The following is a 45,334-nucleotide window of genomic DNA, read 5'->3' on the forward strand; positions in this document are numbered from 1 at the left end:
CCGCCACGTCGCCCCCCCCCCCCCCTCCCCTCCATCGGGGGGGGGCGCGCGGGCCGGCGTGCGGGGGGGGGGGGGGGGGGGGGGCCCCCGGGGCCCCCCCCGGCCGGTTCCAGTACGTGAGCCAGCGCAGCAGCCACTCCACCGGGCCGTACCTGTGCCCGCGCAGCCACCACCGGCTGTAGACCACCTGCGCGGCGAAGATGCCCAGCGCGATCAGCACCTCCATGGGCGGGCTGACCTGGTCCACCAGAGCCAGGCCGTACCCGGTGAAGATGAGGCCGCAGATCAGTGACTGGGCGAGGTAGTTGGACAGCGCCATGCGGCCCGGCGCCGCCAGCACGGCCCCCAGGCGCGGCACGCGCGGCAGCAGGCGCAGGAACGTGGCGGCGTAGGCGGCGGCCAGCAGCGGCGCGGTGACGAGGTCCAGGGCCTCGCCGAGGAACTTGTGCACCGTTCCCGTCCACGCCGACAGCGTGTAGACGGCGGCTCCGGCGAGCCCGACGGTGAAGCCGACCCACTGCAGCCGCCCCAGGGCCTTGGTGTGCGCCGACGGGTCGCGCAGCAGGCGCATCTTGCCGACCGCGAGGCCGATCAGCGCGGCGGCCAGCACGGCCGGTCCCTGGAACAGCAGGCGCAGCAGGACGATGAGCGACAACTTGCGCATGTGCTCGGAGATGATCTCGACGGCCGAGCCCGCCAGCGACCGGTCGGATTTGATCGCCTCAGTGGCGCCGTGGGACACCGTGCCGGCCATGTCCAGGCCGAGCGCCGCCAGCCCGGCCAGGAACACGAAGCCCAGCGCGAGCAGGCTCGTCAGGACGACCGCCAGCATGACCGCGCTCTTCGGCGAGAGCTTGCGCAGCAGCAGCAACGCGAGCCCCACACCCGCGTACGTCGTGAGGATGTCGCCCGGGAACAGCAGCACGGCGTGCGCGATGCCGATCAGGAACAGCCCCGCCACGCGTCTCAGGAACATCGGCGTGAACGGCATGCGCCGGCGCACCGCGGAGTCGAGCTGAAGCGTGAAGCTGTAGCCGAACAGGAAGGAGAACAGCAGGTAGAACTTGTTCTCCAACAACAGTGTCACGCTCCAGCGCACGCCCCAGTCGAGCGACGACTGGAACGCGGGCTCCGCCATCCCGGCCATCCGGTAGCCGGAGGCCAGGAAGGCGATGTTGACCAGGAGGATGCCGAGGAGCGAAAAGCCGCGCAGGGCGTCGACCGAGGTGATCCTCGACGCCCTCGCGCCCTGCATGGCGCCGTCTGTCCGTTGTGCCGTCATCACGGAACATCATCCCGCAAAACCTGAGAGGTTCCTGTGAATTCAGTTATTTAGCGCGATGTAGATGAAGCGCTCTGCTATCACGCCCACCGCGATCACGAACGCCGGTATCGCCACGAACAGCAGCAGCCTGCGCGCCCTCGGCGCCCGCTTGGGCCCCTGGAGCCGGATCACCTCGTAGGCGAACAGCGTCATCCACGTCAGAGCCAGCGCCCCGATGCCGACGGGAGTCCACGGCGACGTGGGGTCGCCGCGGCCCTTGTACGGCCGCGGATCGGGGATCTCCGTGCCCCGGACGAACTTCTTCAAGGTGTAGAGCGCGGCGTCCTCGTTCGAGTACACCCGCTTCAGCTCCGGCGAGGCGTCGAGCGCGGCCCGGAACTTCTCGCCCCAGCCCTCGGGGAAGCCCTCGTTGAGCTGGAGGTAGCTGACCTGGCCGCGCGTCACCGCCAGGAACGTGTTGCGCTCGCTCGCCTTGAGTTTCTGCAGCGCGCCGGTGATGTTGGAGGGGTCCTTGTAGACGAGGGCCTGGCCGGCGAAGTTCACCAGCTCCACGTCCTTCTCGCCCCAGGGCATCGTGGGTGTGACCTCCGGGCCCTCCTTGGGCACCAGGTAGAGCACGCGGGCGCTCGGCTTGTCGTGCGCGTACACGTAGTGCATGGCCGCGACCTCGCCGGTGGTCACCCGCTCGAACTTCTCGTTGCCGTAGCGGGCCACCAGGAAGGCCATCGCGAACAGCACCGCGAACCCGGCCGCGAGCAGCACCGACAGCTTCCGGGTCAGCTCGGGGTTGAAGCGCACGTTGCGCTTGCGGATCGGCACGGTCTCCTCGCGCACGTCGGCGCTGTCGGCCGGCAGGTTCGGGAAGAACGCGTACGAGGCCAGCAGGCACGCGCCGGGCAGCGCGAACATGTAGATGCGCAGCCCGATCTCGCCGCCGTAGCTCTGCAGGCCCAGCGCGAGCACGGGCACGCACAGCAGGATCAGCGCCGCCCGGTCGAACACCCCGCGCCGCAGCCGGCGCAGCAGACCGACGGCGGCCAGTGACAGGATCACGACCAGGATGCCGAGCCGGGCCTTCAGCACCAGCGCGTGCGCGGGGTCGCTGCCCGCGATGCGGTCGCCGGTGTTGCGCTGGAGGTTGTCGAAGATCTTGCCCAGGCCGCCGAAGATCGCGTCGATCTGGCCGGCCCAGAACCCGACGGCCTGGTAACTGATCCAGGCCAGCACGACCAGGCCGAGGAAGAACGGCAGCGCCCACGTCAGCGACGTCCGCTTGAAGATGAGGAACGCGGTGATCACGCCGAGCATCATGAACGGCGTGATCTGGTGCGAGGCCGTCGAGGCGAAGAACAGCGCCAGCAGCAGCGTCAGCATGAGCAGCTTGTCGGCGCGGTACATGCCGGTGTTGGCGATCTCGCCCGGCGTCATCGCGTCGAGGCGGCCCAGCCACTTGCGCAGGCCCTTGTCCGGCACCGGCTTGGTGCGCGGCTCGACGCGCCCGAACCAGCGCAGCAGGATCGCCACCCACGCCAGATACAGCGCGAACGTGAAGCCCTGCGGCGAGAAGTAGTCCTGGCCGATCCACTGCACGAGGATGAACAGCAGCGCCGCGAACCAGCGCGCCCGCGTGGTCGCCACCACCTGGCGCAGGATGAGCACGAACGGCAGCAGGTAGAGCAGGTTGGACAGCAGCGGCGTCCACATGAGGATCGGCGTCATGTCCGTGATGCCGGCCGCCTTGGTCACGAACGCGAACAGCGCGAAGAAGCCCGGCCAGCCCATGCGGGCGTCGATGCTGATCGCCGTCTCACCGGTGCGGCCGATGAAGTCGACGAAGCCCGCGTGGATGTAGGCCGTGGGGAAGCGCGGCTCGGTGGCCACCAGGGCGCCCGCGCCGTGCAGGGCGAACGTGAGCGTGGCGATCTGGAACAGCAGCAGGAACTTGCGGTCGGTCGACTGGGCGACCGTGACGAAGAACGCCACCAGCATGATGAGGAGCGCGGCGAACGCGCTGGCGGGCAGGGCGGCGATCAGGCCGAGGCCGTTGATGTCGGCGGGATCGACCCCGCGCAGCGGCCCGGGGGGCACGCGCAGGGCGAGCACGTACAGGATGAGCCCCTCGACGGTGAGCAGGGCGGGCAGCCACTTGGGCGCGCTGCTCAGGAGCCCGCCCACGCGCGCCGCGCGGCCCGTGGGGGTCGCGGCGGCCTTGGGGGCCCGGGAAGTCCCGGGGGCCGCTCCGGCGCTCTTGGCGGGCGCCTTGCTCTCCTGAGACGCTGCCGGGCGCGCCTGCGCGGGCGCCTGGGGGGCCACCTGTGCGGGTGTCTGCGAGGGAGCCTCTGCGGGCTTCTGCGGGGACGCCTGCGGGGGTGTCGCCCGGAACGGCGTGGTCGGCGGCGCGGCGGGCTGTGCCGCGGACGGAGCCTCGGGGGAGGCGTCCTTCCGCGGCTCGGCCGGCTTCACGTCCGCGCCCGCGGCCGGATTCGCGGAGGTGTCCGGGGCGGGCTCCTCCGCCGGCTCCTCCGTCGGCTTCATCGGTGTGCTCGGCTTCGCCGGGGACGGGGACGGGGACGGGGACGGGGACGGGGACGCGGACGCGGACGTGACGTCGGGGACCGTCGGCGGGCCGCCCACGCGGAAGGCCGCGGGCAGCCTGATCGCCGTGGTCGTGTCGGCGTCGGCGTCGGTCTCAACCTCGGCCCCGGCCTCGTCCTCGGCCTCGCCGTCAGTCCCGGCGTCGGCCTCAGCGTCGGTCTTGGCCTCGGCATCAGCCTGGTCCTCGGGGTCGGCCTCGGCGTCGGACTCGGCCTCGTCGCTCTGGCGTGCCGGGTCCTTGTCCGTGTCCTGGTCCGTGGCGCCGCCGGCGGAGCCCAGATCGAGGGTGATCCGCGGGATGACGCCCGTGGCGTCCGGATCGAAGGGCGCGCCCGACTCCTCCTCCGTCTCGCCGTTGAGCTCGGAGGAGCCTGTGAACCCGGTTGTCATTCCATCGCCGTCCCGTTGCCTCACGTTGACCATCATGAGGCCCCGTGCGACCCCTGAGCGACGCGAGGCTGTTCAGTTTCGTCGTAAGTGAGAACTTTACGAAGTTTTCCGAAGATCAATGCCGCCACCAGCAGCTCGCTGAACAGCATGCCGTACCCCACCGCGTTCACACCGGCGAACGGGAACAGCACCGCGATCGAGACCAGCACGAGCGCGGCCAGGCCGATCTGGACCAGCGCCAGGGCCCGTGCCTCGCTGCGCGCCCGGAGCGAGCTGAGGTAGATCTCGATGAGCACCCGCGGCAGCACGGCCAGCGCCATGAGCCGCAGCAGCGTCGCCCCCTCGGTGGCGAACTCCGAGCCGAAGATCATGAGGATCAGCGGCGCGCCCAGGACCGTCACGGCGATGACCGGCGTGATGATCATGAAGGCCCGGCGCAGCGCCCGGCGGCAGTTCTCGGCGAGCTGCGAGCGGTCGAAGGAGCCCTCGACGGTGAGCGACACCGCCATGTTCATCGCCAGCAGCTCGATCATGCAGCCCAGCGTGTGGGCCATCGAGAACCGGCCGAACGTGGCCTCGCCCACCTGCGTGGCCACGGCCACCGGAACCAGGTAGACGATCGCCAGGATCGACAGCGTGCCGGGGAAGTCGCCGGCCAGGAAGCGCCCGACCTCACGCAGCGTCGGCGGCGCCGCGACGTCCTCGGAGTCCTTGACGTGCCGCGGGATGACGACCGAGAAGATGAACCAGTTGACCGGGATCAGCGCGAGCGCGGTCGGCACCATCCAGGAGGTGAAGATGCCCCCCTCGGGCAGCGCGCCCGCCAGCGCCACCAGCAGGCCCATCTTGACCAGGCCGAAGATCAGGTTGTTGAGCGGCACCCAGGTGGCCTTGCGCAGCCCCGTCAGCACCACGTCCTGGAGCGTGAACACCGCCCAGACCAGCACCGACCCGAGGAAGAACAGGCCCGGGCCGAAGCCGCCCAGCACGGAGTACGTGCGGCCCCACATCGGCAGCGTGAGCAGGAAGCCGATCGCGGCCACCCCGCCCGTCGCCGCCGCCAGGCCGTAGCCGCGCAGCACCAGTTCGGGCGTGCGGCGGCCGGCCAGCGGCAGGAAACGCGCGAGCGCGCCCACGAAGCCGAGCGCGGTCAGCGACGCGAACAGCCGCATCGCGGTGATCACGGCCTGCCCGCGGCCGAACTCCTCGGGGGAGTAGTAGTGGGCCGCCAGCAGCCAGTAGCCCATGCCGAGCGTGGCGGTGATCGCCGTGTTGGCCATGAGCGCGTAGCCGTTGCGGAACAGGGGATTACGCAGGTCGTGCAGCAGCCGCCGCCGGATCTCAGACATTTCCGCGCACCCGCTGCAGGCCGTACCTCGTCCGCCGCACGACCGCGTAGCCCTTGGTGAGGACGCGCTCGCGCAGGTAGATCAGGGGTACGGCGCTGCCCTCGACGGCCCGCCGGAACATGCCGATGGTGGTGTGCCGGGCCACCGTCAGCCGGGGGATGGCCAGCATGTCGTGCCGGTCGGCGGCGATCGCGTTGTTCACGGCGCAGGCGGCGAAGTAGCCGGCCTTGCGCACCTCGCGGCGCACCCGCGCGCTGGAGTAGCCGTAGGGGTAGGCCATGGTGGCGACCGGCGCGCCGATCTTCTCCTCCAGCAGGCCCTTGTTGCGGCGCAGCTCCTGGCGCAGCTCCTCGGTGGGGAGCTGGTCGAGCTGCGGGTGGCTGTGGCTGTGGCCGCCGATCTCGATGCCCGTCTGGGCGATCTCGCGGGCCTGACCCCAGCTCAGCATGTCGTCCAGCGGCCTGCCCGCCGCGTCGGCGCCCGCGTCGGCGACCCAGCCGCTGGTCAGGAAGACCGTGGCGGGGAACCGGTGGCGCTCCAGCAGGGGCAGGGCGTGGGTGTGGAAGTCGGCGTAGCCGTCATCGAAGGTGACCACGACTGGTTTGACTGGCATACCGGTGTTCTTGTTCAGCCTGGAGACCAGATCGCCCAAGGTCAACGGGGTGAACCCGCCCTCCGCCAGGTACGTGAGCTGCTCCTCCAGATCGGAGGGGCGTACCGAGTGGGGGCGGGTCTCCTCGTTGGGACTCTCGGTCACCGAGTGGTACATGAGGATGGGCACCCTGATCACGAGCGTGCTCCCTTGAGCCGGGCGGACCCGACCACGTATCCCCATGTCGTCCAGGCGAGCCCGACGACGATCGCGACGGAGCGGCCGAGGCCGCCCACGTCGCCGCGGGCCGCGTCGCCGAGCCCGCGCAGCGCGCCGAGAGGCAGCGTCCTCATGGCGTGGGCGCGCTCGCTGGCCAGCCCGTCCTGGGTGCCCACCTCACGCGTGACCAGCGCCTTCGACAGTCCCTCGGCGTAGCACCGGGACCTGAAGTAGGCGAAGCGCTCGCGCTGCGCCGACACCTTGTGCCCGATCACCGCGCGCGGCTCGTACAGCATGACCGAGCCCGGCTTGCGCTGGCTCAGCCTGATGCAGAACTCCGTCTCCTCGCAGCCCAGGGGACGGCTCTTGCGCCCCTGCACGCTGCGGCCGATGCCGCTGTGGAAGCCGCCCACCTCGGAGACGACCTCCCGCCGGAAGGCGGCGTTGCCGCCCATGACGTTGCGGATCGGCGCCCGCACCTCCGGCATGCCGCGGTACGTGCAGCCGACGGTCCAGTCGAACTCGTACGGGAACCAGCGCGGCCGCTGCCGCGAGGCCCACATCGGGTCGGTGCGTCCGCCCACGCCGACGACGGCCGGGTCCTGGAAGCCCTCCTCCAAAGCCTCCAGCCAGCCGGGGTCGGCGACCGCGTCGTCGTCCAGGAACGCGACGATGTCACCGGTGGCCGTGGCCACGCCGGTGTTCTTGCCGCCGGACAGCCCCTGCTCGTGCGTGTTCTCCACCACAATGGCCTGTGGGTACGCCTGCTTGAGCTTCAGGTGCAGGTCCGGGTTGTGGTCGACCACCAGGATCAGCTCGTGCGGACGGCGGCGCTGCCGCTCGACCGACTCCACGGCCTGCCTGATGTCCTCCCACCGTTCCTCGGTGTAGACGCAGATGACGACAGACGTTCTCACTGCCATCCCTCTTCCAGTGCTGGTCAGGCGACGCCCCGGTCGGCTGCGGGAGCGGCGGCCGGCGTCGGCTGCGGGAGCGCGGGCTGGCGCCGCCACTCGCGCAGGATCGTCCTGAGGACGCGCAGGCCGTCACGGACGGCGTGCAGGTTGCTCTCGCCGTGGATGCGGCAGCGCTCGTGGCTCGGCACCTCGTGCACCTTCAGCCCGCCCTTGGCGGCGCGGACGTTCATCAGGGTCTCCACCTCGAAGCCGTCGCAGTCGAGGTCGAGCACGTCGAGGTGACGGGCCCAGAAGGCGTTGTAGCCGTAGCAGAGGTCGGTGTACTGGGTGCCGTACAACATGTTGACGAGGCCCGTGAGCACCTTGTTGCCGAACTTGCGGCTGAACGTCAGGTCGTCGCTGCCGCCGCCGGCCGCGTACCGGGAGCCCTTGACGAAGTCGGCGCCGGTCACCAGCGCGCCCACGAAGGAGATGATCTCGTGGCCGTCGGTCGAGCCGTCGGCGTCGATCATCACGATGATGTCGCCCGTGCAGGCGGCGAAACCGGCGGCCAGGGCGTCGCCCTTGCCCCGGCCGGTCTGGGTGACGACCTTCACGTTGGGACGCAGCCGCTTGGCCACCTCGACCGTGTCGTCCACCGAGTTGCCGTCGACGAGCACGATCTCGTCGATCCACTGGGGCAGGGTGGCGAAGACGTGGGGGAGGTTCTCGGCCTCGTTCATCGCCGGGACGACCACGCTGACGGTGGGCGAGATGGCGATGTGCGGTGTGATCGGGGTGAACCGCTCGATGGGTGGCATCGAGCGCAGCGGCGTGATCTGCGCCTTGCCGTTGTACTTCGTGCTCTCGGGACTCATGGTGAGCTAAATCCTTCCGGGACCCGCCTCCACGCGAGCCTGGGCCGGCCGTTCCCGGGTGCCGGGGGAACAGCCGATCCGTGATCGGCGCACGGGGTCCAGTGGAGTGAGGGTGGTGCGTTACGGGTGCTCTGCTGCTGCTCTGGTGCTGGGGTTGTGCTGTGGTGCCGTACCGGGGCGGGGTGCTAGCGCGCTCCGGTGGGCTCCTTGACTACTGCGTTGGACGACTCGTGCTGGATGGAACTGCGAACACGGCCGAAGCCCTTGAGGACTCGGTCGGCCGCCCTATAAAGAGACGGCCGATCAAGGACGATTGTTCGCGCTTTGTTGAAGGGAACTCGTCCCATCCAGTGGACGGCCGCCGCGGGCGAGGGGCGGGAGACCCGTCCCTCGGACACGTACAGCTCGCCGCTCTTGAGCCAGTCCTTGTACTCCTTGCCGCCCTTGCCCATGTCGACCATGTGCAGACCGGCCTCGGCCGCCGCCTCGGCCATGCGGAGGTGGTGCACGATGCCCGGCGAGTATCGCGCGTATTCGGTGTCGTAGGCGGGGAACCAGCCGACGAGGGTGGTGGCCGTGCGCAGGCCGAAGTGACCGGCGACCGGCGCCTCTCCCGCGTACAGCATGGTGAGGACGCCGCCGAAGTCGGCCGAGCGCTCCGCGTGCATGAGGTCGATCAGCTCGACGATCCAGGGCTGCGCGAACCGGTCGACGCGGCCCGTCCGCCGGTACTGGTCGGACTTCCAGCCGAGCAGGACGCGCAGCACCTCCGGGTCGGCCGAGGCGTACTCGAGGCGCAGCTCGCCCTGCTCCCTTCCGAGCTTGCGCTCCTTGTAGCGCACGGTCTTCAGGTTCTTGGGGGAGTTGGCCTTGACCTGCTCCAGCCAGGCGGCGAAGCCCGCGGTGAAGTCCATGACCGGCGCGGGCCGGACGTCGGACTCGTGGGCCGCGAAGGTCGGCTGGCCGGCCACCAGGTGGTCGAAGTCGTAGACGGTGAGCCGGCAGGCGCGCAGCAGCGCCCGCACGTCCACCTTCAGACCGGGAATCGAGATCAGGCCGTGGCAGGTGGTCAGGAAGCCGCCGAGGGGCTTGCCGATGCCGAAGCTGTGGCGCTCGTAGGGGAAGAAGCCGACGACGCCGGTGCCGTCGTCGATGACCGCGACCCGCACGTAGTCCCTTAAGCGGTCCATGGCGACGGCGAACTCGACGGACAGGAACGGGTTGTCCAGGCTGGGGTCGGCCTTCTGCAACGCGCGCCAGCGCGCTCTCTCGGACTCCCCGAGCTCGCCCGGGCGGACCACCGTGATCTTCACTTCGCCCTGGCCCCCTGTTCGGTCTGCATGTTCTTCCCCCGGTACAACACGCGAAGCACGTACATGAACCCTCCGAGCACGGCGATCGTCGCCACCCCCGCCCGAGGAGACCAGGCGTCGAACTGGAGCATGGCCTGGGCGAGGAGCACGTTCACCACGAGACTGGCCGCGGCGCCCACCGACAGCGCGGCGAGCGGGTCACGATCTCGCAACAGCCCGACGACGGCGGCTCCGGGGACCACGAGCAGGAACAGAGAGATCAGGAAGGGGCGTAGTGGCGTCTCGATGTCGAACAACGCGATCACGGCTCCCGCGACGCACGCGAGCCCGAGCAGCCACGCGAGCGCTCGGCGGTGCTTGATCATTTACCGTTCTCCTGGGTCCTGGCTGGGCAAAGGCGCGATTGATCGCTTTTCATGGGACCAATCCGTCCATGGACACGTCAATGCCGACGCTTGGTGACGCGCTCCGGTTTACCGGAGGAGCGACTTTTTCCCGTGACTTAGGGCACACGGACAGTGCGCTGCCCGGCGCCGGTGCGGTCCCCAAGCACACCAGGATGCCCTATAGATGACCCGATCTTCGAGTCAGGGCCCGATTTATCCTAGTTCGTAATTACTGTGGATCTACCATCCGTTGACGTACCCCGCGTCACTCGTGTCCCGTCAGTGACTCGGCCAGGGCGGTGCTCGCCGGAGAGGCGCCCTGCGGGTCGTCCGGCGAGGGCGTGTCCTCGGGCGGCGTCGGCTCGCCGGTGGGCGGCGGAGCGGAGACCTGGGGCCGGCCCTCCCACGACAGGCGGCAGCTCACGCGCCCGCCGTTCGAGGCGAACGACACCGTGCCGCCGCCCGCGGTGTCCGGATCGGAGACCGTCACCCAGACCGCCACCGAGCCGCCCTTCCTGATCGACCCGCCCGACGGGAAGACGTCCAGGCCCGACGTCACGCTGGCGCTCCAGACGACGGAGGCGTTGCGGGCGCGCAGCCCCACCTTGGCCGACCCGTCGAGGGCGCCGGGACACACGGCGCTGAGCCGCGCGCTCGCCCCGGGGCGCCGGCTCGTGACCGGGCGGGTGGTGGCGGTCGTGACCACGGCGCGAGGGGTCGGCCGGGCCGTCTCCGTGGGGGTCGTGGTCCGCTCCGGCGTGGGGCCGGGGCCGGTCTCCGGCCCGTCCACGAGGTCCTCGGCGGGCTTCTCCTCCGGCGCTTCCGATGGGAGGACGGCGCTCGCGTCCGGCGTCGCGGACGGCGCCGCCCGGGAGGCCCCGCCGTCGGCGGCGGCGTTCGCCACGATGACCGCGCCCGTCGCCGTGAGCACGCACGCGCCGGCGATCACCACCGGCGCGAGCCGGCGCGGCCGCCGCCGGGGCCGGTGGCCGGGCACGACCGGGAAGCCGTCGCGGTCGAAGCTGTCGCCCCGCTCCATGATCAGCGTACGGGCCTCGCCGCGCTCGGGGGCGAGGCAGGTGGCGATCATCCGGCGGCGCAGCGACAGCGGCGGGAACGCCACGGGCACCTTGTCGAGCAGCCGCTCCGCCGACACCTTGCGGTGCCGCCCCTCCGTGCACACCTCGCAGCCGCCGATGTGCCCCGACAGCCTGCGCCGCAGCAACGGGGTGAGCGGCCCCTCCCACGAGTCGAGCATCGCCGACAGGTCGGGGCAGTGGGCGCGTCCCACGCGGGCCAGGACGACGGCCGCCGCGGCGTTCTCGAGATGGTCGCGCGAGCGGCGCAGACGGGTGGCCGCCCGGCGGGAGGTCAGGCCGAGCACCGAGCCCGCCTCCTGCGCGGTCAGGCCGTGCCGCAGCGACAGCACCAGCACCTCGCGGTCGACGCGGCCCATCTCGCCCAGCGCGTCGTGGACCAGCGCGGCCAGCTCGGGGTCTTCCGGCTCGTCCACGGACGGCGCGGCGACGCCCTGCACCGGGACGCCGCTGCGGTGCGCCAGCCGCGCCATGACCTGGACCCTGGTCAGCGCGTACAGCCAGGCGCGCAGCCGTGTCTCGTCCCTGAGCCGGTCGGCGCGGCCGTAGGCGGTGACCAGCGCGTCGTGCACGGCGCCGGCCGCGCTGTGCCCGTCGCCGGTCAGGGAGCAGGCGTAGTCGTGCAGCCGCACGCCGTACGCGTCGTACAGGTCGGCGGGAGCCCCGTGGTCGCCGCGCCGCAGCGCGTCCGCCAACCGGTGATCCCCGGTCCGGTCGACAGTCGGCCATCCAGGCACGAGTACCCTCCCCGCGGCTCGCGTGTGACCCCCACGCGCCTAGGACGCCGCCCCGCCGGGACGGGTTGACCTATTCATGCCCAACGGGCATGAGCTGGGATGACAGGGACAGGCGGTACCCGTGTGGCGTTTCAGCCGTCGCACTTGGGGGCGCAGAGGCGGCGCTCCATGCCCTGGAGGAAGAAGTCACGCACCTGGAGGACGTTCTCCGCGACGTACGCCTCTCCGCCGGTCGCCTTGGCCAGGGCGTCCATCTGCTTCTTGCCCTTGGGCGCGTCGGGGCCGAACGCGATCAGCAGGATGCTGACCGGCCGCTTCGGGTTGTAGGTCTTCTTGAGGAACGACAGGAGCTCCGCGTTGCCGACACCGCCGTCGGGGTCGTCGTTGCCGGCGCCGTCCGTGAGGATCAGGATCGTGTTGATCTTGTCCTCCTGGTACGACTTCGTCATCTCGGCGTAGGCGGCCTTGAGCGTGTCGTTCAGCCCGGTGTCGCCCGTGGCCTTGGCCTGCACGGTGGCCAGCTGGGTCGCCAGCGCCTCCTTGCGGAGCCGGCCGTCGGTGGTCTCGCTCAGCGGGCCCACCGAGACCATCTCCCGCCAGTCCCTGCCCTGGCCGTCGAGGTGCGTGGAGAACGCCCACACGCCGATCTCCGAGTCGGCCGGGAACAGGCTGAGACCCTCGGTCGCGATCCGGGAGATCGCCTGCATGCGGGTCAGGTTGGTGCCCGGCACGGGCAGCGCCATCGTTCCGGAGACGTCGAGCAGGGTCAGCATGCGGCTGCCCAGGTTGAGCCGCGACCAGGTCTGGGCCATGCTCGCCACCGTCTTGGCGTCGGGCGCCGCCAGGGGCCGGGGCGGGGTCGAGACGAAGCCCTTGCCCTTGGCCAGCACGTCGCCGCCCTTGCCGTCGGGAGTGCGGAAGCCCTGGTCGCGCAGCGCGCGCTGGGCCGAGTCGGTGGTCAGCTCCTTCTGGAAGGCCGCGGCCGCCTTGCGCACCCCGGGGTCCTTGGCGAGGACCACCAACGGGTAGTCGAGGTTGTAGGTGCCCTCGGCGGGATAGAGCGGCACCACCTGCGCGTCGGGCTTCTTGGCGTTGTGGCTGTAGATGCTCTGCTCCGAGGCGACGCCGACCGGCACCTTGCTGCCGGACTTCACGGTGAGGCTGGCCAGCAGCGCGCTGGGGTCGGAGACGACCTGACCGGACAGCTCCTTCAGGGCCCCCACGAGCGCCTTGTCCTGCTTCGCCTTCTTGGCCGAGCCCGCGGCGGCCAGCAGCGCGGCCATGCCCGCGGAGTTCTTCTGCGGGTCGAGGGCGAGCACGCGGACCTTCTTGCCCGGGCCGTCGGGGTTGGCCACGTTCGCCGCGGCGATCATCCCGGCCCAGCTCGGCTGGAGGCTGCCGGCCAGCTTGTCGGCCGTGGCCTGGGCGGTCACCAGCACGACGGGCGACAGGGCGGCCGAGCCGGAGGGCTCGGGCAGCGCGGCGGCGCCCGCCGGATCGCTGCGCAGCCTGGCCACGACCAGGCTGGAGTCGGCCACCCACAGGTCGGCCGCCGCCTTGCCGGCGGCCAGCGCGTTGGCCGTGCGGGCCGCGCCCTCCTTGGTGACCGTCACCTCGACGCAGCGGCTGTCGATGGAGTGCAGGGCCTTGTTGTAGGTGCCGGCGATCTTGTTGAGGGCCGGCTGGATGTCGGGGGTCGCCACCACGCGCAGCGCCAGCTTGCCCGCCGAGCAGTCGTGGTCGCGGTTGAAGATGACGAACGCGGCGACGCCGAGCAGCACGGCCAGCGCGACGGCCCCGGCGAGGGGGACGAGCACCCTGCCCCGGCCCCGGGCGGCTCGCCTCCGGGGAGGAGCGGGTTCCTGGGCTCGGTAGCCGCCATCGAACTCGTCTGTGCGGTGTCGCCCCACGATGTCCTCTTTGGTGTGTTGAGACCTTCCGGAGACCCTGGCCGGGAGATGCTCCGCAATACCTCCGGAACGATACTCGGTACGCTTACTGTGGCAAAACAGCCCGTTTGGTGCAGATACTACGGAGCGTCATCCTCAGTGGCAGCATCCGTCACCATGCCACGCCCTCCGGCCCTCGCGCACCGCCACGAGTGCGAGCGCCACCGCCACGACCGGATCCGCCCACCACCAGCCGATCGTGTTGAGCCCCAGCCCGGCCAGCACGCCGCCCGCCATGGCCGCGCAGATGAGATTCTGCGTGCCCTCCCCGGCGGTCGCCGGCGACGCCAGCCGCCGCCCCAGCCGGCGCTTGGCCAGCCCCAGCGCCGGCATGCTCACCAGGCTCACCGCCGTGACCACGATCCCCAGCGGCGTCGGCACCGCGCGATGGCCCGCGTCCAGGTCGTACGCGACATGCACGACCAGGTACGGCGCCAGCACCCAGAAGCTCACGGCCACCGCCCGCCGTGCCCGGTGCTCGGCGCCCGGCGACAGGGTCCGCGAGCCGGTGAAGCGCCACACGACGACGAGGCTCGCCGTCGCCTCCACCAGGGCCGACAGCCCCCACCCGATCAGCGCCACCGAGTGCGCCCCGAACCCGGCCCACAGGCCGAGCGAGCTCTCCAGACCCAGCCAGGCCAGGGTGGCCACCGACAGCGACCGCGCCGACCGCGCCGCCCGCAGCCATTCCGCCGACGCGGCCGGATGCGTGTGAACCCGCTGGTCAGGCACCATGACCCCCCGAATCCCCGACGTCGTCCGGCCGCCGGCAGCGGTACGTACCCTACCTGTTACCCTCCGTGAGCCCCGTGGGGCGGGGCAAAGGTCCGCCGGGTAATCTTCAATGATCGATTACAGTTGGGCGATTCCGGGGATCACTACACGGGTCGCCCTCGCCGGAGAGAACGGGGCCACGGGGCTCCGGCCGGCGCGCCGGGGGCCGGCCACGGTTCGCCCGGGGGCAGCTGTCACGGTCCTGCTTCCCGGTCTCGCGCGGGCCGGGCCCGGGCCGACTCACGGGGAGGATTGACAGGCCGTGCCGTTCACACCGAGCCACATCGCGGCGGTGCTTCCACTGGTGTCGTCGTCGCGCGTCCGCAAGGTGCTCGACCCGTGGGCGCTGGCCATCGGCGCCATGGTGCCCGACCTGCCGATCTTCCTGCCGTTCCTGCCCGACTACACCGACTGGCACTCGCTGCGCGGCGTGCTGACCATCGACCTCGCGGCCGTGCTCATCCTGCTCTTCCTGTTCCACGTGGTGATGCGGGATCCGCTGATCTCCCTTCTGCCGCCGGCGCTCGCCGGCCGCGCCGCCACCCTCCTGCCGTCGTGGCGCGGCTTCCGGTTGCTGCCCGTCGTCCTCGGGGCGGTGGCCGGCGCGGCCAGCCACGTCCTGTGGGACTCCTTCACCCACGCCCGCGGCCCGGAACGCTGGGGCCCCTGGCTGGAGGTGTCGGTCTTCGGCGTGATCAGGCTCTTCCGGCTGCTCCAGTACGGCTCGTCGGCCGTGGGCCTGGCCGTCGTCGTGTGGTGGGCCTGGCGCCGCCTGTCGCGGATCACCGCCGTCGCCCCGCCCGAGCGGCTCGTCATCCCGTCCGGGGTGCGCTTCTACGTCCTCGGCGCCGCCTCGGTCGGCACGATCGCCGGGGCGCTGCTGTGGCCCGTGGTCGACCCGCCGTCGCCCGAGCTCGGCCTGCCCAGCGTCATCACCAAGGTCGGCGCCGGCACCCTGGTCGGCCTCGGCCTGGTGCTCCTCTGCTACGCGGTGGTCTGGCAGGTCACACGGCTCATGGCAGTATCGGAACGTGCTTGAGTACGTGACCGACGCGGCGGACCTGCGCCTGGCCGACTACACCCGGCTGCGGGACGTGGAACTGCGCAAGAGCCTCGAAGCGGAGCGCGGCCTGTTCCTGGCCGAGGGGGAGAAGGTCATCCGGCGCGCGATCGGCGCCGGCTACCCGATCCGCTCCGTCCTGACCACGCGCCGCTGGCTGGAGTCCCTGGCGGACGTGCTCGGCGACGCGCTCGTGTACGTGGTCAGCGACGACACCATCTCGGGGATCGCCGGCTTCCAGGTCCATCGCGGCGCCCTGGCCTCGATGGCCCGCCTGCCGCTGCCTCCGATGGGGAGCGTCCTGGCGGGGAGCACGTCCGGTCGCGTCCTCGTCCTGGAGGACCTGGTCGACCACTCCAACGTCGGGGCGATTTTCAGGTGTGCCGCCGCGTTGGGGGTGGACGGGATCATCCTGTCGCCGCGGTGTGCTGATCCGTTGTACCGGCGGGCGGTGAAGGTGTCGATGGGGGCGGTGTTCTCGATCCCGTACGCGCGGATGGACGACTGGTTCACGGGGCTGGATCAGATTCGTGCCGCCGGTTTCCAGACGCTGGCCCTGACCCCCGACCAGTCGGTCACCCCGCTCGACGAGGTGAAGATGACCGACCGGGCTGCACTGCTGCTGGGGTCGGAGGGGGACGGGTTGTCGTCGCGGTGGCTGGAGGAGGCGGACGAGGCGGTGTGCATTCCGATGAGTGCCCGGGCGATGGAGGCGGGGGTGGACTCGCTCAATGTGGTGGCCGCCGCTGCCATTGCTTGCCACGGCCTGATGCGCGGTAGCCGCCAGATGAGTGGGGCCTGATCGAGCCCCATCTGCCGCTGGGCGAGCGAGGCCCGGTCCCGGATGTGCGGCCCTGCAGCGGTCTCCGGCGACAAGGCCTACGCGTCCCGCGCCAACCGCGCCTACCTGTGCAGGCCCGGCATCCGGGCGGTCATCCCAGAGAAGACGGATCAGGCTGCCCACCGCAACGCCGAAATGCCGACCCCGTGCCCCTGATCGGCCGCTTCATCGTAGGGGCGTGCCCGTTGCCCTCGTGGGGAACTCTTCGATGCCGAGTACCCGCAGCAGCTCCAGCCGCTCGCGGGTCTCGGCGTCCGCCGGGGTGAGCACCAGCAGCTGCTGACCCTGGTCGGGAGTGACCAGGGTCTCGCAGTCCATCGTCAGGCGGCCCACCCGCGGGTGCAGCATGGTCTTGCGGTCGGCGCGCCGGACCGCCACTTCGTGCTCGGCCCAGAGCCGGCGGAAGTCGGCGCTTGCGGCCTGCAAACGGTGGATGAGTCCGGCGACCGTGGGGTCGCCGGAGCGGCGGCCGGCGGCCGCGCGCAGGTCGGCCACGAGTTGCGCGGCGCGATGCTCCTGCTCCTCGGGCGGGCAAAGGGCGCGTGCGGCAGGCTCGGTGAACCATCGGTATACGAGGTAGCGCCGGTCGCCGGAGAAGCCGGTGTGGTCGCCCGTCAGCAGGACGGACGCCCTGTTCTGGGCCAGGACCTCGCCCAGGTCGGACAGCACCAGGGCCGGGGTGTCGCCGAGCAGGTCGAGCATGCGCATCAGGCCGGCGCGGGCCAGGCGGGCCACTCCGTCGGCGGGCGGGGGCCGGTGGCCGGCCAGGTGGAACAGGTGGTCGCGCTCGTCATCGGAGAAGCGCAACGCCCGGGCCAGCGCGCCGAGCAGCTGGGTCGAGGGCTGACTGCTGCGGCCCTGCTCGAGGCGTACGACATAGTCCACCGACATGCCGGCGAGCATCGCCACCTCTTCCCGGCGCAGGCCCATGGTGCGGCGGCGAGGGCCGTCGGCGAGGCCCACCTCGGCCGGGCGGATCGCCTGGCGGCGACGGCGCAGGAAGTCGGCGAGCTGGTCACGTTGCATGGTTTCATCCTGCCTCCCGGCCGGCGAGCCGAGCCAGGGAGCGGCTCTCCCACGATGAACGCTCCGCTCCCGCCCGTCCCGGCCCGGGCGCAGGGTGGGGACGACATCGAGAACGAGGGAGAACGTGATGCAGAGACGAACCCTGGGCCGGACCGGACCGGCCGTTTCCGCGCTGGGCCTGGGTGCGATGGGCATGTCGGGCGCTTACGGCACGGCCGACCGCGCGGAGAGCATCGCCACCGTGCACGCCGCGCTCGAGGCCGGTGTCACACTGATCGACACCGGCGACTTCTACGCCATGGGCCACAACGAGTTGCTGCTGGCCGAGGCGCTGCGCGACCGGGATCGCGACAGCTACCAGTTGAGCGTGAAGTTCGGCATGCTGCGGGGGCCGGGCCCCGAGTTCGGCGGGCATGACAGCCGTCCCGAGGCGGTGAAGAACTTCCTGGCCTACTCGCTGACCCGGCTGGGCACCGACCACATCGACATCTACCGTCCCGCCCGGCTGGACCCGGCGGTGCCGATCGAGGAGACGTTGGGCGCGATCAAGGAGATGATCGACGCAGGGTACGTGCGGCACATCGGCCTCTCGGAGGTCGATGCGGCGACGATCCGCCGCGCGCACGCCGTGCACCCGATCGCCGACCTGCAGATCGAGTACTCGCTGATCTCCCGCGCGGTGGAGGCGGACGTCCTGCCCACCCTGCGGGAGCTCGGCATCGGCCTGACCGCCTACGGCGTCCTCGGCCGCGGCCTCATCTCCGGGCACTGGAGGGCCGGCCATACCGCCGGCCCCGGCGACATCCGCGGCTTCAGCCCGCGCTTCTCCAGCGGGAACGTGGAACACAACCTCACCCTCGTGGAGGCCCTGCGCCGGGTCGCCGAGGCGAAAAGGTGCACCGTCGCCCAACTGGCCATCGCCTGGGTGGCCGCACAGGGCGAGGACATCGTGCCGCTGGCCGGCGCTCGCACCCGCGAGCGGCTGACCGAGGCGCTGCCCGCGATGGACCTGAACCTCACCGCGGACGACCTCGCCGACATCGAGAAGGCGGTGCCGCCGGGCGCGGCCCGCGGCGACCGATACCCGTCCGCGTTCATGTCCCACCTCGGCGTGGGCAACTGAGTCCGGCTCTCCGGCCGGGCCCGCTCCGGCGCGGGTTCCGCCGGAGTCGGCACCCTGGGCAATGAGGTTCTGTCCAGCAAGGCATGAGCCTGGGCAGGGCCACGGTAGAAAGCGACCGGCAAGGCCCTCATCGGGTGGCCTCCGGCCTGTGTGTTCGCACGCTGATGTCAGGCGCGGCGAGCGTGCCACGCGTCGCCGACGAGGGTCCAGGCATGACGCAGCGACGTGGGCTGGATATTCGACCGTCTTCCGGTACGGGCGTCGCCGAGGGCAATGGCCTGGGCAGTGGCCGTCGACCTTACTGGGTCGGGCACTACCCGGCCTTCATCGTTCCGCGCGTCAGGCGGCTGGGCCGGGGCAGCGTGCAGCCCGGGCGGGACAGGTCCAGCATTGAGCCGGGCGCCAGGCAGGCGGGCACGGCCGCGACCTGCTGGCCGTAACGAGCGCCCTTGCGCACCGTCACCTGGCCGGCCGCGTCGACTTCACACGGGTTGTTCTCCGTGCAGTTCTTCCCGTCGTCGTTGCTCGTGTTGTGCAGCCCGACCACGGTCTGCCCGTCCGGGGCAATCAGCGGTGACCCCGAGGCGCCGTGCCCTGGTTCGCAGGCGCTGGTGTACCTGAGCGCGTTCTCCTGCTCGTACCCGCCCTCACGCAGCCCCGGCACCACAGCCTTCACCGCGCAGCTCCAGCGGCGGCCCCAGTTGCCTGACAACAGGTCCACCCTGTCACCGGCCGCGGCAGGAGTTGTGGTCAGGGCGAAGACCTTGGCGCCGGCGGCGGCCAGCTCCGCGTAGGTCCGGTCCAGACGGTACAGGGCGACGTCGGTGCCAGTCATGGTCGCGTAGACCAGCCGGGTCGTCCCTGCCTCGACCTTGGGATAGCCCTCGCGGTCGATGATCGTGACCGGCTGGGCGTCCGGCTGATCGACCAGCGCCGACCTCGGCGCGGGGCGGGTGCCCTGGACGCAGTGGCCGTTTGTGAGGAGCAGGGCCGGATCCGCCGCCCGGGCGGTCACGGTGCGGACCACGGCGCCGGAACAGCCATCGAACTGCACGGCACCCTCCAGGGACGGCATGTGCGGTTCCGGCGGAACTGCGATGCCCGTGACGATGCCCTGGATCCACTTCCGATACACCGACACGTCGCTGTATACGGTCGGTGTGTCGTTGCCGTTGCTGCCGCTGACCGCTCCGGCCAGCAGCCAGTGGGCGCCGCGGCGGACCAGCGCCGGGCCACCGGAATCCATGTTGGTGGCCGAGATGCTTCCGTCTGGGCTGCCCACGCACAGCTCACGCTCCGCGGCGATACCGCTCACTTCACATTTCGAGTCCGGCTGCACCACGGTGTCGGCCTCGCGCAGGCGGTCCGGGTAGCACTTCGGCTCGCGCTGGTCACAGGTCACGCCCCAGCCGATGATGCGGGTTGCGGTTCGGTCGGCCGGCGTGGCCGGCGCGATCCGCGCCGGCTTCGCCCGAACCGGGGTGCGCAGGTGCAGCAGCGCTAGATCCTTGCCGTAGACCTCGGTGGAGTACCGATAGAACTTGTCGACCTCGGCCAGTTCACCGCCGGAGGTCACGCTCAGGGAGCCGATGCGCACCCGCCAGCCCCGAGGGGTGCCGACCTGAGCCTGATTGGGCGTGCGGGCGCAGTGGCTCGCGGTGACCACCCACTGCGGCGCGATCAGCGTGACTCCGCAGACATGGCCGTCCGCGCGCGGAGATTCGGCGCGCTGTAACGAGCCCATGAACGAGTACGGCCGCACTGACTCGACGCCACCGCGCAGGGCGTACGACGGAGTCGCGGTCGCCGCCAGCGCGGCCAGCGCCACGGGAACGACGAGAAGGGAACGAAAACGCATGGAGAAGGCCGCGAGTGCGACCTGAGTACGAGGAAGGCTGAGTCTGTTTGGCATGGTTCAGCCACCCTGCGCGGTACAGGCGTCCATGCTGTCGCGGTCGCGTATCGGCGGCCGCTTGGACGCGTATGGGGTGTGTATCAGCGCCCAGCCGCCAATCGCCCAGCTTCAGAAGCCATTGGGTGTGACAGGCCGCCACGATCGCGATGACCGCCGTATACGGCGGACCGGCGCGCATTGATTCACGGCTGATACACAGCTGAGCCGTGGTGGAGGTCCGGCATCGACAACATGGACACGACATCGCGTGGGGTGACCGAGACGCCCTTTCCCGGTGCACCGGTCTCCGCAGGGGCCGACGATGTCTTCGTACGCCCACAAAGAGAGTCCTTGTATTGTCTCTCATTAGCTATCAACCGTATTCGGGGAGCAATGTCGGTTTCGGATGTCGGTAGCAGACCGTCGCCCCCTGTCACCGTACTGCTCGTCGAGGACGACGAGGTGATCCGCAAGACGATCGGGCTGGCGCTGGAGCGCTACGGCTATCGCGTGAGCACGGCGGGCGACGGTCTGACCGGCCTCGAACTGTTCAGGGAGCAACGGCACGACGTGCTGCTGCTGGACGTGATGCTGCCAGGGCTGGACGGCATCGGGCTGTGCCGGAAGGTCAGGGAGTCCAGCATGGACCCGATCCTGATGATGTCCGCGCGTGGTGACGCCCTGGACGTGGTGTCGGGTCTGGAGGCGGGAGCCGATGACTACGTCGTCAAGCCGGTCGACACCTCCGTACTGGTTGCCAGGATCCGTTCCCTGCTGCGCCGAGCCTTTTTCGCCCCAGGCCCTGAGCGCACTCCCGAGCCCGCTCCCGGCGGTGCCAACGATTTGGTCTTCGGGGACCTGACCATCGATCCACAGGGTCTGGAAGTACACCGGGCCGGTGAACCGGTCGCGCTGGCCCCCACCGAGTTGCGCCTGCTGCTGGAGTTCGCGGCGAATCCAGGGATCGTGCTGGACCGGCGGACACTGCTGCGTAACGTCTGGGACTACGGCTGGGACGGGGACAGCCGCGTCGTCGACCTGTGTGTGCAGCGGCTGCGCAAGAAGATCGGACCCGACCGTATCGAGACGGTCCGCGGCTTCGGCTACAAGCTGCGGCGCTGATGGGACCCGCCATCGCCCGGACGGCACGTGGGCTGCTGAACTGGAGGTCGCTACGCTGGAAGATCGCCGCGCTGGTGGCCATGGCGTCCTGCGCGGTCGCGCTGGCCCTCGGAGTGCTGGTCCACCAGAGCACCTTTGAGCGTTCCATGAGCCTGGGCAGGAACCGGGCCTTCAGCGAACTGCTGGTCGTGGTGGACGACTACCGGCGTACGGGCAGGACGCCGGCTCATGCGAACCCCGCGGAGATTCCGCCCGTGCTGCTCCAGCAGGCGAGGAGCACGGGGCAGTACATCACCTGGTACGACGATCGTCAGCCGGACATCCCCTGGATGTGGGCGGTGCAGTCAGTCGGCGGCCAGGCGGTGGCCGTGAAGATCGACATGGGGCCCGAGATCCGCAGCCTGCGGGCCCTGGACCGGCACATCGTGATGGCCTCTCTGGCCGTGCTCGCCGTTGTCGTGCTCCTGGGGACGTTGGCCGCAGAGTTGCCCAACCGGCGGCTGAGGCGGGTGGCCCGTACCGCGCGGCGTATCGCGGACGGCGATCTGGAAGCCCGGAGCATGGTAGGCCGGGGCGGCGACGAGATCAGCGATATCTCGGCCACCGTCGACTCGATGGCCGACAGTTTGCGGGACCGGCTGCTCACTGAACAGCGCTTCACCGCCGATGTCGCCCATGAGCTGCGTACCCCGCTGATGGGCCTGGTCATCTCGGCCGAACTGCTCCCGGCGAGCGAGGCGACCGAACTGGTCAGAGGTCGGGTGCGGGTGCTGCGAACGCTCGTGGAGGACCTGCTGGAGATCTCCCGCCTCGACGCGGGCGCGGAGCGGGCCGATCGCGCTCTGGTGCCACTGGGCCAGGTCGTCGAGGAGTCCGTAGGCCGGACGGGACTGCAGGTCCAGCTGACGGTGACCGGGGATCCAGCCGCCGACACCGATGCGCGCCGCCTCGACCGGATCATCGCCAACCTGGTCGCCAACGCCCACCGCCATGGACGCTCTCCGGTCGAGGTCACCGTGAACGACACGGCGATCGTCGTACGCGACCACGGCCCCGGATTCCCCGACGAACTGCTGGCAGACGGACCACAGCGCTTCCGCACCGGCGCGGCCGAACGCGGCCGGGGCCACGGCCTTGGCCTGACCATCGCCCTTGGCCAGGCCAAGGTGATCGGCGCCCGGCTCGCCTTCGCCAACGCTCCGGACGGCGGCGCGATCGCCGCGCTTCACCTGCGAGGCAATACCAGCGCGCCGGCGTCGTTCCACTCGGCCAGGCGCCGCGGGCGCGTCATGCCCGAGCCGTAGCCGAGCTGTTGCGGAAGGCGATGCCGGCGGCCTGCCCGTGCGCGCTCCGCTGTACGGTCTTGTCCGGATAACTCCGGACGCGTTCCGTCCCGGCCGGTGCCTCGCTGATCGTCGATCTGACGAAAGGAGCACAACGTGCTGGCAGTCGGCCGTACATCACGTTGGGCCGCGGGCTTCGCCGCGGCACTGGCACTGGTTCTGGCGCTACCCACCGGCGCGTGGGCAGCGGTGGGCGACATCGGTTTCGTCCGGACGATCTCCTCCAACGTGCCCGGAACCGTGGACATCGGCCCGGTCAACCCGCTCGACTGGGCGTCCGCGGCGACGATGCGTCCCAACGGCGACACCGTCTACGTCGTGGCCGGCGGCGACGGAGGGAGCGGCACGGCCATGCCGGCGATCTCCTCCTTCCGCCGGGCCGCGGACGACAGGCTGACCCTCACCGGCTGCATGGGCGGCGTCACGGGCTGCCAGCCGACGAAGGTGGGCGGCGTGACGCTCCCCGACCGCCTGCGCGGAGCCAGCTCCGTGGTGGCCGTCGGCACCCACGTGTACGCCTCCACCCCCGCGGCCGTGGTCGGGTTCAAGACGAAGACCAACGGCGACCTCGACACCGACTTCTGCGCCTGGGACTTCAACTGCGGCGACGTCGACGTCCTGCCCGGGCTCACCCCCTGGTCCACCGCCGACCACGCGCTGACCGCGACCGCCGACGGCCGCGACCTGTACCTGTACGCGGCCGGATCCGGCAAGGGCGCGGTCTACCACCTGCGCCGTGACGACCCCACCGGCCGCCTGACCTTCCGCGGTTGCATCGGCGAGGCGATGCCCGGCTGTACCGCGATCGGCCGTACCGGCGTCATGACCTCCTCGGGCGACACCGTGCTGAGCGCCGACGGGCGCAGTCTCTACATCGTGGCCAGGAGCCCCGGCTCGGTGACGCATTTCCGCCGGGACCTGGCCACCGGTTCGCTGGCGGAGGCGGGCTGCGTCTCCCAGACGGGCACGAGCGGCTGCAACGTCCCCGCCACCAGTGGCTTGGCCGGCATCACCAGGGGCGCCATCACGGCGGCCGGCGACAGCCTGTACGTCTCCGGTCCGGGCGGCGTCAGCCACCTGCGCCGCATCGCGAGCACCGGGGACCTCGCCTACGCGGGGTGCATCGGCGTGGCAGCAGGGTGCCGGGCCGACGGGCCACGGGGAGCGTACGTGGACGTGGCCGTCTCCGCCGACGGCGGGAGCGTCTACGGCAGCACCCAGGGCCCGTCGTTCGCGTGGGGCGCGGCCACCCACCTGCGCCGTTCCCCCAACGGTGACCTCACCTACGCGGGGTGCGCCGGAGAGGGCCTGCCCGCCATGTGCAGAGAGATCGGGCCGACGGGCGTGATGAACCACGCCGGCCCGCTTCTCGCGCCTGGCTCGCGGGTGCTCTACAGCCTGGGCGTGCACTGGCGCGGGGCCTTGACCCAGTTCGTGCGCCAGACCTCGTAGGCACGGCGCGGCCCCGCCCGGGGGCGGGGTGACGAGGATGGCCAGACGCTCGGCCGGGGTCCGGCCGAGCGTCTGTGGTCTGGTCCGTGCCGGGTGACCCGTCACCTGCCGCCCTGCCGTGGGGGGCCGTAGAAGGTCCGGGGGCTACCGGCAGGGTGGCCGGAACGCCGGTCCCGGCAGGTGGCGGGCCCATTCGGCGGACGTGATGCGCGGGTGGGCGAGCGCGCACACCTGGGCGGCGACGCGGCCGGGATCGAGGTCCCAGAGCCGGACGGTGGAGTCGTCGGCGCCGGTGACGAGCGTGCGCCCGTCGGGGGCCGCGGCCACGGCGTTGAGCACGTCGGTGTGCCCGCTCAGGGTGACGGGCGGGCCGGGGGCGCGCGGGTCACGCACGTCCCAGATCCGCAGGACGCGGTCGGCTCCCGCCGTGGCCAGGGTGCGGCCGTCGGCCGCTCGCCTTCGTCGGCGCACGCGCTGAAGACCTCCTCGAACTGGTCGACGACCAGCACGGGCGCCGGATCGTCCGGTGCGGGACGCATCCCCGCGACCAGACTCGCCGCGTCGGCGCCGGACGGTCGGGCGGGTGTCAGCCGGGCGGCCAGCTCGCTCATCGGATGGGCGCCCGGCGTGAGCAGCGGCTCCGGCCACAGCGCCACCCCCGGCACCCGTCCGGCCGAGAGGGCGGGGATCAGACCGGCCCGCAGCAGCGACGACTTGCCCGCCCCGGACGCCCCCACGACCACCTGCACGCCGCCGCCCGCGGCCCGCAGCCCGTCGATCCGGTCGAGCAGCAGGCTCGTCAGGGTTTCGCGCCCGAAGAACCAGGCGGCGTCCTCGGGCCCGAAGCTCGCCAGCCCCTTGTACGGCTCGGCTCCGGCCGGACGGCGACCAGGTGCCCGCCGAACCCGGAGCCAGGCACGTAACCACTGCTCGACCGTGTCGGGATCGTCCGCGCCGCACGTGTTGAGCAGCCGTACCAGCAGGTCGCGCAGGGCCGTGGACGGCAGCCCTCGTCCGGCGAACCAGTCGCCGATCGTGCTGTGCGCGCCGCCGACGCCGATCTTGACCGCCACCTGCCGGACGGTCATTCCCGATCGTTCGCGCAGCAGCGTCAGCTCCCGCGCGAAGTCCTGCCGGGTACGGATCCGCCCGGGGTCCGGCAGATCCGGCTCGCCTTCGACCACGCCCGTCATCTCCCCTCCTGCCCCACTTGCGAGCAGCCACCACGTTACGGTCGGTGAGACCTCGCCCGCGTCCGTGTGGCCGGTAGTTGACACGGGAGGTTCCCCTCTCTGCTTCTGCGCCACCTCCCTGCGTCGGGCGGCGTCCTGGTGCGGGTGGGGCGTGGTGCCGGCCACCCAGCGGCGGTTGCCTTCGCGCAGGGTCGCCCACGCCTGATCCGGAGTGGAGGGCCGCTGGTCCGGCGCGGTGTCGTTCGACGATCACATCCAACGGCCGGATCGCGCGGCGGTGTCGTGGCGATCGAGCTCAGAAGATTCCGCGAATTCGTGCGCCTCGGATGTCGAGAACGTCCGGCCGGCTCCGTCCCAGGGGCACGAGCGGCCAGGACGTGTCGCTCGGCGACGCCGACGAAGGAGCGATCACCATGCGACCGACCGAGATCACCGAGATCCTGAGCCGGCCGATCAGCCAGGAGCTGCTGGCCCGCGACCTGACCCGCCTGGCCTACGTCGCCAAGGACGGCACGCCGCGCTGCATCCCGATCGCCTTCACCTGGAACGGCTCGGAGATCGTCATGTGCACCACGAAGAACGCCCCGAAGCTCGCCGCACTGCGCGAGAACCCGATGGTTGCCCTGACCATCGACACCGAGGTCCACCCGCCGAAGATCCTGCTCATCCGCGGGCGGGTCGAGCTGGACGTCGTCGACGGCATCCCGGACGAGTATCTCCAGATGAACGGCAGCTACGACATGACAGCCGAGCAGCGCATCGAGTGGGAGGCGGAGGTCCGCTCGCTCTACGACGGCATGGTCCGGATCGTCCTCACCCCGACCTGGGCGAAACTCATCGACTTCGAAACCACCCTTCCCTCCGCGGTCGAGGAGCTGGTCCGGCAGCGGGCCGAACGTCAGCGAGCCTGAGATCCAACCACTCCGGGGAAGAGGACTTCGCCGCGCGGCTCGAGCCCGCAGGCGAGCCGCCGACCGGTCCGGTGCCGGCGCGGACGTGGTGCGGCCGGGTCAGTCCTCCTTCGGCTGGGTGCGGCGGGCGTAGGCGCGAGCGGCGCGGGCGCGGTCGCCGCAGCGGACGGAGCACCAATGGCGGCGGCCGTGACGCAGCAGGTAGCGGTTGCACGGGGTGGAACGGCACGGGGTCAGGCGGTCGGCGTCGGGGCCGGTGAGGAGGTCGGCCGCGTTGGCCGCGAGTGTCGCGAGCGCGCGGTCGAGGATCTCGTTGGTGGGGCACGGCGTCGTGCGATAGGGGCCGCGTTTGTCGTCCCAGTACAGCAGGGCGGCGGAAGGGGCCCTGCTCAGCGCGTCGTTGACGGCGGACAGGGCCGCGGGCAGGGCGGGCAGGCCACCGGCCCGGGCGGCGAACAGGACCCTCAGGTGTTCGCGCAGCGAGCGCAACTGCGCCGCGCACATCTCCTGGACCCCGGCGTCCTCGGGGGCGAGGCCGCGCTCCGTGAGCCACCGGTTGGTCGCCCCCGGCGTGCCGAGGAGATCGACGAAGTGCCCTCCGGGCAGCGCGATCGCGCTGTTGACGAAGTCGAGGGCGAGGTAGTCGTCCGCGCCGGGCGCGGGCGGCGGCACGGACTCGGCGGTCAGGAGCTCGCTCATGGCTCTCATGGTACGGCTTGCATTCATCCGTGAGACACCGCTACCGTCCTTCACGGATAATCCCCTTCTCATCCGTGAGGTCATTCCTGTGCCCGGTACCACCGCTGCCCAGATCCCCGTCCGCGTTCTCGGCGGCCCGACCGCCCTCTTCGAGTACGGCGGCCTGCGCTTCCTGACCGACCCGACCTTCGACGCCCCCGGCCACTACCAGGTGCCCGGCGGCGCGCTGACGAAGACGGCGCCACCCGCCGCCGTACCGGCCGACCTCGGCCGCGTCGACGTGGTCCTGCTCTCGCACGACGAACACCCCGACAACCTCGACCACTCCGGCCGCGCCCTGCTCGCCGACATCCCCCTCACCCTCACCACGCCCGGCGGCGGGCGACGCCTGGGGAACGGGGCCAGGGGCCTGGCCGACTGGGAGCCGATCACCCTGGACCGCCCCGGAGGCGGCACGGTCACCGTCACCGGTGTACCCGCCATTCACGGGCCCGGCCCCCGCGAGGAGGTCGAGCGGATCACCGGCGAGGTCGTCGGATTCGTCCTGACCGGTGAGGGCCTGCCCACGGTCTACGTCAGCGGCGACAACGCCTCGCTCGACGCGGTCAAGCAGATCGCCGGACGCTTCGGCCCGATCGACACCGCGATCCTCTTCGCCGGGGCTCCCCGCTTCTCCGTCCTGTTCGACGGCGCGCTGATCGTCCTCGACAGCGCGCAGGCCGCCGAAGCGTGCGCGATCCTCGGCGCCCGCCGCGTGATCCCCGTCCACTACGACGGCTGGGCCCACTTCAGCGAGGGCCGGGACGAGCTGGTGGCCGCCTTCGCCGCCGCCGGCCTGGCCGGCCACCTGGACCTGGGCGACCGTACGTGAGGAGCGTCGTGCCTGCCCGGACCGCTGACCCCCCGCGCCTTCGGCCGCAGAGCCGCGTCCTGATCGTCCTGGTCGCCGCCCAGGTCCTCAGCGGGGCCGGGCTGGCGGCGGGCGTGACCGTCGGCGCCCTGCTCGCGCAGGACATGCTCGGCTCCACCAGCCTCGCCGGCCTGCTCAGCGCGCTGTCCACGGCCGGTTCCGCGCTGGCGGCCGTCGCCGTGGGGCGCCTGTCCGACGCGCGCGGCCGGCGGCCCGGCCTCGCCGCCGGCTACCTGGCAGGCGCGGCCGGCAGTTCGGGCGTCATCGCCGCAGCCGTCGCAGGCGAGCCCGTACTGCTGTTCGCCGCGATGTTCGTCTACGGCGCGGGCACCGCCACCAACCTGCAGGCCCGCTACGCCGGTGCCGATCTGGCGGCCCCCGCGCACCGCGCCCGCGCCGTGTCCACCGTGCTGGTCGCCACCACGCTGGGCGGGGTGGCCGGCCCCAATCTCACCTCCGCCACGGCCGACCTCGCCGGCGTCCTCGGCATCCCGTACCTGGCCGGGCCGTTCCTGCTCGCCGGCGCCGCCTACGCGACGGCTGCCCTGATCCTGATCGTCTGGCTGCGCCCCGACCCGCTGCTCCTGTCCCGCACCGCCCCGCCCCCCGCGGAACCGGACCGGCCGCACCCGGAAGTGCGCCGTCCCGGTGTGCTGGCCGGCACGCTGGTCATGGTCTTCTCCCAGCTCGTCATGGTCGCGATCATGACGATGACACCCGTGCACATGCACGGCAACGGCCACGGCGCCGCCGCCTCCGGCCTCGTCATCGCCATCCACATCGGCGCGATGTACCTGCCCTCGCCGGTGACGGGCTGGCTCGTCGACCGTTACGGCCGCCTCATGACGGCCACCGCCTCCGCGCTGGCCCTGCTCGCCGCCGGAATCGTCGCCGCCACCGCCCCGGGCGGATCCGTCGCCGCGTACGCGCTGGCCCTGGCGCTGCTGGGCCTGGGCTGGAACCTCGGCCTCGTCACCGGCACCGCGATCATCACCGAAACCGTGCCGCCGGCCACCCGCGCCAGGACCCAGGGGCTGGTCGACGTCTCCGTCGCCATCGCGGGCGCGACCGGCGGCATGGCCTCGGGCCTCGTCACGGCCACCGCCGGCTACCCTCTCCTGACCCTGGGCGGCGGCATCCTGGCGCTGGCCATCGTCCCAGCGGTGATCACGACAGCCCGCGGCCGATGACGAAGGAACAGACGTACGGGTACCGCCCACGGGCCCGGCTGCGGCAGAGTCTCTGAGGAGCAACCCGCCACGTGGACACCCCTACCAGCAGACAGGATCGCGACGTGCAACTGCCTCCGTTCTTGATCGAGCGCATGTTCGCCGAGCACGAGTTCACGTGCCGGGTGAACCTGACCGGATCGGACACCGAAGGACTGTCGCTGGATGCGCTGTGGGAGGTCGCCCCCGAGGACACGCGTCGGTGGTACGAGTCCCTGACGCTGGGCTACACCGAATCCCCGGGCCACCCGTTGCTGAGGGAGCTGGCGGCCCAGTCCTCCGGTCTGCCGTCGGGGTCGGCGGCGCAGATCTTCGCCGGCGCCACCGAGGCGGTGTTCGTCCTCCTCAACGCCGTCCTCAGCCCCGGGGACCACGTGGTGGTGATCGGCCCCACGTACCAGCTGCTGATCGATGTGCCACGTGCGATCGGGGCGGAGGTGACCGAGATCCGCCTCCGGCGGGAGGACGATTGGCGCCTGGACGTGGACGAGGTCAGGCGCGCCCTGCGGCCGGACACCCGGCTGCTCGTGGCGAACTTTCCCCACAACCCCACGGGAGCATTGCCGGAAGCGCCGGTCTTCGAGGAGCTCGTGGGCCTGGTGGACGGCACCGAGACCCTCCTGCTGAGCGACGAGATCTACCGAGGCATCGAGCTGGAGCCGCAGCGCCGGCTCCCGCCCGCGGCGGCGCTGACGCCCAACGCGATCTCGGTCGCGGGCGTGTCCAAGGTGTTCGGCATGGCCGGAGTCCGGATCGGCTGGACGGTCACGCGGAACGCGGCGGTGACGGCGCGCCTGCTGGACTACCGCTACTGGACGACGCTGGCCACGAGCGCACCGAGCGAGGTCCTCGCCGTCGCGGGCCTGCAGGCGGCTCCCGCGCTCATGGATCGCGCCAACAGCCTGGTCCGCGCCAACGCAGCCGCGCTGGCCTCGTTCGTGGAGTCCACGCCCGGGTGGGACTGGGTGCCCCCCGTGGGCGGGACGTGCGCCTACCCGTGGCTGACGGCGACGGAGGCGCGGGCGTTCTCCGAGTGGCTGGTCGGCCGTCACGGTGTGCTGCTGGCCCCCGACGTGATGTTCCAGCACGCTGGACAGCACCTGCGATTCGGCATGGGCAGGGTGCTGTTCCCCGAGGGGATGGCCGCGCTCGCCCGAGCCTGGCCGGAATGGCAGCTTGGAGGCTCCTGACGGCGGTGCGTCGCCACGGGGCACTAGCTGGTGGCGCGCCAGGTGAGGGAGAGGCCGGTCGCGGCGCGTTCGGTGCGGATCTCCATCATGGTGCCCAGGATGGTGGCATGGTCGGACACGACGGGAACGGCGTCGGGCGTGTAGGTGATCCGGGTGCTGACGAGCACGGCACTGCCCTCGGGCTCGTGAAGGCGGCGCGCGGCGGCGGGGTCGAGCAGGCCGGGCCGGACCACCTCGGAGGCCCGGGCGACCGCCACTCCCGCTTCGGCGAGCGCCGTGTAGAGGGAGACGGCGGTGAAGTCGCGGTCGCGGATCTGGCCGGCCACCGGCTGGCGGACCCAGGACACCTGGTGGACGGCGGGACGGCCCGCGAACTCGCGGACCCGCTCCAGCCGCAGGGCGGTGTCGCCGGGACGCAGCCGCAGCTCCGCGGCGATGCGGGCGGGGGCCCGGCGCATCGCCCGCCCGGCCACCACGGTGCGCACGTCGTGGCCCTGTTCCCGCAGGTCGTCGGCCAGACTGCGGAGCGAGCCGAGCTGGTACGCCAGGTGGGGCGGGGCCACGAACGTGCCCTTGCCGGGCCGCTGCACGATCAGCCTCTCGTCGCTGAGCATCCGCAACGCCTGGCGCAGCGTCATGAGGGTCACCCCGTAGGAGGCGCTCAGCTCCCGTTGCGGGGGCAGGGCCTCGCCGGGGGCGTAGTGTCCCGACCGGATCTTCGCGGCGAGGTCGGCGGCGATGGCGCGGTATCTCGCCTCGTGCCCGGCGTCGGGGGTCATCGTGGTGCGTCACTCCTGGTCGAGGGCCCGGCGCAGGGCCGCGAGGAAGGCCCGCAGGTCGTCCGGTCCGGCCCCGTCGAGCACCCGCCGCATGACCGCGGCGCCGACCACCACGCCGTCGGCGTGCCGGCGGGCTTCGCGCGCCTGGTCAGGCGTGGAAATGCCAAATCCTAGCAAGACCGGCCGGTCGGTGCCGCGCCTGATCCGCGCGGTGAGCTCCGCCGCCGAGGCGGCGAGGGCGGCCCGCTCGCCGGTGGTGCCCATCAGCGACACCGCGTAGACGAAACCGCGGCTGCGGCGCGAGATCTCCTCCAGCCTCGGCTGCGGCGTCGCCGGCGACGCCAGCAGGGCCAGGTCGATCCCGGCGGCGGCGGCCACGTCCGTCAGCTCGTCCGCCTCGTGCACCGGCAGGTCGGGCACGATCAGGCCGTCGACGCCGGCCCGGCGCAGCGCGGCGCAGAACGCCTCGGGCCCGTCGTGCAGCACCAGGTTGTAGTAGGTGCTGGCGACCAGCGGCACGCCCACGTCTCCGGCCTCGGCCAGGTCGGCGAGGATCCGGCGGGTGCTCGCCCCCCGGGCCAGCGCCGTGTCGCTCGCCTGCTGGATGGTGACGCCGTCGAGCGTGGGGTCGGAGAACGGCAGGCCGACCTCGATCGCGTCCGCGCCGGCGTCGGCGAACGCCCGGAGGTAGTCCGTCCAGCCGGGCGTGATCCCCCCGGTGACGTACGGCATGAGCAGGCCGCGGCCGGTGTCCCGGCGGGCACGCAGGTGGCGTTCTACCGCGCCCGCGGCCAGGGTGGGGTTCGTCACAGCAGCTCCTTCAGGGTCGAGACGTCCTTGTCGCCCCGGCCGGACAACGTCATCAGCACCGTCGATCCCGAGGGCAGGTCGCCGCCGCCCGCCGCGCGGATCACCCAGGCGAGGGCGTGCGCCGATTCGAGCGCAGGGACGATGCCTTCGGTACGCGCCAGCCGTACCGCCGCGCCGACCGCCTCCTCGTCGGTCACCGTGACGTACCGGGCACGGCCCAGGTCGCGCAGGTGGGCGTGCTCCGGGCCGACCCCCGGGTAGTCGAGCCCGGCGGCGATGGAGTGCGGCTCGAGGATCTGCCCGTCGTCGTCCTGCAGGAACAGCGAGCGGCAGCCGTGCAGGACGCCGAGCGTGCCGCGGGCCGCCCCGGCGCCGCCCTCCGCCTCGACGCCGACCAGGCGCGCCGAGGTGTCGGCGAAGCCGGCGAACGTGCCGGCCGCGTTGGAGCCGCCGCCGACGCACGCGACCACGTGGTCCGGGACGCCGGTCCGCAGTTCGGCGGCGCACTGCCCGCGGGCCTCGTCGCCGATGACCCGCTGGAACTCCCTGACCATCCACGGGTACGGATCCGGCCCGACGACCGAGCCGATGCAGTAGTGGGAGTCGCCGGTCGCGCCCACCCAGTGCCGCATGGCCTCGCTGGTCGCGTCCTTGAGGGTACGGCTGCCCGAGGTCACCGGGACCACCTCGGCGCCCAGCATGCGCATCCGGAAGACGTTCAGCGCCTGCCGCTCGATGTCGCGCTCGCCCATGAACACCGTGGCCTCCAGGCCGAGCAGCGCGGCGGCGGTCGCGGTGGCCACCCCGTGCTGGCCCGCTCCCGTCTCGGCGATCAGCCTGCGCCGTCCCATCCGGGTGGCCAGCAGGGCCTGGCCCAGCACGTTGTTGATCTTGTGGGAGCCGGTGTGGGTGAGATCCTCGCGCTTGAGGTACAGCTGCACGCCCAGCTCCTGCGACAGCCGGCGGGCCGGCGTGAGCGGGGTCGGCCGCCCGACGTGCAAGGCGAGCAGCTCCGCGAGGGCGGCGCCGAAGCCCGGATCCGCTCGCGCCTCCCGGAACGCCTCATCCACCTCGCGGCATGCCTCCACCAGGGACTCCGGCGCGTACCGCCCGCCGTACTCGCCGAACCGGCCCCGCGCCCGGGGCTCGCCCATCGTCCCGGTCGCCAGGACCGGCTCACGCATGCGCATCTCACACACCTCGTTCTATAACTCTGCACAGAGTTCTATAACAGTGAGTGTGGCATGGACGACGTGGGACGCGCCACCCCCGGCCGGCCCTCGCTCCTTTGCGGTCGATCTCGCAGGAATGCCGGCGAGGCCCCCTACAGCTGGTAGCTCGGCCCTGAAGGGGCGAAGCAGGCGGCGAAGGTCGCGGTCAGGGCGTCCAGGGCCGAGGCGTAGGCGTGGTCCGGGGGGCGGCCGTAGCCGATGATGACGCCCTGGCGGGGGGAGGGCAGTTCGCCGCGCTCCGACAGGTAGCCGAGGGCGAGCCCATGGGCCTGCGCGGCGGTCCGGACGTCGGTCTCGGTGGGGCCGTCCGGGGGGAGGAGGGCCAGGGCGTGCAGGCCGGCGGCGATGCCGGTCAGCGCAATCGGGAAGCTCGCGAGGTGGTGGCGGAGCTGGTCCCGGCGGCGGAGGTACCGCTGGCGGGACGTGCGGATGTGGCGGTCGTAGCCGTGACGGACGATCAGGTCGGTCAAGGTCAGCTGGCCGAGGTGCTCGGTGTGGTGGTCGGTGTGCAGTCTGGCGTCGGCGACCGGGGCGATCAGGCGGGGCGGCAGGACCATCCAGCCGATCCGCAGCGCCGAGCCGAGTGTCTTGGACGTCGTTCCCAGGTAGGCCACGTGGTCGGGGTCGGCGCCCTGCAGCGCGCCGACGGGCTTGCGGTCGTAGCGGAACTCGGCGTCGTAGTCGTTCTCGACGATCAGGCCACCGGACGAGCGCGCCCAGTCCAGAAGGGCGCGCCGCCGGTCGGGGTGGAGCGTCCGGCCGGTCGGGTACTGGTGGGCCGGGGTGACCTCCACCGCGTCCGCGCCGAGGTCGCCGAGGAGATCGGTACGGGCGCCGAGATCGTCGACCGGTAGCGGGGTCACCCGTGCGCCGGTTCGGCGAACCGCCTCGCGGTGCAACGGGACACCCGGGTCCTCCACCGCGAACGTCCCGCCGATGACTGCGGCGAGCAGCGTCAATCCCTGCAGGTACCCGTTGGTGATCAAGATCGAGTCCGGGTGGGCCGACACGCCTCGGGCTCGTCCCAGGTATCCGGCCAGCGCCGCCCGAAGCTCCGGGCGGCCCCGTGGATCGCCGTAGCCGAAGGCGTCGGCCGGAGCCGATCCCAGGGCGCGCCGCGACGACTCGAGCCACGCCGCCACCGGGAAGGCCGACGCGTCCGCGCTCCCCGGACGCAGGTCGTGCCGCGGCTGCTCAACCGCGGCCGGCGCGGCCGCGGGCGCCGGCGCGACCTGCGGCGGCAGCGCCACCACGGTGCCCGAACCCTGCCGCGCGGCCAGGTACCCCTCGGCGATCAGCTGGTCGTAGGCCGCCCGTACCGTGCCCCGTGCCAGTCCCAGATCCTCCGCGAGCCGGCGGGTCGCCGGCAGCCGTGTTCCGGTCGCCAGACGCCCCGACCGCACCGCCTCCCGCAGCGCCCGCTCCAGTCCTGTCCGCCGCCCCTCGGTGACGTCCAGTTCCAGATGGAGATCCATCCCAAGATTGGGCCACTCATCCGCCATGAAATTGGATCTTACCGGCGGCCCAATCGCGTCCTTAGGGTCGTCCGGGTGACCACGGTTCGACCTCCGCGGGCCGTCTCCCGTAAGACCGTCCGGCTACTCGCGACGGCCTACGGGCTGACGATCGCGAACCTCTACTACTGCCAGCCCCTGTTGCCGGAGATGACCCGATCCCTCGGCCCGCACGCCGCCGACCACTTGATCGCCGTCGGCCAGCTCGGCTACGCCCTCGCCCTGATCCTCGTCGTCCCGCTCGGTGACATCGTCCCCCGGCGTCCGTTCTTGGCGGTCCTGCTCTGCCTCGACGCCGCGGCCCTGGCCGTGACCGCCGCCACGCCCAGCGCCGGCCTCCTCCTGGCAGCCGGGGCACTCGTCGGGCTCACCGCTGCCGCCGTCGTCAACACCCTCATCCCCTACGCCGCCGCCCTGGCGGCACCCGACGAACGCGGAAGCGCCATGGGCACGATGCTCACCGGTGGCCTCACCGGCGTTCTGCTGTCCCGTACGGTCGCGGGTCTGGTCTCGCAGGTCGCCGGTTGGAGGCCCCTGTTCGCGGGGGCGGCGGTCGTCACCCTGCTCGTGGCCGTCGTCCTCACCCGCGTCATGCCGCCGGCCCCGCCCGACCTGGCTCTCCCTTACCGGGCCCAGCTACGCGCCACCGTCCGGCTGGCCGCCACCCAGCGCCTGCTGCGACGGCGCTCCTTCATCGGGGCCTGCTCCTTCGCCGCCTTCGGCGTGTTCTGGTCGACGGCCGCCCTCCGCCTCTCCGAGCCTCCCTACGAGTACGGCCCTGCCCAGATCGGATCGCTGGCCCTGATCGGCGCCGCCGGAGCAGTCGCGGCCCGCCCCCTCGGCCGCACCGCCGACCGGGCGGACCGCGTTCGGCTCACCAGGGCGACACTGGCCCTCGGCGTCGCGTCATTCGCCGCCCTGTGGGCCGGCGGAAGCCATCTCGCCTGGCTCCTCATCGGGCTCCTGGCCATGGACACCGCCATCAGCGCCACCCACCTGCTGAACATGAGCGTCATCTACGGCATCGACGACGCCCGCGCCCGCCTCGCCTCGGTCTACATGACCGTCTACACCCTCGGCGGCGTCGCCGGCGCGGCCGCCGGACCCTCCGCGTACGCGGCCGGCGGCTGGACCGCGACCTGCCTTCTCGGCGCCGCGTTCCTCGCGATCGCCCTCGTCCTGACGTTCACCCGAACGGAGAGCCCATGAAACCCCGGCTGGTCATCTTCGACAACGACGGCGTCCTCGTCGACAGCGAACCCACCGCGCACCGCGTGCTGTCCGAATACCTGACGGAACTGGGCTTCCCCTTCACTCTGGAGGAGTCCTACCGATACTTCCTCGGCAACGCCGCCCGCACCGTCCACACGGTCGTCGCGGACCGCTACGGGGGCACGCTCGCCGCCGACTTCACCGCACGCTGCCACGAGCGGGTGTTCGCCGCCTTCGAGCAAGGACTGGACGCCGTCGAGGGTGCTTCCGCCGTCCTGACCGAACTGCGGCGCCGCGGCATCCCCTACTGCCTGGCGTCCTCCTCCGACCACGCCTGGATCGACCTCACCCTCGACCGGACGGGCCTGCGCCCCCTGCTGCCGCCCGACATGGTCTTCAGCGCCCAGGACGTCGGCGGCATCGGCAAACCCGCCCCCGACCTCTTCCTCCATGCCGCCGCCTCCTTCGGTGCCGACCCGCGCGACTGCCTGGTCGTGGAGGACAGCCCCCATGGCGTCCGCGCCGCGAGAGCAGCCGGCATGCCCGTCGTCGGCTACACCGCCCTGACCCCCGCGAGCAGGCTCACCGGAGCCACATCCCTCATCACCCGCCTGACCGGGATCCTCGACCACCTCGACCACGACCGTTGAGGCGCGGCCACAGACATGAGCGCGCTGCGACAAGCGCCCCTACGTCGTCCGCGGCGCCATCGCCGTGGCCTCGATCCGCCTCTGGCCCGACCCGTGATCAGCCCGCTTCCAGAGCGTCTGCCCGCTTGGCCAGATCTGCTGCGATGTGGTCCCAGTCCGGGCCGTGCAGCCGCAGATTCTCGGCAGCCTGCCGCATCAGCGCCGGCTCGTCCGGCCGCTGCAGGAGCACCAGCCGATAGGCCAGGTTCCGGACCCAGACCGGCAGGCGGCCGTCGACCACCTGGGGGCAGAGCTCACGCAACATGGCGAGGATCGAATCCGCGTCGGCGAAGGTCAACTCCTCGACGAAGTAGTGCTCCCGGTGTTCGAGGCCGCACTCCGGTGCCGGTCGGTACTCGTCCCCGTAGAGGCACCGGGCGTGCTCCGCCAGGCTGCTGTGCATGTGCTGGAGCCTACGACGCGATGGTCCGCGGACAGGACCCGAGTGGCGGAGCGCACTGACCACGGGCGCCGGTCAGCCGCGTGTGTCGAGCGGGACGTCCAGCGAGAGGTGCGAGGACAGGGCGCGGAGGAAGTCCGGGGCGTCGAAGGCCGCGCCCGCGGAGACGACGCCGGTGGTCCTGGTCCGTCCGGTGAGGACGCGGTCGACGGCCTCCACCGCCAGCGGCGCGCTGATGGCGTAGATGTCCTGGCCGGTGGCGACCGCGCGGCGTTCCATGCCGCCGGAGCGGACGAGGACGTCGACGACGAAGGTCTGCGCGGAGCGGCCGTGTTCGTCGACCGCGGTCGGTGCCGAGGCGTCGGGAGCGAACAGGTCCCCGGCCGCCTTGGCGGTCATGTAGGTGCGCACCTCCGGGACGGCCAGGTGGCTGGGGACGGTGACGACGTCGGCCATGGTGAACTCTCCGATGACGCTCTGGGGGCCGAGCGGAGCCGGGAAGGGCCACTCCAGGGTGGGCAGGGAGTCGTCGTGGTACTCCAGCCGTCCGCCGGTGTAGCGGACACGGCGGCCGCCCCGTCGCTGTCCCGAGACGACGCCCGAGGCGAGCGTCCCGGCCGTGGGGTGCCAGCTGCTCAGGCCGTAGGCGATGTGCGCCTCGTCCGCCGCCGTCCAGTCGCCCATCGCGGTGGTGACCAGCAGGTCGCCGAGGCCGCCGTAGAAGGCCATGGCCGGGACCACCACCGTGCCCGCGGCGCGGGCACGCTCCGCGAAGTGCGCGAACGTGTCGACGTTCGCCTCGATCTCGGCCGCCACGTCGACATACGGGATGCCGGCGCGCAGCGCCGCCTCGACCAGCGGGGCGGCGGTCGCCGCGAAGGGCCCGGCGCAGTTGATCACGGCGGCCGCGCCGTCCAGCGCGCGGTCGAGCGAGGCCGGATCGTCGACCGACGCCTGCCGCGTCTCGAGCCCCGGCTGGGACTGCGCCAGCACCAGCAGCTTGTCCTGGTCGCGACCGAGGAGCAGCGGGACGTATCCGCGCTCACGCAACTCCGCGACCACGAACCGCCCGGTGTGCCCGTAGGCGCCGAACACCGCCACGTTCCGACTCGATCCCATGCCTGCTCCCGCGTGCTCGAAGTGATTCACTGCGGCAATCCTGTCCTGCCGGCCCCTCGGGGCCCAGTGTCTGGAACGACGCGATGCGTACAATTCCCGACATGAGGTCTGTTTCGCGCTCCGTCGCGGTCGCCGCCACTGACGGGATGCTGCACTTCGAGCTGGCCCTGGCCTACGAGGTCTTCGGCTCCGCCCCGGACGCCCTGCCGGGCCCCTGGTACGACGTCAGGGTGTGCGGCACGCACCCCGTCCGGGTCGGCCGGTTCCTCCTGGAGCCGGACTGCGGGCTCGACTGGCTGGCGCACGCCGGCACCGTGATCGTCCCCGCCTTGGCGGACGTCGACGAGGACCCGCCGGCCGACCTGGTGGAAGCGGTGCGCATGGCCCACGAGTCGGGCGCGCGGGTGGTCTCCCTGTGCACGGGCGTGTTCGTGCTCGCCGCCGCCGGCCTGCTGGACGGGCTGCGCGCGACCACGCACTGGGCCCACACCGAGGAACTGGCCGCGCGTTACCCCCGGGTGCGGGTCGACCAGGACGTGCTCTACGTCGACAACGGCAGCGTGCTCACGTCCGCGGGCAAGGCCGCGGCGATGGACCTGTGCCTGCATCTGGTCCGCCGCGACCACGGCTCGGCGATCGCCAACGTGGTCGCCCGCCGCCTGGTCGTGCCGCCGCACCGGGCCGGCGGCCAGGCCCAGTTCGTCACCACACCGGTGCCCGCCCAGGACGGCCACCCCCTGGCCGAGCTGCTCCCCTGGGTGATGCGGCGGCTGGACCAGCCGCTCACCGTGGAGGACCTGGCCCGCCAGGCGAACATGAGCTCGCGCCACCTGGCCCGCCACTTCCGCTCGGTGACCGGCACCACCCCGCTGCAGTGGCTGCTGACGCAGCGGATCCGCCGCGCGCAGGAGCTGCTGGAGACCACGGACGACAGCGTCGACGCCATCGCCTCGGCCGCGGGCATGGGCACGGCGACGACACTGCGCCGCCACTTCCACCGTACGATCGGCGTGCCGCCGGACGCCTACCGCCGGACGTTCCGGGCGTGAGGCCGCGGCCGGCCGGGGACGGCCGCGGCGGTCGCGGAACAGCCAGCCGCCCAGGACACCGGCGAGGAAGCCGAACAGGTGAGCCTGCCAGCCGACGCCTTCCTGGGGGAGCAGCCCGGTGAACTGGTAGGCGAAGCACAGGGCCATGACCACGCCTACCACGATGTCGATCAGATGCCGGTCGAACGCGCCGCGCACCAGGACGTAGCCGAAGTAGCCGAAGACGACGCCGCTCGCGCCCACCCCGGTCGCGGCCGGGTCGGAGGTGAACCAGGCGCCGAGTCCGCTGACCAGGATGATGAGCCCCGTCACGCTGAGGAACCTGGTGACGCCCCGGTAGGCGGACAGGAATCCGAGCGACCATCACCCAGAACGCCTTGCGGGCCTCGGCGATCATGATCTCGGCCGTGCGCCCCTTGGCTTCCACCCGGTTCCTCCCTGGCTGTCCACGCCTTGCGAGCGGGACCAGTATCGGGGGGAAAGATCACGAATCCTGCATCAGCGGCGGATCACTCGTCGCGCCAGATCTCCTTGCCGGCGGCGTCGTAGCCGATGACCAGGTGGTCCAGTTCGAACCCGTTGGTGGGAACGGAGAACACCGCGACCCCCAAGCCCCACGGGTCCGGCTTGGCGACGGCCGACAGGCGCTTCCCGCCGGAGCCGACCATCTCGAGCCGGGCGGTGCCGCTCCTGGTGAGGCCGTACCAGCGCTTGCCGTAACCCATGGCCGCCAGCGGCTGCCGCTTGAGCAGCTCGGCGTAGTCGTCGTCGGTCCCCAGATCGCCCACCTCGGACGACCTGTCGTCGATCCACCACATCAGGCACCCCTTCCGGAAGGTGGCGCGCACTCCGTGGCCCAGTTCGACCGCGGGACCCTCAGGAGGCCGATTGCTGCACCTGGACAAGCCGCCACTGAGCGAATAGCCCCTGCCGCCCGTGCTGCGGAAGTCGAACTGCAGCCGGTCGCTCGCGGGGTGGCGCATGACCCAGATCTTGGCCGGCGCCCCCTTGAGCGTGTAGACCCTGCCCTCGGCTAGCCGCTTGTCGGTGCCCTCCTCGACGCCCCGGAGCGAGATGACGTCGCGGCCCGCGACCCCGATGGAGATCACCGGGTCACCCTTCAGGTCGAGCAGCCGGCCCCCGGCCGTCGGGTCCTTCGGCGGCAGGTAGAACGGCCGGCACTGGCTCGTCGTCGGTGTCTCGGTGCACAGGGTGTCCGCGAGCTTGCCGTCCGACAGCGTGACCTTGCCGAACCACAGCTTCAGATCGCCGTCGGTGACGACCTCGCCCTGCGGGCGGGCCGCCGGCGCGCGGTCCGTCCGGAACAGACCGCCGGCGAGCGTGACGACACCCGCGACGACCACGGTCGCCGCGGCGGGCATCGCCACCGCCCAGAACCGGCGCGCGCGCCGCGTCCTCGCCGCCTTCTCCCGCATCTTGTTCCACGCCTGCGGATCGGGCTCGTAGATCCCCGCCTTGGCGTCGAGAGCCTCGCGGAGGCGGTCGTCAAGCATCGTGGTCCTCCTTGAGTGCCTTGGACAGCGCGGCCATGCCGCGGCTGGCGTGAGTCTTGACCGACCCGGGGGAGACGCCCATGGCGTCGGCGATCTCCTGCTCGGACAGCTCCAGCCAGTAGCGCAGGACCAGAGCCTCGCGCTGGCGGCGCGGCAGCCGTTCCAGCGCCGCGAGCAGCTCGCGATGGCGTTCGGCCACCAGGACGTGATGCTCGCTGCTGGCCGCGTCAAGCGGAGGGTCGGTGCGGCGCAGCCGAGCCAGGCGCAGGTGGCGCAGGCGGTTGCGGGTCTGGTTGCAGATGATGGAACGCACGTAGGCGATGGCCGCGCGGTCGTCCCTGAGGAGGGACCGGCGCGCGTGCAACCGGGCGAACGCCTCCTGCGCGATGTCCTCGGGGTCGTCGGCGCCGAGCAGCCCGGCGAGCCGTACCATCCCGAGGTAGTGCGCGGAGAACAGCTCGGCCAGGCCGGCGCCCTCCCGGCGGTCTGTCATCAGGTCGTTCACGTCTCAGAGACACTCGTACGCCCGGTGGGTTGACACCGGGCGGGAACTTTTTTGTGATCCGTCGCGCCGGGCCCGGCCGTCGCGTGGAGCTCCGCTCCGGAGAACGGAGCTCCACCAGGCGAGCGAACGGGCCGGCGAGGTCAGGACGCGGGATACACCTCCAGCGCCCACAACGAGTAGCCGTAGCCGGTGGCGCGCTTGACGCCCTGCACGCGCAGGAACCGGGTCTGGTTCGGCTCGTCGACCCAGAGCGTGTCGACGCCGCCGTCCCCGCCGGAGACCGTGGCCAGCGGCTGCCACGCGGTGCCGTCGGCCGAGCCCTCGATCCGGTACGCGGAGCCGTACGCGGCCTCCCAGCGCAGCGTCACCTTGCCCACGTCGACCGGCTGGGCCAGCTCCACCGCCAGCCACTCGCCGTCGGTACGCCCGGACGACCAGCGGGTGGCCGGGTCGCCGTCCACCGCGTTGGCGGCGGCGAAGGCGGTGCCGCCCTCGACCGAGGACGCGGTCACCGGCCGTTTCAGGGCGACGTCGGCGTCACCGGCCGGCCGGTGCGCGCTGACCGTCACCTCCGCCGCGACCGGCTCCGCGTTGCCGGAGGTGAACGCGATCCGCAGGGCGCCCGGCCCGGCCGGCGTGAACGCGATCGGCAGCGTCAGCCCATGTCCCCGGGGCACGGTTATCTGGCGGTCCGCGGGCAGCCGCCAGCCCTCCGGCCCGGTGACGCTGAGCGTTCCGGTGACGTCGGCGGCCCGCTCGGAGACGAACGTGGCGCTGACCGTCGTCTCGACGCCCTTGGTGGCGTCCAGGGCCGCGGGGTCCACGATCAGGGTGGCCACGGGTCCCTCACCGTAGACCGGGACGATCTCGGCGATCCGCGGCGGCCGTCCGCCGGCCGTCCAGGCGAGCCGCACGGCGTCGGCCCGCACGTCCTCAGGATCGAGCTCCGTGTAGGGCCCGGAGAGCCGCCCGATCGTCCGCCACCGGCCGTCGGCGCGTACCTGCACCTCGGCCGAGCCGGTGCCGACGATCAGAAGCCGCTCGACGAGCCGCGGCGCGGACAGGGTGGCGACCAGCGCGTCGCCCCGGGCCGGCGCCGTGCCGGCCGTGTACGCGGTGCCCAGGTCGCCGTCGGCGGCCAGGTCGAGCCCGGTGCCCGCCGGGGTGCCGGTGACGGTGATCCTGGTGACCGAGTCGTCGCTCACCTGGACCGTGAACTCCCTGACCACGAGCCAGGTGCTGTTGGCGGCGGTGGCGCGGTAGCGCACGTAGCGGGCCACGGTGCCGGACGGCGCCGTCACCTTGATCTCCGCGGTCGTGCCCGTGGCCAGCCGGGTCCAGGTGACGCCGTCGCGGGAGACCTCCAGCGCGCCCGCGCGGATGTAGTCGTTCGGGCTGCCCGGCTTGCCCATGAGCAGCGTGACGTCCCCGATCGCGCGGGGGGCGCCGAGGTCGACGGTGACGTGGTCGCCGGAGCCCGGCGAGCTGTTGCTCCAGTAGAACGTGCCGGGGTCGCCGTCGACCATCCGGTCGGGGGTGTTGGCCTGGTAGGTGCCGAGGCTGGTGGTGGCCCGCGGCTTGGTGGCGGTGACGCCGACCCAGCGGTCCAGCTCGGCGAGGGCGTCGGTGATGAACCTGTCGAGGACGCCGTCGCCGACGCGCGGGGCCTGGGTGTCGTGCGGGACGCGGGTGTCGCGGATGGCGTTCGCGGCGGCGACGAGCTCGCGCGCCTGGTCGGCGGCCCGTACGGCCCGCCCGCCGTCGTCGTCCCGTACCGCTCGCAGGACGTCGAGAGCCTTCACCATGGCCTTCGTCCACAGGTCGGCCGCCCGCAGCCAGGACGCGGCCTCGGCGACGAACGCCCGGTCGGGCAGCTCGTGGTTGATCCGTTCGACCGCGGCGCGCAGGCGTTCGGCGTGAGCGCGCAGTGTGGTCGGACGTCCCTCGCGCCACGCGGGCCAGAACGCGGCGATCTCGGCGGTGAGCAGGGGCGACTGCTTGCGGTGCAGGCGGCCGTCGAAGGTGTTCAGGTCGGCGAAGTCGCGCAGGGCGCGGATCAGGGCCGCATCGCCGTCGGCCAGCTCGGTCAGCGCCCGCAGCCAGGACTCCTCGGCGTTGAACGTGGTGTCGTGCCAGCCGAAGTCGGCGAAGGAGTACAGCGCGATCCGGCTGACGGAGGCCTGGTTCATCGGGTTGGAGATGATGCCGGCGAGGTGTTCCGACAGGCCGGGTTCCCGCCCGTCGTAGGGAGCCAGCAGCAGCCGCCCCCCGGCGTAGTCGTTGACCGGGTAGTTGTCCCAGACCAGGATCTGGTGCCCGAAGACCTTCCTGGCCTGGGCCGCCTGCGCCTTGGTGATCTTTTCGGGCACGACGGCGGTGCCGGTCCAGTGCACGATGACGTCCTGGCTCATGAGCTCGCGCAGGGCCTTCTTGTAGGCCGTCTCGGTGGCGTTGTAGTACTCGGTCGGCACCATCTGCACGGGCGCGACGTCGCCCTTGCCGGCCGCCCACGCCTGCGCGGCGTTGACCAGGTCACTCTGCGCCCTGCCTGCCGCCGCCCCGCCCGGCGCGCCGTACTTCTCGCGGTCGCCGTCGCAGTTCCACCGCCCGGAGTCGATGTCGTCCAGGGCGAGGGTGAACGAACGCCCGCCGAGCGCGTACAGCGCGTCGAACTTGGCCAGCAGCGCCGCCACGTCGCTCTGCGCGCTGTAGCAGACGGACAGTCCCGGCGAGACGGCGAAGGTGAAGTCGACGTGACCGGCTCGTGCGCGCCTGATGAGCTCGCCGAGCTGGGCGAGCTTCTCCGGCGGGTACGGCTCGCGCCACCGGTCGCGGTGGTAGGGGTCGTCCTTGGGCGCGTACTCGTAGGTGTTCATCTTGTGCGCGGCCAGGTAGTCGAGGTGCGCCAGGCGCTCCTCGTGGGTCCACGGTGTGCCGTAGAAGCCTTCGACGGAGCCCCGGTAGCGCATGCCGGGCCAGTCGCGTACCTCGATGCCGGGCACCCGGTCTTTGCCGTGGTGTTCGCGGACGAGCTGCTGGAAGGTCAGCGCCGCGTAATAGGTGCCGTCGGCGTCGACGCCGTCGAGCACGACGTGCTTGCGGCCGCCGGGCTCGCGGCCGGCGGCCAGCACGTACCCTTCGGCGGGCAGCTTGGCGGCGTCCTCGACGCCCAGGCGGCCGAGCACGGCGGCGCCGTCGCCCAGCCAGATGGTGACGGGGGTGCGAGGATCCGTCTCGTCCGTCACGCGTACCTGCTTGACGCCGGCCCTGGCCAGGGTGCGGCGGACGACCGCTTCCGCCGAGGCGTCGCTCTGTCCGGTACGGACCAGTCCGACCACGGGGGTCAGGGTGAAGCCGTCGTCGCGGCCCTTCACCTGCTGGGCGGGTGGGCTGATCGGGGCGGTGTCCGCCTGTGCTGATGGGCCGGTCAGGATGAGGAGAGGCAGCGAGAGCGTCGTCGCGATCGCGCCGGTTAACAGGCGGCTGAGGGCCAAGGAGTCCTCCTGGGCGGAACCGGTACCGAGATCCGGGACCCGGCTAAAAGTGGTGCGAATCGCCCACATTCGATCAGTTGCCCGTCCTGCTGGTCAATACCAGTGGCCCGCGTCGTGCTCGCCTGGTCCAGACCAGTGCGCCCCGGGCGGCGAGCCTGCCCGCCGCGGGTGCGTGTTTAGCGCCGTGACACGGGGCACAGGCAGACACCGTCGGGAGGAGATGAGATGCAACCTGTGGAGAAAGCCGCGTCGCTGGGGATGGGCATGCTCAGCGGCGCCTTGGCGGCAGCGCTGTTCAAGCGGGTGTGGAAGCTGGCCTCCGGCCAGGACGACGCGCCGGACGCCGGCGACCTGGCCCGGACCTGGAGCGAGGTCCTCGTCGCCGCGGCGGTGCAAGGGGCCATCTTCGGCCTGGTCAAGGCGGCCGTGCACCGCGCGGGCGCGCAGACCTTCCGGCACAGGACGGTCACCGGCAAGACGAAGCGCTGACCCGGCGGCCCGTGACACGGCGGGCCGGCCGATGCCGAGCCGTTCGACCAGGTCGGCCATCGACGTCGAGTCATA

At 71.9% G+C, this 45,334-nt stretch carries 39 protein-coding genes and 2 pseudogenes; 15 read left to right on the plus strand and 26 right to left on the minus strand.

Annotation, left to right across the window (positions count from 1 at the left end; genetic code table 11):
• The 11 genes from AB0H81_RS20955 to AB0H81_RS21005 all read right to left on the minus strand — a co-directional run.
• Window positions 1–1,282, minus strand: a 1,282-nt coding sequence (locus AB0H81_RS20955) for a DUF418 domain-containing protein (RefSeq protein ID WP_358376857.1), incomplete at its 3' end; no start/stop codon positions are given.
• Between the two features lie 42 nt (window positions 1,283–1,324).
• Window positions 1,325–4,270, minus strand: coding sequence for a hypothetical protein (locus tag AB0H81_RS20960; protein WP_358376860.1), 2,946 nt, complete (start codon window positions 4,268–4,270; stop codon window positions 1,325–1,327).
• Window positions 4,271–4,302: 32 nt separating this feature from the next.
• On the minus strand, window positions 4,303–5,619 hold the full coding sequence (locus AB0H81_RS20965) for a hypothetical protein (protein ID WP_358376862.1): 1,317 nt from the start codon (window positions 5,617–5,619) through the stop codon (window positions 4,303–4,305).
• Window positions 5,612–6,409 (minus strand): polysaccharide deacetylase family protein, encoded by a 798-nt coding sequence (locus tag AB0H81_RS20970; RefSeq protein ID WP_358376865.1) that lies wholly within the window; start codon window positions 6,407–6,409, stop codon window positions 5,612–5,614. The genes AB0H81_RS20965 and AB0H81_RS20970 overlap by 8 nt, the downstream gene beginning before the upstream one ends.
• On the minus strand, window positions 6,406–7,353 hold the full coding sequence (locus tag AB0H81_RS20975) for a glycosyltransferase family 2 protein (protein WP_358376868.1): 948 nt from the start codon (window positions 7,351–7,353) through the stop codon (window positions 6,406–6,408). The genes AB0H81_RS20970 and AB0H81_RS20975 overlap by 4 nt, the downstream gene beginning before the upstream one ends.
• 17 nt (window positions 7,354–7,370) lie before the next feature.
• Complete coding sequence (locus AB0H81_RS20980) at window positions 7,371–8,204, minus strand: glycosyltransferase family 2 protein (RefSeq protein ID WP_358376871.1); 834 nt, start codon at window positions 8,202–8,204, stop codon at window positions 7,371–7,373.
• A gap of 185 nt (window positions 8,205–8,389) precedes the next feature.
• Window positions 8,390–9,517: a GNAT family N-acetyltransferase gene (locus AB0H81_RS20985; protein ID WP_358376874.1), complete on the minus strand. Its 1,128-nt coding sequence runs from the start codon at window positions 9,515–9,517 to the stop codon at window positions 8,390–8,392.
• On the minus strand, window positions 9,514–9,882 hold the full coding sequence (locus AB0H81_RS20990) for a hypothetical protein (protein ID WP_358376877.1): 369 nt from the start codon (window positions 9,880–9,882) through the stop codon (window positions 9,514–9,516). The genes AB0H81_RS20985 and AB0H81_RS20990 overlap by 4 nt, the downstream gene beginning before the upstream one ends.
• Window positions 9,883–10,168: 286 nt before the next feature.
• Window positions 10,169–11,695 (minus strand): sigma-70 family RNA polymerase sigma factor, encoded by a 1,527-nt coding sequence (locus AB0H81_RS20995; RefSeq protein ID WP_358376880.1) that lies wholly within the window; start codon window positions 11,693–11,695, stop codon window positions 10,169–10,171.
• Window positions 11,696–11,868: 173 nt separating this feature from the next.
• The gene (locus tag AB0H81_RS21000) at window positions 11,869–13,647 is read right to left on the minus strand and encodes a substrate-binding domain-containing protein (protein ID WP_358376883.1); all 1,779 of its coding nucleotides are present in this window, start codon (window positions 13,645–13,647) and stop codon (window positions 11,869–11,871) included.
• Between the two features lie 135 nt (window positions 13,648–13,782).
• Window positions 13,783–14,421: a cation transporter gene (locus AB0H81_RS21005; protein ID WP_358376886.1), complete on the minus strand. Its 639-nt coding sequence runs from the start codon at window positions 14,419–14,421 to the stop codon at window positions 13,783–13,785.
• Between the two features lie 301 nt (window positions 14,422–14,722).
• Between AB0H81_RS21005 and AB0H81_RS21010 the strand changes: the two genes are divergently transcribed.
• From AB0H81_RS21010 to AB0H81_RS21020, 3 genes and pseudogenes are all read left to right on the plus strand, one after another.
• Window positions 14,723–15,499 (plus strand): DUF4184 family protein, encoded by a 777-nt coding sequence (locus AB0H81_RS21010; protein WP_358376889.1) that lies wholly within the window; start codon window positions 14,723–14,725, stop codon window positions 15,497–15,499.
• A complete protein-coding gene (locus tag AB0H81_RS21015) occupies window positions 15,492–16,322 on the plus strand; it encodes an RNA methyltransferase (RefSeq protein ID WP_358376892.1) in 831 nt (276 codons plus the stop codon). The genes AB0H81_RS21010 and AB0H81_RS21015 overlap by 8 nt, the downstream gene beginning before the upstream one ends.
• A 33-nt stretch (window positions 16,323–16,355) precedes the next feature.
• Window positions 16,356–16,487 (plus strand): annotated as a pseudogene (locus AB0H81_RS21020) (IS5/IS1182 family transposase); the annotation flags it as partial.
• Between the two features lie 39 nt (window positions 16,488–16,526).
• On the opposite strand, the gene AB0H81_RS21025 reads toward AB0H81_RS21020, so the two are convergent.
• Window positions 16,527–17,387: a helix-turn-helix transcriptional regulator gene (locus AB0H81_RS21025; RefSeq protein WP_358376895.1), complete on the minus strand. Its 861-nt coding sequence runs from the start codon at window positions 17,385–17,387 to the stop codon at window positions 16,527–16,529.
• A gap of 127 nt (window positions 17,388–17,514) precedes the next feature.
• On the opposite strand from AB0H81_RS21025, the gene AB0H81_RS21030 reads away from it, so the two are divergent.
• Window positions 17,515–18,510 (plus strand): aldo/keto reductase, encoded by a 996-nt coding sequence (locus tag AB0H81_RS21030; protein WP_358376898.1) that lies wholly within the window; start codon window positions 17,515–17,517, stop codon window positions 18,508–18,510.
• Between the two features lie 313 nt (window positions 18,511–18,823).
• On the opposite strand, the gene AB0H81_RS21035 is transcribed toward AB0H81_RS21030, so the two are convergent.
• Window positions 18,824–20,338: a trypsin-like serine protease gene (locus AB0H81_RS21035; protein ID WP_358376901.1), complete on the minus strand. Its 1,515-nt coding sequence runs from the start codon at window positions 20,336–20,338 to the stop codon at window positions 18,824–18,826.
• 459 nt (window positions 20,339–20,797) lie between these two features.
• Between AB0H81_RS21035 and cseB the strand changes: the two genes are divergently transcribed.
• From cseB to AB0H81_RS21050, 3 genes are all read left to right on the plus strand, one after another.
• Window positions 20,798–21,526: a two-component system response regulator CseB gene (gene cseB, locus AB0H81_RS21040; RefSeq protein ID WP_358376904.1), complete on the plus strand. Its 729-nt coding sequence runs from the start codon at window positions 20,798–20,800 to the stop codon at window positions 21,524–21,526.
• Window positions 21,527–21,606: 80 nt separating this feature from the next.
• On the plus strand, window positions 21,607–22,830 hold the full coding sequence (locus AB0H81_RS21045; RefSeq protein ID WP_358376967.1) for a HAMP domain-containing sensor histidine kinase: 1,224 nt from the start codon (window positions 21,607–21,609) through the stop codon (window positions 22,828–22,830).
• Window positions 22,831–22,965: 135 nt separating this feature from the next.
• The gene (locus AB0H81_RS21050; protein ID WP_358376907.1) at window positions 22,966–24,321 is read left to right on the plus strand and encodes a hypothetical protein; all 1,356 of its coding nucleotides are present in this window, start codon (window positions 22,966–22,968) and stop codon (window positions 24,319–24,321) included.
• 144 nt (window positions 24,322–24,465) lie between these two features.
• Here AB0H81_RS21050 and AB0H81_RS21055 read toward each other — a convergent pair whose 3' ends face one another.
• Entirely contained in the window at window positions 24,466–24,714 is a 249-nt protein-coding gene (locus AB0H81_RS21055; RefSeq protein ID WP_358376910.1) for a hypothetical protein, read from the minus strand.
• Entirely contained in the window at window positions 24,675–25,514 is an 840-nt protein-coding gene (locus AB0H81_RS21060; RefSeq protein ID WP_358376913.1) for a helix-turn-helix transcriptional regulator, read from the minus strand. The genes AB0H81_RS21055 and AB0H81_RS21060 overlap by 40 nt, the downstream gene beginning before the upstream one ends.
• A 413-nt stretch (window positions 25,515–25,927) precedes the next feature.
• Here AB0H81_RS21060 and AB0H81_RS21065 point away from each other — a divergent pair, with 413 nt between their 5' ends.
• Window positions 25,928–26,425: a pyridoxamine 5'-phosphate oxidase family protein gene (locus AB0H81_RS21065; RefSeq protein WP_358376915.1), complete on the plus strand. Its 498-nt coding sequence runs from the start codon at window positions 25,928–25,930 to the stop codon at window positions 26,423–26,425.
• 99 nt (window positions 26,426–26,524) lie between these two features.
• Here AB0H81_RS21065 and AB0H81_RS21070 read toward each other — a convergent pair whose 3' ends face one another.
• The gene (locus tag AB0H81_RS21070; protein ID WP_358376918.1) at window positions 26,525–27,124 is read right to left on the minus strand and encodes an ABATE domain-containing protein; all 600 of its coding nucleotides are present in this window, start codon (window positions 27,122–27,124) and stop codon (window positions 26,525–26,527) included.
• An 88-nt stretch (window positions 27,125–27,212) separates the two neighbouring features.
• On the opposite strand from AB0H81_RS21070, the gene AB0H81_RS21075 reads away from it, so the two are divergent.
• The 3 genes from AB0H81_RS21075 to AB0H81_RS21085 all read left to right on the plus strand — a co-directional run bounded on the left by AB0H81_RS21075 (window position 27,213) and on the right by AB0H81_RS21085 (window position 30,453).
• Window positions 27,213–27,995, plus strand: coding sequence for an MBL fold metallo-hydrolase (locus tag AB0H81_RS21075; protein ID WP_358376920.1), 783 nt, complete (start codon window positions 27,213–27,215; stop codon window positions 27,993–27,995).
• 8 nt (window positions 27,996–28,003) lie between these two features.
• A complete protein-coding gene (locus AB0H81_RS21080; protein WP_358376923.1) occupies window positions 28,004–29,224 on the plus strand; it encodes an MFS transporter in 1,221 nt (406 codons plus the stop codon).
• Window positions 29,225–29,328: 104 nt separating this feature from the next.
• Entirely contained in the window at window positions 29,329–30,453 is a 1,125-nt protein-coding gene (locus AB0H81_RS21085; protein WP_358376926.1) for an aminotransferase class I/II-fold pyridoxal phosphate-dependent enzyme, read from the plus strand.
• 23 nt (window positions 30,454–30,476) lie between these two features.
• Here AB0H81_RS21085 and AB0H81_RS21090 read toward each other — a convergent pair whose 3' ends face one another.
• From AB0H81_RS21090 to AB0H81_RS21105, 4 genes are all read right to left on the minus strand, one after another.
• Entirely contained in the window at window positions 30,477–31,232 is a 756-nt protein-coding gene (locus AB0H81_RS21090) for a GntR family transcriptional regulator (RefSeq protein ID WP_358376929.1), read from the minus strand.
• Window positions 31,233–31,241: 9 nt separating this feature from the next.
• Window positions 31,242–32,042 (minus strand): tryptophan synthase subunit alpha, encoded by an 801-nt coding sequence (gene trpA / locus AB0H81_RS21095; RefSeq protein ID WP_358376932.1) that lies wholly within the window; start codon window positions 32,040–32,042, stop codon window positions 31,242–31,244.
• The gene (gene trpB, locus AB0H81_RS21100; protein ID WP_358376935.1) at window positions 32,039–33,232 is read right to left on the minus strand and encodes a tryptophan synthase subunit beta; all 1,194 of its coding nucleotides are present in this window, start codon (window positions 33,230–33,232) and stop codon (window positions 32,039–32,041) included. The genes trpA and trpB overlap by 4 nt, the downstream gene beginning before the upstream one ends.
• Window positions 33,233–33,366: 134 nt before the next feature.
• Window positions 33,367–34,749, minus strand: coding sequence for a PLP-dependent aminotransferase family protein (locus tag AB0H81_RS21105; RefSeq protein ID WP_358376938.1), 1,383 nt, complete (start codon window positions 34,747–34,749; stop codon window positions 33,367–33,369).
• Window positions 34,750–34,824: 75 nt separating this feature from the next.
• Here AB0H81_RS21105 and AB0H81_RS21110 point away from each other — a divergent pair, with 75 nt between their 5' ends.
• Window positions 34,825–35,997, plus strand: a complete 1,173-nt coding sequence (locus AB0H81_RS21110) for an MFS transporter (RefSeq protein WP_358376941.1) — start codon at window positions 34,825–34,827, stop codon at window positions 35,995–35,997.
• On the plus strand, window positions 35,994–36,650 hold the full coding sequence (locus AB0H81_RS21115) for an HAD family phosphatase (protein WP_358376944.1): 657 nt from the start codon (window positions 35,994–35,996) through the stop codon (window positions 36,648–36,650). Before AB0H81_RS21110 ends, AB0H81_RS21115 begins: the two co-directional genes overlap by 4 nt.
• A 97-nt stretch (window positions 36,651–36,747) precedes the next feature.
• On the opposite strand, the gene AB0H81_RS21120 is transcribed toward AB0H81_RS21115, so the two are convergent.
• Together AB0H81_RS21120 and AB0H81_RS21125 are read right to left on the minus strand one after the other, a co-directional pair.
• The gene (locus AB0H81_RS21120; protein ID WP_358376947.1) at window positions 36,748–37,092 is read right to left on the minus strand and encodes a hypothetical protein; all 345 of its coding nucleotides are present in this window, start codon (window positions 37,090–37,092) and stop codon (window positions 36,748–36,750) included.
• A gap of 72 nt (window positions 37,093–37,164) precedes the next feature.
• The gene (locus tag AB0H81_RS21125) at window positions 37,165–38,208 is read right to left on the minus strand and encodes a saccharopine dehydrogenase NADP-binding domain-containing protein (RefSeq protein WP_358376950.1); all 1,044 of its coding nucleotides are present in this window, start codon (window positions 38,206–38,208) and stop codon (window positions 37,165–37,167) included.
• Between the two features lie 101 nt (window positions 38,209–38,309).
• Between AB0H81_RS21125 and AB0H81_RS21130 the strand changes: the two genes are divergently transcribed.
• A complete protein-coding gene (locus AB0H81_RS21130; protein ID WP_358376953.1) occupies window positions 38,310–39,257 on the plus strand; it encodes a helix-turn-helix domain-containing protein in 948 nt (315 codons plus the stop codon).
• A gap of 39 nt (window positions 39,258–39,296) precedes the next feature.
• Here the strand turns inward: AB0H81_RS21130 and AB0H81_RS21135 are convergent.
• The 4 genes and pseudogenes from AB0H81_RS21135 to AB0H81_RS21150 all read right to left on the minus strand — a co-directional run.
• Window positions 39,297–39,605 (minus strand): annotated as a pseudogene (locus tag AB0H81_RS21135) (rhomboid family intramembrane serine protease); the annotation flags it as partial.
• Window positions 39,606–39,766: 161 nt separating this feature from the next.
• Window positions 39,767–40,771: a hypothetical protein gene (locus AB0H81_RS21140; RefSeq protein ID WP_358376956.1), complete on the minus strand. Its 1,005-nt coding sequence runs from the start codon at window positions 40,769–40,771 to the stop codon at window positions 39,767–39,769.
• A complete protein-coding gene (locus AB0H81_RS21145) occupies window positions 40,764–41,264 on the minus strand; it encodes a sigma-70 family RNA polymerase sigma factor (protein ID WP_358376959.1) in 501 nt (166 codons plus the stop codon). Before AB0H81_RS21145 ends, AB0H81_RS21140 begins: the two co-directional genes overlap by 8 nt.
• A 152-nt stretch (window positions 41,265–41,416) precedes the next feature.
• Window positions 41,417–44,770: a beta-N-acetylglucosaminidase domain-containing protein gene (locus AB0H81_RS21150; protein WP_358376961.1), complete on the minus strand. Its 3,354-nt coding sequence runs from the start codon at window positions 44,768–44,770 to the stop codon at window positions 41,417–41,419.
• Between the two features lie 225 nt (window positions 44,771–44,995).
• On the opposite strand from AB0H81_RS21150, the gene AB0H81_RS21155 reads away from it, so the two are divergent.
• Entirely contained in the window at window positions 44,996–45,259 is a 264-nt protein-coding gene (locus tag AB0H81_RS21155) for a DUF4235 domain-containing protein (RefSeq protein WP_358376964.1), read from the plus strand.
• The last annotated feature ends 75 nt before the right edge of the window (window positions 45,260–45,334 follow it).

It is taken from the genome of Nonomuraea sp. NPDC050691 (assembly GCF_040654455.1).
Classification (GTDB): domain Bacteria; phylum Actinomycetota; class Actinomycetes; order Streptosporangiales; family Streptosporangiaceae; genus Nonomuraea.

Bases quoted from the DNA above. Each gene is read 5' to 3' on its own strand.
- AB0H81_RS20960 (WP_358376860.1), bottom strand. From the start codon at position 4,270: ATGACAACCGGGTTCACAGGCTCCTCCGAGCTCAACGGCGAGACGGAG.
- AB0H81_RS20965 (WP_358376862.1), bottom strand. From the start codon at position 5,619: ATGTCTGAGATCCGGCGGCGGCTGCTGCACGACCTGCGTAATCCCCTG.
- AB0H81_RS20975 (WP_358376868.1), bottom strand. From the start codon at position 7,353: ATGGCAGTGAGAACGTCTGTCGTCATCTGCGTCTACACCGAGGAACGG.
- AB0H81_RS20980 (WP_358376871.1), bottom strand. From the start codon at position 8,204: ATGAGTCCCGAGAGCACGAAGTACAACGGCAAGGCGCAGATCACGCCG.
- AB0H81_RS20990 (WP_358376877.1), bottom strand. From the start codon at position 9,882: ATGATCAAGCACCGCCGAGCGCTCGCGTGGCTGCTCGGGCTCGCGTGC.
- AB0H81_RS21005 (WP_358376886.1), bottom strand. From the start codon at position 14,421: ATGGTGCCTGACCAGCGGGTTCACACGCATCCGGCCGCGTCGGCGGAA.
- AB0H81_RS21025 (WP_358376895.1), bottom strand. From the start codon at position 17,387: ATGCAACGTGACCAGCTCGCCGACTTCCTGCGCCGTCGCCGCCAGGCG.
- AB0H81_RS21030 (WP_358376898.1), top strand. From the start codon at position 17,515: ATGCAGAGACGAACCCTGGGCCGGACCGGACCGGCCGTTTCCGCGCTG.
- cseB (WP_358376904.1), top strand. From the start codon at position 20,798: ATGTCGGTTTCGGATGTCGGTAGCAGACCGTCGCCCCCTGTCACCGTA.
- AB0H81_RS21045 (WP_358376967.1), top strand. From the start codon at position 21,607: ATGGCGTCCTGCGCGGTCGCGCTGGCCCTCGGAGTGCTGGTCCACCAG.
- AB0H81_RS21060 (WP_358376913.1), bottom strand. From the start codon at position 25,514: ATGACGGGCGTGGTCGAAGGCGAGCCGGATCTGCCGGACCCCGGGCGG.
- AB0H81_RS21065 (WP_358376915.1), top strand. From the start codon at position 25,928: ATGCGACCGACCGAGATCACCGAGATCCTGAGCCGGCCGATCAGCCAG.
- AB0H81_RS21070 (WP_358376918.1), bottom strand. From the start codon at position 27,124: ATGAGCGAGCTCCTGACCGCCGAGTCCGTGCCGCCGCCCGCGCCCGGC.
- AB0H81_RS21090 (WP_358376929.1), bottom strand. From the start codon at position 31,232: ATGACCCCCGACGCCGGGCACGAGGCGAGATACCGCGCCATCGCCGCC.
- trpB (WP_358376935.1), bottom strand. From the start codon at position 33,232: ATGCGCATGCGTGAGCCGGTCCTGGCGACCGGGACGATGGGCGAGCCC.
- AB0H81_RS21105 (WP_358376938.1), bottom strand. From the start codon at position 34,749: ATGGATCTCCATCTGGAACTGGACGTCACCGAGGGGCGGCGGACAGGA.
- AB0H81_RS21115 (WP_358376944.1), top strand. From the start codon at position 35,994: ATGAAACCCCGGCTGGTCATCTTCGACAACGACGGCGTCCTCGTCGAC.
- AB0H81_RS21120 (WP_358376947.1), bottom strand. From the start codon at position 37,092: ATGCACAGCAGCCTGGCGGAGCACGCCCGGTGCCTCTACGGGGACGAG.
- AB0H81_RS21125 (WP_358376950.1), bottom strand. From the start codon at position 38,208: ATGGGATCGAGTCGGAACGTGGCGGTGTTCGGCGCCTACGGGCACACC.
- AB0H81_RS21130 (WP_358376953.1), top strand. From the start codon at position 38,310: ATGAGGTCTGTTTCGCGCTCCGTCGCGGTCGCCGCCACTGACGGGATG.
- AB0H81_RS21140 (WP_358376956.1), bottom strand. From the start codon at position 40,771: ATGCTTGACGACCGCCTCCGCGAGGCTCTCGACGCCAAGGCGGGGATC.
- AB0H81_RS21145 (WP_358376959.1), bottom strand. From the start codon at position 41,264: ATGACAGACCGCCGGGAGGGCGCCGGCCTGGCCGAGCTGTTCTCCGCG.
- AB0H81_RS21155 (WP_358376964.1), top strand. From the start codon at position 44,996: ATGCAACCTGTGGAGAAAGCCGCGTCGCTGGGGATGGGCATGCTCAGC.